The following is a 44,748-nucleotide window of genomic DNA, read 5'->3' as shown; positions in this document are numbered from 1 at the left end:
CCCACGCTCTTACCCGATTGAGCAGCGATATGCTGGGAGTGCGGCTGGAATTTTTGCAGATGCTGGGCTGGTTTACTCTGGCCAGTTTTTTGGTGAATGAAGCCCGGAGCATCTGCGAGAATTTTGTGGCTATGGGATACCCGGTGCCGGTGTTTTTGGCGAAGGGGCTCCAGATTACCCAGGAACTGCTGGAGCAGCAGGCGGAACCCAGCCAGGCGCTGGAAAAGCGCTGAAATAACCAAGCAAGGACTGGCGTAAACAGCCATACCATGCTATAATACATAGCACAATATGGCTGCCATACCGGCAGAGAGGAGAGCAACTGCATGGAGGGCAAGAAAAACCTGCCTGCCCGGCTTTGGGGGCATTTTACCACCGTAGGTTACCACAAATGGCTGGTATTTTGTAACTGTGCTCGTATTGGGCTGGTGTGGCAGGGGATAACCCACGACCTTTCCAAATACAGCCCGGCAGAATTTATACCCGGTGTGCGGTATTTTCAGGGCAACCGCAGCCCAAACGATGCCCAGCGGCAGGCGGAAGGATGCAGTACGGCATGGCTGCATCACAAAGGGCGAAACAGGCATCATCTGGAATACTGGATTGATTACGACCCGGCTGGAAGCGGACAAATGGTAGGAAACCGCATTCCTTTGCGATTGGTAGCCGAGATGTTTTGTGATCGGATTGCAGCCAGCAAGGTGTACATGAAAGAGCGCTATACGGATGCTAGCCCCTGGGAATATTATCAGCGTGGGAAGGGGCATTACATCCTGCATCCGGAGAGCCGGGAACAGCTGGAATGGATGTTGAAACTGCTGAAAGAGCAGGGCGAACAGCGAGCCTTTGCGGCCATTCGGCAGCGACTGAGCCAGGAGCGGTGAAGAGGAGTCTGGTTTTATAGGGACAGCGGGCATAGGCGAACGATGGAGAAAGCCCAGCTGTGAAAGTGAATTAGAAAAACAAAAAGCAAAGCCTTTGCAGATGCAAAGGCTTTGCTTTTTATGTTTGGGATGAAATTGACTGCGCCACAAGCAGACAGAGAGCTGACGGCGGGATGGCTGCCGTATAGCGGGCAATCAGCGGATGTAGCTGTTCAGCTCCTCGGGGTCGCTGGAGCGCTGGAGGGCAGAGGCATAGTCGATGCGGCCAGACTGCACAAGCCGAGCCAGGTGCATATTCAGGGTTTGCATACCGTCCTTGGCGCCGGTCTGCATGACACTGGGCAGCTGGTGGGCCTTGCCCTCACGAATCAGGTTGAGGGCGGCATCGGTACCCACCAGAATTTCCTGGACGGCAATGCGGCCGGAGCCATCGGCCAGGGGAATCAGCTCCTGGGTGATACAGCCCTGAAGCACGCCAGCCAGCTGGGTGCGAACCTCCTGCTGAATCTCGCCGGGACAGGCGTTTACAATACGGTCTACTGTGTTGGCTGCACCAATGGTGTGCAGGGTACTGAACACCAGGTGGCCGGTTTCGGCGGCGGTGAGGGCAGCGGAAATGGTTTCGTAGTCACGCATCTCGCCCACCAGAATGACATCCGGGTCTTCACGCAGGGAGCTGCGCAGAGCAGAGGCGAAGGATTTGGTATCTACACCCACTTCACGCTGGTGGATGACACAGGTGCCTGGCTCGTAGACATATTCCACAGGGTCCTCAATGGTGACGATGTGTGCCCGTCGGGTGGTGTTGATGTGCTGAATCATAGCGGCCAGGGTGGTGGATTTACCGCTGCCGGTGGGGCCGGTGACCAGAACCAGGCCACGGGGCTTGGAGGCAAGGGCCCGGACGGTACCGGGCAGGCCCAGCTCGTCGATGGTGGGGATGCCGGCTCGGAGCAGACGGATGGAGGCGCACAGGTGGCCCTGTTGGCGGAACACATTGACACGCTGACGCTGGCCATCGGGAGTGCGCAGACAGAAGTCGGCATCGTCGCCATTTTCCAGCATGGTACGCATGGGGGCAGGGAGTGCATCCCAAATCATTTGTTCGGCTTCGCCGGGGCCCAGGGGAGCACCGGGAAACAGCTGGCCCAGCTTACGGAAGGAAGGGGGCTGGTCGTGGCTGACATGCAGGTCGCTGGTGCCCTGGGCACGGGCCTGCATAATTAAATCTTGCAGGGTCATGAAACATTCCTCTCAATGAATGGATTTAGTCGGCGCCGTAGGTGAGACGAACTACTTCGCTGGGGTCGGTAACGCCGTTGCGGACCAGACGAATGAGGCCGCCCCGAAGGGTGGTGGCGTGCTGGTTATCCCGCACATACTGGTAGATGTCGTCGATGTCCTGTTCGGCGCTGATCATACGGCGCATATTTTTGTCGATTGTAATAACCTCATGTACCGCTACACGCCCCTTATAGCCGGTGGAGTTGCACATATGGCAGCCTTTGGAGCGGTATACCTGGGTAACATCCGGCCCCAGCATATCCTGTTCTTCGGGGGTGGGGGTATCGGCATAGCGGCAGCTGGGGCAAAGCTTTTTGGCAAGACGCTGTGCCACTACACCCACCAGACTGTTGGCCACCATGAAAGGTTCTACTCCCATATCTTCCATACGGACAATGGCGCTGACTGCATCGTTGGTGTGCAGGGTGCTCAGCACCAGGTGGCCGGTAATGGCGCTTCGCACACTGATTTGGGCAGTTTGACTGTCACGGGTCTCGCCCACCATGATAACATCCGGGTCCTGACGGAGCAGAGCGCGCAGGCCAATTTCAAAGGTTAGGCCAGCCTGGGGGTTTACCTGCATCTGGTTGATGCGGGGCAGGTTTTTTTCCACAGGGTCTTCAATGGTTGCCACATTGATGGGCTGTTTGGTGAGGCGTTCCAGCATCAGATACAGGGTAGTGGTTTTGCCGCTTCCGGTGGGTCCGGTAATGTAGATAACACCATGGGGATTTTGGAGAATTTCCAGACATTTTTGGTAGTTTTCTTCGTCCATGCCAAAGGTGTCTGCCCGTTCGATGGTTGCGGTGGTATTAAGGAAACGAAGTACCGCCTTTTCGCCGTAAATGGTGGGAATCACATTGGCACGCACATTCATTTCAAAGCCTTCGATGGTGTTTTTAAAGTGACCGTCCTGGGGAAGGCGTTTTTCCGCAATGTCCATACCGCAGAGGATTTTGGTACGGGCAATCAGAGGCAGGTGCAGCTGAGGCTGGAGGGTTACATAGTCGATGAGCTGGCCATCAATACGCATACGCACCAGCAGCTCGGTTTCGTATGGTTCGATGTGGATATCCGACACGCCGGTGGTGTAGCCGCGCACCAGAAGGCTGTTGAGCAACTTTACCACAGGGGTTTGGTCGTCCTCGTTCAGGTCAATCTGGTCTGCCATGGACTGGAAGCTGTCGGCATCAATGTTGCTGGCAGCCGCGGCACTGCGGGCATCCACCTCGGCGTATTGGTATTCGATGGCGCGCTGGATGGCCTCTTTCGAGGCCAGCACCACCTGTACCAGCATGCCGGTAACCAGCTTGATGTCTTCCAGTGCGTAAAAGTTCAGAGGGTCGTTCATGGCAACCACCAGGTGGTTGCCACGAGTGCCTACTGCAATGAGGTTGTAGCGTTGGGCCAGTGCTTTGGGGATTTTTGCCACGCAATCTGCCTGGATGGGATAGGTATCCAGGGGAATGAATCGCATGGAAAGCTTTTGGGCCAGGGCACTGAGCATTTGGGCTTCGGTGATGTAGCCCATCTCGATGAGCGCCTCGCCCAGACGCTTATCCTTGTGTTGTTTTTGGTAGGCAAGAGCCTGCTCAACCTGGGCTTCGGTGATGTAGCCGTATTCGACCAGCACCTCGCCCAGACGGATCATGGTTTTTGGCATGAGAGCACCTCATTATTTTGTGGTGATGTTAATGGAATCGAAGAAAATCCAGGAATCTCCGTCCTCGGAGTACTCCAGAGTGAGCTTAACGGTACGCTTGTAAGAAGCAGAACCGCTGTAACCTCCAACTACGACCTTGGCACCACTGTTTGTTACTTCGAAATACATCATGGGTTTATTCTTACCATCCTTGAGGGGATACGTATCAGATGTGGCTCCAGTGGAGCTATCGAAAATTACAGTATCGTTTACTAACCAGCGCAGATACTTATCTTCCAAAACAGAAAGATCTGGATTTTTATTAGGGTCGATGGTGGAGATAACGGTTTGTTTGCCATTGTCGATGGTGAAACCACCGTCTGAGGTGGTGGGACCGGTGACAGTTTCATTGAGAATGCTGGGGGCAACCCGTATCCACAAATCCAGCGGAGCAACAGTTGACTTGGAGGAGGTAAAGCGTACCTTGACAAGTGCTTCCCCTTCGGTGATTGTGTTGAATTTCAGACTAAGATTATAGCCGGCAACCGTTTGGTCTACCGAGTGGCTGCGAAGTATGCCATCTGTGTCAGATACGATGGTCCAGCTGCCTGCTGTATCCTTGGTATAGGTAGTTTTATCCTTTGTGTAGGCGTACAGATTGAGGGTTTCTTTGCAGTTGACCAGTACCGTGGCATTGTTGTAGTAGTGCTTGCGGTCCTGGATGGCAGAAACTTCCTCGGTGAAGGCAACCAGAATGGGAATGGTAACCACCCTTACCTTAAAGGTGCTGGGAGAGGCCATGGAATAGGGGTATACGGTGGTGGTATAAGTAACCGTATAGGTGCCGGGAGTGTTTAGCATGGAAAGATCCAGTGCGTCTCGACCCTGCACCGGAGAACCTGCCACGCTGGCACCGGTGGCATCGTTGGTGATAACCCAGTTGCCCTTAAGGGTGTTATGAAGCTAGTTGAGTGCATACACAATCAGATTCTGGCCGGCGTTGATGGTAAGGACGGTATCGGCAGTTACCAGGGAATCCGGAGTGGGGATACGGCCGGTGGACAGGATGGGAGAGGGGAACTCAATCTGGATCGTGGCAGACTGAGGAGCCACCAGCGGGGTAACAGTGCCGCCTGCATAGGTGGAGTCCTGATAAGTGAAGGGGGTGCCGGTGACAGTCTGGCTTGTGGTTTGGGGCGCTTGGTTGCTCCAGCCCACCTGAAAGTCGGCCTGCCAGATGGCAACGCCAGCGTTGATTGCAGCGGAATTTAATCCATCCGAAGGTTCTTGCAGGGTGGTAAAGCTGGGGGCCTGGGAAAAATCCAGACTGCTGGAAATTTTACCGCCCAGATGAGTTTGGGCATCACGCATCCAAAGCAGGGCATTATGGATGTATTGGCCTAGCACTTTGTTTTGGCTGGGGCAATACGCCTGTACCCGCAGGGTAGTGGCGGTGTTCTGAGACAATATTCCGGTGTAGGGTACGGCGCCCTGGGGAGCAAAGCTTCCATCCCCTTGCGATACCAGGGTTCTCAGTTGAATCAACTGAGAATTCTTGGTGTTTTCGCTGCCATTGTAGAGGATAAGCGTAAGGCTTGCCTTAGCGCCTTTCAGACTGGAATATTGGCCGGAGTTACATACATACTCCAGCTGGATGATGCCTTCGGAGTACGGTACCACCGAGAGGGGCAGCTCGTAGGCGGGGTTGTACTGATCTTGGCTGTTGTTGATTGCATCGATGGTTTGCTGGCCCAGCAGAGAGGGCAAAACATCGTTGCCTGCATTGCCCTGGGCGTTGATGGAGCCAGTGATATACCAGCCGCCGGAAACGCTGTTGGTTTGGGCAGTACTGGGGAAGTAGGCTTTCAGCGCTTGCAGGTTGGAGGCATTGGAGGTATCAATCCAGAGGTAGCCATCGTTCAGCAGACCGCTGTTATCGCCCACCAGACTTCCGTTGCTGAGCTGTACAGTGCCGGAGAAAATCTGGGGCTTTTCGGTAATGATAACGGTAAAGGTGAATCCGTTGTACCAGTTGTAGCTGGTGTATGCAGGCTGGGTGGGGTCGTTGGGTTTAAAGGTGACCGTGTAGGTGCCGGGGCTGATGGTGCCGCCATTGAAAGCCTGTGCAACATTGAGAACAGAAGTTCCAGTGGGTTGGTAGTTTACCTGAGGCCAGTGGCGGATAAAGGACCAGTCGCCAATCAGGGCACCGGTTGCGGTATTGTTAAGCGCATTGAACAAGGCGTTTTGTGCGGTGCCAGACTGTAAATCCTCCAGATAAATCAGCTGGGTGCTGCCTGGCTCGATGTTGGTTCCATCCCCAGTTTGGATGATGGGGGTGGGCTGGGTGACCTTGACGGTGGCAGAGCGCTTAGTGTTGGGAGCACTGGGGTGCATCCAAACATCATAAGTGCTGTCGTACTTCTCCCAGACCCAGGAGCAAATTTGGTATTCCTGGAAGTGCGGCAGGCCGCCGGGGTTCACTTCATCGAAATACAGGGGAATTACTGCTTTGTAACTGTCGCTGCTGGAATCGTAAAGCAGTTTTTGGGCAGAAGGTTTTACGATGGAGTTAGGTGTATAGTTGGAACTGTTGTTCCAGCGGAAGATACTGTTTTCGCTCCAGTCCCAGGAATAGTCTCCCTTATAGGTGCTGATATTGACCATGGGCTGGGCGTTAAACAGGTTTTCCAAAGCAGTTTTGGCTTCGCCTTGGCCTGTAATTTTGATGGTGTAAATTGCCGATACAAAGGATTGGCTGATGTTGGGAACGGAATGGTATTCGGTGGTGTAGAACTTATTGTTGGCGCCAGCATCGCTTTTGCTCAGGTTGATGTCCCATTCCATGAGAGCAGAATTGGCTCCGGAATAAAAAACGATGGTAAAAGTGGAGGACTGCCCATCGGGGATAGAATCCGGATTTTTGTTATAATCATCCACCCGTGCGGTAGTAGCTTTCACCGTTACAATGCATTCCTGATTGGCAGAGATGGAAATACTTTTGGTTATTTGCGGGAAAGAATTTCCAAAAACAGCTTCGGTTGAGAGAGGAGTTCCGTCGGGTGCTACGATTTTTTCGATGGTCCATTCGGCGTATAGAGGTCCACTAACGCTGGATTCAAAAAGTCCGAATTTTTTGTAATTCCAATCGGTTAGTTCAATTAAGATGGTTCGGCCGGAAACAGAGGGCATATTCTCCAGCTTACTCCAACCATTTGTGCGGTAAATGCCCAAATCACCAGTTTGCACAGGAGGAGTGGAGGGGGCTGGGGTTGGAGTTAAAGAAGGAGAGGGGCTTGACTCCGGCAAAGTGACCGTAACCGTGGTAAAATCATGAGCGGTTAGCAAATCTTCCGCAGTGCCGCCGATTTTTTGGCAGCTGGCATCGGCATGAAGCTCCACGGCGTAGGGGGTGGATTTAAGAGCGGTAAAGGTGAGGGTGTAGACCCATTTACCGGCTTGCTCATCCTTCACCGGCTCGCTGATGGAAACCGTGAAGTACTCGTTGTTGGTACCGGAGCCCTGCTGGCCGTTCTGAGCCTTCCAGGACCAATTCAGCTGAAGGGTGTTTGGGTCTGCGTCGGCCGGAAAGGTAAGGGTAGTGGTGATGGATTTGGTGGAATGTTCCTCATCCAAATCCACCCGACCGGAAGACATGAGCAGAATCAGCATAGTAGAGCTTGGCTGGTTGCTCACAACAGGAGAGAAGCCTTCGTCCGGAACAGGGGTTTCGTCCGGCAGGATTGGAAGGTCTTCGGGTGATGTGCCGGTAAAGTAGATGGTTAGGTTTTCGGATGTGGCAGCCTGGGCCTCTGCCTGGCCTTGCTGGTTTGCAAAGGTAGTACGGGTAGAAAGAAGCTGCCCGGTGATGCCTTCCAGTGCGCCGGTTACCTGCGCATTCAGGGTAGAAGGCTGGAAGGCGGCGGTGCGCTGGTAAAGGGTGGCTTGTTCGCCTTTGATCTGTTGCAGTGTAATGGTAAGGGAAAGGCTGTTGCGGCCCTGGGCCTGCGCTTGCAGAATGAGATTGCAGTCGTTTTGGTAATCCTGCCCGTAGACGGTGGCACCGTTCAGGGTAAGCAGGCCGTTTTCGTTAACGGAAAGCTGGTTCCAATCTTCGGGGTTTTCGGGGTGATCGCTGTCGTCGCCCAGATAGATGCGGTCGGCGTCGTTGAGCAGGTCTACCACATAGCTGTAAATGGATTCGCCTGCCTGGCTGGCAGCGGCGGTGTTTTGTGCCTGGTAGTTCTGCTTTTGGGCAATGGGTAAGATGGGCACTAGAACGGCAGATAGCATGCCGCCCAGTACCATGGCGACTACCAGTTCGATAAGGGTAAAACCAGAACGGCGTTTCATGGTGAACAATCCTTTCTGTATGATGTAAAAATATGGGGTTAAAAGAATCCGGCTAGCTGAATGCGTGCGTATGCAATATTCAGCAACTGGCTAAGCCGCTGTTTTTGGCTGAGTGTGGGAGCGGAGCCTGCAAAACGGCCAGCATCCAACCGGAGCGAGGTGGCGTTGGAAGCAAAATCACCCAGGGATTGGTGAATACTTGCCTGATACCAGCCAGCAGGCAGGGGAATGCCGTCAATGGTGGAATCACCCTGGACATAAACCAAAGTAGCCTGGGAAGCAGAGCCGGCCAGAATGACGGAGTTACTGTTGAGCTCGTAAGTTCCGCCTTCCAATACAATGACAGGGGAGATGAGGTTGATTTCCAGTATAGCGGTACTTTGCAGCCTTCCGGCGGCCAGATAAACACTGTCCGGAGCTAAATTCTGGAAAGGTGTGAGGGTGAGGCCTGCCAGATTAGGTGCGGGCAGGGAGAGAGAGTCGTGGTACAGTACATCGGAGGAAGGAGGTACGGCATCGCTGCTTTGCTGCCAGAGGCTGGCGCCCAGAAACTGGGGACTGGAGGCAAACAGCAATCGGCTGTTGTTAAAAACAGCCTGCACCAGAGGTGTGTAAGATGGCCCAAGAACATTACTGATTGTATTTTTTGCGGTAAATTGTACAGATGCAGGGGTGCGTTCCTGGTCGGTTCCGCTGGGCAGATAGAGAGACTGCCGCAGCTGATTGTCGTTGTCTCGTTCTGCATCAGCTTCCAGCTGGAGGGCCCAGGTGGCCCGTGCGAAGGAGGCAAGAACCAGTGCAGCAAAGGACAGCACCACCATGCCTACCGTGATTTCTACCAGGGTAAAGCCTTTTTTTGTGGATGGTTTGGGCAAGGTTCAATCCTCCTTTTTATTCAGAGTGGGAATTGGTGCGAGAGATGGAGATTACTTGCAGATAGGGATAGTCGTGCCCCTGGCTGGAAGGAGCCAGCAAGGTGCTTTCATCGCCTTGAACAGCAACGGGAGGTACATAGTTCAGGGTCAGGGAGGGGATTTGTCCTTCGGTATTTTGAATGTGGACGGTTACATTTTGCAGGCATCCGTAGATGGTTGCCCCGCTGGGGACGGTAACCGTGCAGTTTTGGCCGCTGCCATATACATATAAATAGTAGGGACCGCTGCCATTCAGGTTAAGGGTGGAGCCCTGCTCCATATAAATTATATTACCCACCTTGTTTTCTGGACTGGGCTGGGAGTTGGACAGGGTAGCGACGCTGTCCTGTGTCACTTTATAAATGTTGGCGTTATCGGTGGTGGGAGGGGCCAGTTGGGTCGTGCTGTCCAGGTCCTGGGCTTGGGCGGCCAGCTTGGGCTGAAATTGGTACAAGTTGGAAGAACGATCGGCCAGGCTGCCAATGCCGGTAATGCTGAAATTGGAATTGCCAGCCCGCTGCAAGGCAGGGTTATTGGCAATGTAGACGGGAATGCCATCGGCACCATAAACCACGGGAACCTTTTGTTTGGCATCGTCGTTGTTTTGGCCAGCCATAGACCGCACCATAACACTGCCGTCTACTACGGTATTGCCGCCGTAATCCAAAAAGGAATCGGCATAGATTGAACCGTTTTTGATGTAATTGCCAGGATACATGGTGAGCAGATTGGGGCTGCTGGCATTGGAGCTGCTGGCCATGTAAATGCCGGTAAGCCGGGTGGATTTGCCTTGCCCATCGGTGCTGTTAAAAATACTGCTTTCCAGCGTGAGGCTTTGGTTTGTTACCAGCATACCGGTAACGGAGGAGCCTACCAGGTGAACCTGTGCCCCATCCAGTGCCACATTGCCCCCCAGCTGGCTGTCCAGCAGGGTGAGGGAGGAATTGGACTGGCCCGAAAGGATGTCTTGCGGGTGGAGATACAGGTCGGTGCCTGTGCCCAGAGTGAGCTGAAATGCCCCTGCGTCACCGGTACCGCCGCTTTCTTGAGGGCGGCTGGCTTTGAGCCAGCCGGACAACCCCGCACCATAGAGAGTGGGGGGAGTCAAATCGCCGGAAATAAGCTGCACCGTCATGCTTACGGACTCGGTTTCGGTGTTGCCTGTTACCCAGGCAGTTGCTGTAAGCTCATAAAGGCTGCTGTTGGATTCTGGCTGGGCAATGGTGATTATCACATCGCCAGTGAGGGTATAGGAGCTTTCGCCCTCTGCTGTTTGGGGTGTAACGCTGAGGGTGGTTTCCAGCCGGTCGGTTTTGCCCAGGTATTCGGTTTGGCCGCTCTGAGCAATACGCTGGCTTTCGGAGTCTACCAATAGATAGAGAGCGTTGGCAGCCAGGCTCTGGGCTTCGTTGTTAAGTACATATTCCCGGCTGCGCTGCCGGTCGTTGTAGGCAGTGGCCAGCATGGAAGCACCCAGAATCATCATAAGTGTGATAAAAACCAGGGCTTCCAGCAGGATAAAGCCTTTTTTGCGGGAGTGGAACAGATGCGCCATGGCGGCCTCCTTTTTTTGGTTACAGCAGCAGGGCCGGACCGATGGCGGCCTGAACCTTACTGAATGGCATCCAGCATATACAGCTCCAGCGTGATACTCCAGTTGCCCATTTGGGAGCTGTCAAAGGTCATGAGCCGTACCGGAACACGGTCGGCCAGATCGGTGAAAAAGTCCTGAAGGGCAGCTTCTTCTCCGGTGCAGGTCATGGAAACCAGGCAGGAAAGAACCTGTGCAGTGTCCCCCCCTGTGGTGTTGGGAGTAGTTTGAGCATCGGAGGTGTTGCCTTCGGCCTGCTGGGCGGCCTGAATCTGGTTGCCCCAGGTATAGCCGTAGGTGGTGATTTCGGAAAGTTCACCGCTGCTGAGATCCTTCACCGAAAGGCCGGAAATGCTCATGTCGGTGGCAACAAGACCATGCAGGTCGGTGAGGGCAGTCACAAGCTCGGTGGCCTGGTTGGTGTTAAGAGGCTGGTAAAACAGTTTGCCGGCCTCGATGGCCCTTTGCCGGGCCTGCTCCTGCTGCTCTTTCAGCTGAGGCAGCTGCTGGATGCTTTGCTCCATACTAAACTTTTTGTCCTGCTCGGTTAAGAGGGCGTCCTGCAATGTAAGGCGCTTGTTGAGGGCGGGGGAAATCAGGTACATATACCCCACTGCCAGCACTGCAAAAATGGCCAGACCAAAAAGGAGCATTTTTTCTCGCTGTGTAAGTTTGTACTGCATATCAGGAGACCTCCACATCATTTAAAGTGCACACGATTTGAAAATCGTAGGTGCCGGTCTGGGTGTTTTGAGAATAGCCGGTGTAAATAAGAGAGGCGTAGTCTTCCAGATTGCGGAAGCGGGCTACCACAGCGGCAATTTGCCGATAATCCGCAGCAGAGCAGCTGTAAGTAATGGTGCGGGCGGATTGTACAAAGTTATAGCTGGTGATGGTAGCGGCAAGACCTGCGGCATTGTTGGCCCGGGCAAGCATGCTTGCTGTGAGCTGGGGAGAGGTAAGCAACAGATTTTTGGCCCGCAGCGCTTCGGCCTCGGCAGAAAGGTAGTACCCGGTAATGGTACGGGCAGTTTCGGCCTGAGCCATGAGGGCCAGATTTTCGGGATTTTGGGTGTACTGGCGCAGCTGGTTAATCTGGCTTTGCAGCTGGTGGTTGCCAAAGGCGATGACACCCCAGGCAATGCCCACCGCCACAGCCAGACCAGCGGGAATAGCCCAGGGCAAAGAGGCGGTGCTTTTTTCCAGAGTGGAATCCTCTTTTTTGTTGAGTTGGGTCAGGAAGTTGGTGGTTTTGGCCTTGGTTTTAAGCATACAGCCAGCCAGAGGAAAGGCATCCGTCAAAAGGATGTCTGCATTATCCCGGTAATTAACCTGGGAAAAATCGGGCAGAGGCTCGGCGGTGATGCGGAAGGTATCGGCCACTACCCGGCAGCCAGGTTCCTCGGCAGGTTGCAGGCCACAGAAGTAAACCGTGTGGGCAGGTTCGGCGGCTTTATTACTCTGACTAAACTGAATCATGCTGCTGATGTAGCCCAAAAGCTCGCCCACCACCGCAGGTGTGCCGCGGGGAGTAATGAGGTGGCTGCGGGTGTTCATCAGATAACGGCCATTGCCAAACAGATAGGTGGTAACAGAGGAACCGTCCAGCACACATAGAATAAAGCTGAGCTGAGCCAGCTGGGGCAGGAACTGAACCATGCGTACACAGCCGGACAGGGCGGTGGTAATGCCAGTGAGTTTGATGTTAGCCTGCTGGGCCAGCTGGGTCAGCTGCTCCAACATGGAGCGCTCGGCACAAAAGCAGAGAAGGTCCTGCTGTTCGCCGGGGCGCATGGCGGTGTAGTCGTATACCAGGTCACGATTGGTGGAGTCCAGCTCGGAGAGCTCCTTTAACACAACGCCATGGGTTTCCTTATCATTGAGCGCAAGGGGAACCGACAGGGTTTTTGCCATGACCTGGCTGGAATCAATCACCAACTGCACCTTCAGCGCAGAATTACCGGCCTGCTTGCGCAGTTCCAGCATGGCATTGCCCATGGCCTCGGCATCGTGCAGCACGCCAGCCAGCATACAGCCAGCGGGCAGAGGCTGCCGCCAGGATTTTAAAAAGTTTAATGTTTTGCCGTTGGAGCTGCTGCGCACCAGCAGCAGCTGATGGTCCGAAAGATATAATGTATATTGGACTTGCATTCCTTACACTTGCCTCCTTGTATCAGGACACATTGCCGTACATACCCCAGATGGGTACCAGTACGCCAACCATGATTAGGCACACAATACCGGCCATGAACACAATCATGAGCGGTTCAATCATGCCTGTAAGCTTGTTAAGAGCCAAATCGGCCTCGTATTCGTAATTTTCTGCGATGTTTTCCAGCATCTGATCCAGCCGGCCGGTTTCCTCGCCTACATAGATGGTGGGGGAAAGCTTGGAGTCGAAGCCATCCACACTTTGAATGGCCTGGCTGAGCATCTCGCCGCTTCGCACCTGGCGGATTACCTGGGAGAACTGGCTGGTAATGTAGGAGTTACCCAGGGTGTAGGAGGCGATTTCCAGACTGCGAAGCATGGAAAGGCCGCTGGAATAAAGGCTGGACTGGGTGCGGGCAAACCGCGCGGTGTAGATGATGCGCATATGATTTTTGACGATGGGAGCTTGCAGTTTAAGCTTATCCCAATAAAAGCGCACCATAGGGTAGGAGAACGCAACCTGTACCGCTGCCATGCAGCACAGCGCTGCAATGCCCAGGATGTACCATTTTTCGGCCAGAAAGTGGGAGAAAGCCATCATCATGCGGGTGGCAATGGGGATGGACATACCCTGAAAGATGGGTTCCAGCTCTGGCATAACCACCAAAAAGATGATGAGCACAGCACCCACACACACAAGAGCCAGAATTTTGGGGTACATGGTGGCACTTTTGATGCGGTTATCCATGCGGTGCTCCTTTTGGTAATGGGTGGCCAGTTTGGAGGCTACCTGTTCCAGCTGACCGCTGGCTTCGCCTGCACGAAACATATTAATCATCATTTCCGGAAAGATGCCCTGCTGGGCCAGAGCATCGCTGAGGGGCCGGCCTTGCTGAACCAGCTTTTGTACCTCACGGTAGGCGTCGGTAGCAGCGGATTTTGGTTTGCCCATCAGAATGATGTTCAGCGCACGGCTGAGGGTGATACCGGCCGCAGTCAGACTGGAAAGCTGACGGCAGAACTCGCTGAGTTCCATAGCTTTGAGCATTTTTTTGCGTCCGGTTGTGTCTTCTTTTAATTCGCAGCGGGTAAGATAGACGCCATCTTTTTTAAGAGCGTCGTAGAGGGCTTTTTCATCGGCAACATTCAGAGTGCCTTTGACCTGTTTGCCCTCGGCGGTTTTACCACAGTAGATATATTCAGGCATGAAAACTATCTCCTTTTAAGCAGGAAAAAATGAGAGGTACCACTGCACAATGGGAGTGCCAAACAGCAGCGCCAGATAGGAGCCGGCACACAGAGCAGGGCCAAAGGGCATATGCTGCCGTTGGCCAGGCTGTGCACGGCCGGTTGCAAACAGTACAATGGCCTGGCCGCAGGCCAGCAGAAGGGCAATCATAAACGCCACCAGCGTGTTTTGCCAGCCCAGCATAAAGCCGCATACTGCCATGAGCTGAATGTCGCCCCCGCCGAAGGCGCCGGGGATTATCAGGGTGATGATGAGCAGCGGCAGGCTGATGACAAACAAGCCAATGATGCGGCTGGTGAGAGAAATCTCCGGAAATATCCATACGCTGAGAACCGCTGGCAGGCAGAGCAGCAGAGTGTACAGGTCTGGAATTTCCATGGTGAGGCCATCGTACAAGCCGATGAGCAGCAGAAAAGCACCTGCCAGAAGGCAAAGAGCCAGCTTGCCGGGACTAAGGGGATAAGCTGCAAAGGCCCAGGCGGCTGCCAGGCCGCCAATCAGTTCGCTGATGGGGTACAGGGGAGAAAGGGGCTGGCCGCAGTGACGGCAGCGGCCCTTGTGCACAATCCAGCTGAACACCGGAACCAAATCACGGGCGGTAAGTACGGCACCGCAGGCATCGCAATGGCTGCGGCCCTTAAAAAAGGGGAGACTGCCGGGGGTTATGGTGCGATGAACCACCACCAGCAAAAAGCTGGCGCAGCAGGCACCAACTAAAAAAAGATACAAGCAGATAAAAATGGTAAAACCCCAGGACAGAGCGGTCATTGTAAAATCACCTCAAAAGACAGGATGGCTGTGTGGCTGACAGCTGAATCGGGAAAAAGGCCGCCAGCATTGTTGCAATAACAAAATGTACCAGAGGCCTTGGATTGTGTGATTGAAGATGCCAGCCCCAAGCAGGACCCAAAAGGCTTGGGGGCAAGGCTTTTATTCTATAAGGTATTATAACATTCACTAAGGAAAAAATCAGCAGCAGAATATGAAAAAAACAGTGTTCTTATGCTACAAGCGGAGGGTGGTTAATCCTCAGAGGTGTACAGATGTACCGGCATAAAACTGCCCTTGCTGAAGGAGAGATCGGAATAAGGATTGCCCACGGCTTGCCAGAGACAATCCGGCCGGGTTGGGTTCTTGGCGTAAGAGTCGCTGTCAATCCACAGTTCCAGGGTAAAGATGCCATCGTGCTGGCTTATGGCGTACACATAGGTGGGGTCAAAAGAACCGGCGGAAAAGCTGGTTTTGTTTAACAGACCTTGCAGGGTGAAGTTGGAGAGGGTTTGGCCGTTATCCTGGGGGAGATGGGATGCAATGGCCCGGCGCAGAATGCTGCCATTGGCATCGTCCTGCTGGGCATCCGGTGCAATGTAGTACTGGATGGAACCGTCTTTAGCAGGTTCCAGCTGGCCGGAGCAGGTCATAAAACCAGTTTGAACAGCGGTGCGGATAAAGCGAACATTGCTTTGCAGGGTCATTTGGTGGGCGTAGCGCACCACCGGCTGGGCAAACATCAGAAAAGCTGCCACGGCACCGCCTAAGATCAGGATAAACACCAAAATCTGTACAACACGGGAGTCTTTGGCTTGGTTCAGCTCCCGGTCGAAGTTCATCTCAATGCGCTGCTGGGCGGTGGGCTGGTGTTTGCGAAAAATCATGGAAACACCTCCAAAAACAGTGAGATTGGGCTGGAGCGAGGATGCAAAAAAAGCGGTGCGGCACAAAGCCGCACCGCTGGGGGTTGGGGTTATAGAGGGAATTAAGTAGAGCTGGAGCCAGCGCCAGAGCCAGAGCTGGAGGCAGCAGCGGTATCCATTACATTGGTGCCTTCACCAGGCTCATATTCTACATACTTGCCAGTCTGGTAGGTGGCATAAATCTTGGAGATTTTTTTGTTGGCAACAACAATAACATACTTGTCTTTTGCCATATCGGCACCGGGGGCAGCAGCGCCGTTAGTGTCGTTGTCAGTAACAGTGATGTTTGCTGCGGGGAAGCCAGTCAAAGCGGCAACGCGAGCAGTGAAGGTGGTGTCGCCAATGGTGATATCGCCAGCGTTGGTCGAGCCAGCAGCGTTAATGGTAATATCGTTGCCAGCAGCCAGGCCCTCAGCAATAGCAGACTGGCCAGCCTGGTAAACAGTGCGTACATTGGCCAGGTAAGCGGCCTTACGGCTGTTTTCGATGTAGCCCATAACAGTGGGGATAGCGGCAGCTGCCAGGATGGCCATGATGACCAGAACCACGATCAGCTCGATGAGGGTGAAGCCCTTCTTTTTGCGAAGGTTCATCAGTTTGTTCAGCATGATTGAAACTCTCCTATGTATAAAATATTTTTTTACAAATCACGGCTCTGCACTACAGAAGCCGCAACGGCAACAGGGTAGACAATGTTTTCAAAAAAGGATGGTCAAAAAATCAAAATCTGGTAAGATGATGATAAAAGGCATCCCTCTTGAAATTATCTATATGTTATTATATATTGTTTTTAGAAAAATGCAAACCAAAAATCATGGCTGTTGCTATTTTTGGTGATTTTTATTGTAGTAATTCTCAATAAGAGGAGTTGATTTGTCACAATGCGAAAAAAATGGGCTCTATTTTTTACAACCTTGTTACCTGTCAAGCAGCAGCCTCGGATGGCTGAAAATAGCTTTGCACTGCGGAAAAAGGCAGGATTTACCCTAATTGAACTGATTGTTTCCATGGTCATAATGGGTGTTCTGGCGGCAGCTGGCACGGTGGTATACAATCAGATGGTGGTGCACTTTAGCCAGGCCAGCTGCAAAGACAGCCGTCAGCAGGCGGTGCAGGCGTTTGTTTCGGACTATTTGCAGGGGGAAATTTCCCGCAATTTGAGCAGCTTTACCGGAACAGACGGCAGCGAACGATGCAAGCAATGGCTCAGGGACTACCGCAGCCGCAGCCAGACCAACGGAGATGAATGGACCCTGACGGTGGAAAAGGTGCAGGGCACCGAAACCAGTTACCGGGTGCGCATTGCCTGTGCCCGCCATACCGATGAAGCCCCAGACCAACAGCCCAGTGCAGTGGTGAATGAGGTGGATTTGAAAACAAGCGGAACAACGGGTGGCACTTAAACCGATGACGCAGAAGTTGCTTTAACAGCAGGCATACTAACGAAAGGCAGAGGCTGGAATAGTTGTTGAAAATAAAGGCGAGCTGCTGCACAAGCAGGAACTTTATGCACAAACCTGGGCCTATCTATTGATTCATGGTATTGATTTTGCTACAATAGGAAAGAAACTTTATTCGGGCATTATATATAGAAAGAGTCATAAAGGCAGGCGGCCTGAAACTATGCTTTGCTGCTGGTATTGCGCTGCCCCACTCTGGAATAAATCATTGAAAAATGGGTTTGCCATGGGTGTTGTTTTTCAATTGAAGGGAATGACAGGGAGATATGGAGAAAATTCTGTTTCGGCGGATTTCCGCTGTGTTTTACAGCCTCACCATCGTGGTGTTTTTGGTGGTAAGCGTATTTATACTGCGTATGCAAATACAGAGTGCCTACAAAGATTTGGACCAGATGATGCAGGATGTACAAACAATGTACTATTCCAATGCCGAAGTTCAAGCAGAGCTGCAAGCTCAATTTGAAGACGACTACCTTAACCGAGTGCGTGCCATTGACAAGATGTTTGGCCTTTACACCGATGATTCCTGGAAAACTACCCGGGAGCTTGACGAGATTGCCCGGATGATGGAAGTAGAGGCTATTTTTTTGGTGGACTGGGAGGGCGTGATTACAGCCTCCAGCGACACCTTGTCTCTGGGATTAAATCTGTATGAACGGGAGGAGGCCAAAAATTTTTGGCCGCTTATTGAAGGGGACTCTCACACCGATCATGTGGTAGAGCTGGAAAGCGTGAGCATTTCCACTTGCGAAAAGCGTATCTATGTGGGGGTGCGCAGCAGCCGCCCGGAGTATTCCATGGTGCAAATTAGTGTGCCGGCAGAGGCGCTGTATAATTTGCAGTATGCCAACAGTCTGGTAGGCATTTTGCGCAACACCCCCACCCTGCGCAGCCGTACCATCTTTTTGGTGGATAAAGAAACCGGTGACCTGGCTTCCATTACTCAGAACAACGACCAGTACATTCAACTGGGGGACGGCGTCACAGGGGAAGAATATGTAATGCAGATGCAGAGTATGAAGGACGGCAAGTTCTGCAAGGTAAACGGCACCATGTATTACATCAAAACCACTGAGATAGGCGATTATATTCTGGGTGCCATGATTGAAGGCAGCGTTGTGCACAGGGTGTACATGGTGCAGATAGGCTTTATCATGGTTGGCTTCTTGGTGATAATGCTGGTGATGTTCTTCTCCATCCGCAAATATCTGCGCCGTTATGTGCTGGACGATTTGGGCCGCATTGAAAAAAATGTGGGTGAGCTGCTGGAAGGTCATTATAATGTAGAGTTTAGCACCAAGTACAATACGGAGTTCCGTGCCATTTGCCAGGTGATGAACGACTGGCGTGACAGCTATAAATCCAAAAGCCAACGCATGACCCGCATTATTGGTGCCATTGACCAGCATGTGGGCGTATATGAGTGTCTGCACAGTATTCAGAGCAACTTCTTTTCGGAAAACATGAAGGATATCCTGGGGTTGAATGCCAGTATGTGGACAGCGGTTTCCAAAAGTCCTCAGGAATTCAGCCATTATATGAAAGCCTTGCTGGAGGGCAAAGACCCGCAAACAGGCCTGGTACAGGTGGGTGACCGTTACCTGGAAATTGCTCTGTTTGAGAGCGAGGATGCTGTATACGGCATGGTGATGGATCGCACTGCGGAGATATGCCGCCAGCGTGCCATGGAGCAGGAGGCCGAAACCGATGGCCTGACGGGCCTTACCAACCGTGCCGGTGTGGAGCGCCGCATTGCCGAGCTGCTGGAAGCAGAGCCGGGCCGGGGCATTATGCTGCTGTTTGACTTGGACCATTTTAAAGCGGTGAATGACAACGAAGGCCACCCGGAAGGCGACAAGGTGTTGCGCAAGTTTGCAGCCATTTTGAGAAGCTACTTCCGAAAAGATGATGTGGTAGGACGACTGGGCGGCGATGAATTTGTAGCGTTTATTATCAACAGCGTGTCCAACGATACCCTTGCCAACAAGATGAATTGGCTGATTGAAACGATGCTGATTGAACTGCGCCGCTACCACGAAACCTATGGTTTGGCTGTTAGCGTTGGCATTGCCTATGCAGATAAGGACAATTCTACTTATGAGGCACTGTATGCAGCGGCGGATAGTGCGTTGTATGTGGTAAAAAAGAATGGCAAGAATGGATTCTATATCAATGAGAACAGCCTGAGCCATACCCCAGAAAATTGCGCCCGTTGCCGTAATGTGCGCTGTAAGCGCCCCATAGTACTGCGTCAGCGGGGCTTGTTGCCGGCACAGGTAATTACCGGCGATTGCTGCAAAGACGCCCAGCCCTCCAATGAACCGCAGAAGGAACCAAACAGCGGTACCCCTGTGGAGCAGGATGGCAAAGAATAAGGGGCGGGGCAGCATGGCCAATGGATGCCAGTGCTTGGGTGCCAAGCATAGCCTGGGTAGCTGCCCCAGCATTTTAAAGCAAAGGTCATAAACAGAAAAAAGGAACCTCTCCGCAAACTGCGGAGAGGTTCCTTTTTTGTTGTTGTGTTGCTTTGGCAGCTTTTGGAGCAGAAACTGGATTATTTCTGTTCCAGAGTTTTGCTGAAGCTGTCTTTGAGTGTTACGATGCGGCCAAATACGCCGGGATTTTTGGAGTCCGGGGTAAAGTAGCCCATGCGGACAAACTGGAATTTCTGGCCAGGGGCAGCTTCTGCCAGGCTGGCTTCCAGCTTGGCGTGAGACAGTACCTTGACAGAGTCCGGATTCAGGAAGTCCTGGTAAGAGGCATCTTCCGGCAATTCATTCATGTTTTCCTGGGTGAACAGGGTGTCGTACAGGCGGATTTCGGCGTCCACAGCGTGGGCGGCGCTTACCCAATGAATGGTGCCCTTAACCTTGCGGCCATCCACGGGATTGCCGTTGCCGGTTTCCAGGTCGGCGGTGCAGCGCAGCTCCACTACTTCGCCGTTTTCGTCGGTAATGACCTCGTTGCACTTGACGATATAAGCACCCATCAGGCGAACCTCACCCTCCGGCTTCAGGCGCTGAAACTTGGGCGGGGGAACCAGAGCAAAGTCGCTTTTTTCGATGTACAGACTGCCAGAGAAGGCCACCTTGCGGGTGGAGCTGTCGTTTGCGGCTTTGTTGGGGTTGTTGGGAATATCAAAGTATTCCACCTTGCCTTCGGGGTAGTTGGTGATGGTGAGCTTAATGGGCTCGGTTACTGCCATACGGCGCAGAGCAGTGGTTTCCAGCTCGGTGCGGATGCAGTACTCCAGCAGGCGGTAGTCCACCAGGCTGTATACCTTGGAAACACCAGCTTTTTTTACAAACTCAAAGATGCTGTCCGGGGTATAACCACGGCGGCGCAGACCGCATAAGGTAGGCATACGGGGATCGTCCCAGCCGTCCACAATGCCCTGTTCCACCAGTTCCCGCAGGTAGCGCTTGCTCATAACCGTGTTGGAAACATTCAACCGGGCGAACTCACGCTGGATGGGGAAGGGCCCCAGGTGCAGGTTATCAATCACCCACTCATACAGGGGACGATGGTTTTCAAATTCCAGGCTGCACATGCTGTGGGTAATGCCCTCGATGGCGTCCTGAATGGGATGGGCAAAGTCGTACAGAGGATAGATGCACCAGGCATCGCCCTGGCGGTGATGGTGTGCCCGCACAATGCGGTAGATGGCAGGGTCACGCAGGTTCATGTTGGGGCTGGCCATGTCGATTTTTGCACGGAGGGTACGGCTGCCGTCGGCAAATTCGCCGGCACGCATCCGGCGGAACAGGTCCAGGTTTTCTTCAGGGGTGCGGTCCCGCCAGGGGCTGGGCTTGCCGGGCTGGGTGAGGGTGCCCCGGTACTCCTGCATTTCCTCACGGGTCAGGTCGCACACATAGGCCTTGCCGTCCACAATCAGCTGCTCGGCATACTGGTAGCACTGTTCAAAATAATCGCTGCCATAGTAGATGCCGCCGTTGGGGATGGCACCCAGCCAGCGCAGGTCTTCTTCGATGCTTTGTACATATTCGTCGTCTTCCCGCACAGGGTTGGTGTCGTCAAAGCGCAGGTTGAACTTGCCGCCGTAAGCGTTGGCGATGCTCCAGTTAATCCAGATTGCTTTGGCGCTGCCAATGTGCAGGTAGCCGTTGGGTTCCGGCGGGAAACGGGTGTGAATCTCGTTTACACGGCCTTCTGCCAGGTCTTTGTCAATGATCTCGGTGAGAAAATTGCTGGGCTTTTCTTGCAACATGCTTGTTTCGCTCCTTTTATTCACACAGGGCCGGAGGGCCCAATGGTTGCCTTTATCGTATTATTGTACAGGATTTTTCGGCGCTTTGCAATAAAAAACACAAACTGCTGCCTGCTTGCAGAGTGTGTCCGTGAGCATTGACAGAAAAGCCTGGGTGTGGTACCTTTAAGAAGATTTGTCTATTATATGATTAAATAGGTAAGAAGATGCGGCTTTTTGACAGGTTCAAAAAGCAAACGACTGTTTTTGCAAAATACCTTTTTGCTTGCCCGGCAGCTACAAATGCCTGGCATTTTGTGAGTGCAGCCGTGCAGCAAGGAGGAAATTTAAGCATGAACCAGCCTTCCAAGGACGCCAAACGGCGCAAGCTAATCCCTTTTTTGCCCGAAACAAAGCTTTCCGGCATGGAATTTGTGCGCTATGCATGCTTGTTGAATTTAGGATTGGTGCTTACCGCAGCGGGCATTCACTTGTTTAAAACCCCCAACCATTTTGCCATGGGCGGCACCAGCGGTATGTCTATTATTATGGCTACCCTATGGCCAGGCATGAATGTAGGCGGAGCGCTGTTTATCATCAATGGCATTCTGGTGGTGCTGGGGCTGTTCTTTTTGGGCGTTAAAACCATGGGCGTTACGATTTACTCCTCGTTTGCGCTTTCCGCCTATGTAAGCCTGTTTGAGGCGATTATCCCCATGAATGCCCCCTTTACCCAGGATACAATGCTGGAGCTGGTGTTTGCGGTTGCACTGCCCGCCGCAGGCAGTGCGATTGTGTTCAATGTGGGGGCCTCCACAGGCGGCACAGACATTGTGGCGATGATTTTATCCAAGTACACCAGCATGGAAATTGGCAGGGCGCTGCTGCTGTCGGATTTGGTCATTGCCATGTGGGCGGGTGGCTTGTACGGCATTGCAACTGGTTTGTATTGTACGCTGGGCACCTTTGCCAAGGCTTTTATGGTGGACAGCGTGATTGAAAGCCTGAACCAGCGCAAGGTGGTTACCATCATCACCAGCTGCCCCCAGGATGTAAAGGAATTTATTTTGACTATCCTCAACCGCAGTGCCACGGTGTACGAGGCTGAGGGTGCCTACACAGGCCGCAAGGAGCAGGTGTTTACCACTGTGCTCACCCGCCGCCAGGCTGTGCTGCTGCGCAACCACCTGCGCCGGGTTGACCCTCACGCATTTTTGACCATTGTAAATTCTTCAGAAATTGTAGGCAAGGGATTCCGGGCCTTGTAAGGCCTCCTTTCCCTGCACAGCCAGCCCCGTCATCCGGACTGGGGAAAGCGCTGTTTTGCTTGGCATACAAAAAGGAGTGTAATTTCCATGCGAGTAGGATTGGATATTGGTTCCACTACCATTAAGTGTGTTGTATTGAACGAACAGGATCAGGTAGTGTTTGACACCTACGAGCGGCACGGCAGCCACATTGCAGAAAAAGCACAGGAGCTGTTGCAGCGTCTTCATGAGGAACAGTTGAAGGGCCAACCGGCCTACCTGGCTATCTCTGGCTCGGCGGGCATGGGTTTGGCAGACAGCTGCGGTGTGCCCTTTGTGCAGGAGGTATTTGCCACTCGTGTGGCCGCCAATCGGCTGGCGCCCGGTGCCGATGTGGTGATTGAGCTGGGCGGCGAGGATGCGAAAATCCTGTTTTTGACCGGCGGCACCGAGGTGCGCATGAACGGCAGCTGCGCCGGAGGCACCGGTGCGTTCATTGACCAGATGGCCACCCTGCTGAAGATGAGCCCGGAAGAACTGAACCAGGCGGCAGCACAGGCCACCAAGACTTACACCATTGCCAGCCGCTGCGGCGTGTTTGCAAAGAGCGACATTCAGCCCCTGATTAACCAAGGCGCATCAGCAGGGGATATTGCCGCCAGCATTTACCAGGCAGTGGTCAACCAGACCATTGCAGGCCTTGCCCAGGGCCGTGTGATTGGCGGCAAGGTGCTGTACCTGGGCGGGCCCCTTACTTTTAACAGCGTGCTGCGGCAAAGCTTTGATAAAACCCTTGGTCTGCAAGGGCTGTGCCCGGAGCACAGCCTGCATTTTGTGGCCATGGGTGCAGCCTTTTATGCAGACAAACAGCTGGATTGCGGCCAGGTGGCCCAGGCGATAGGCGGGGTGGATTTAAGCGGCAGCTATGCCAGCCAGCCCCCTTTGTTTACAAACCAGCAGGAATACGAGGAATTTCACGCCAGGCATTTAAAAGCAAGCGTGCCCCACAAGCCTTTTGGCGCCCAGTGCGGCCCGGTGCACATTGGTGTGGATTCCGGTTCCACCACCGTGAAGGTGGCTGTGATTGATGAGGACTGCAACCTGCTGTACACCGATTATCAGCCCAACCTGGGAAATCCGCTGCCCCTCATCCGCAAGGTGCTGCTGGAGCTGTACCAAAAGCATCCCCAGCTGGAGGTAAAAAGCCTGACCAGTACCGGCTACGGTGAGGAGCTGGTGAAGGAAGCCTTCCGGGGAGACCTGGGCGTGGTGGAAACGGTGGCGCATTTTACCGCTGCCCGGCATTTTTTGCCCCAGGTAGATTTTATCATTGACATTGGCGGCCAGGACATGAAGTGCTTCAAAATCGAGGACCAGGCCATCAGCGACATCTTTTTGAACGAAGCCTGTTCCAGCGGCTGTGGCAGCTTTTTGCAGACCTTTGCCCAGGCGCTGGGCTACGATGTGAAGGAGTTTGCCGCTCTGGGTCTGTTTGCAGACAAACCGGTGGATTTGGGCAGCCGATGCACCGTGTTTATGAACTCCAGCGTAAAGCAGGCCCAAAAGGACGGTGCTTCCATTGCCAATATCTCGGCAGGTCTTTCCATCAGTGTGGTTAAAAACGCCATCTACAAGGTAATTCGTGCCGCCAGTCCCCAGGAGCTGGGCCGCCACATTGTGGTGCAGGGGGGTACCTTCTACAACGAAGCTGTACTCCGTGCCTTTGAGCAGGAGATGGGGGTGGAGGTTATCCGGCCGGATATTGCCGGTTTGATGGGAGCCTTCGGTGCAGCCCTCTACGGCAAGAGCCAGGCAAAACCCGGCCAAAAGAGCACCATGCTGAACCAGCAGGAGCTGGAGGAATTTACCCAAAAGGCCCGGAATGTCCAGTGCAATCTTTGTACCAACCACTGCCAGCTTACCGTTAACCAGTTCAGCGGAGGCCGCAAGCTCATTAGCGGTAACCGGTGTGAACGGCCGGTGAATGGCCGGGCTGCGGCAGAGGGGTTGAACCTTTACGAATACAAGCAGCAGCTTTTGGCCGGCTACAAGCCAGGCCCGGCGGTACGGGGCGTGATTGGCCTGCCCATGTGCCTGAATCTGTATGAACTGCTGCCCTTCTGGCATACCTTTTTTACCAGCCTGGGCTTTTCGGTGGTTACCAGCCCTCGTTCCAGCCGGGAACTTTACATCAAGGGGCAGGCAAGCATTCCCAGCGATACGGTGTGCTTTCCTGCAAAGATGGCCCACGGCCACATTCGAGCCTTGGCCGATATGGGGGTAAAAACCATCTTTTACCCCTGCATGAGCTATAACATGGATGAACACCTGGGCGATAATCATTATAACTGCCCGGTGGTGGCCTACTACCCGGAGGTTCTGGCGGTAAACTGCCCGGAGCTGGAAGGGGTAGACTTCATCAACGATTATGTGGGACTGCATCGCCCCAAGGACTTTAAAAAGAAGATTTACTCCATTTTGCACAGCCGCTGGCCGGATTTGAACCGCAGCCAGGTGGACCGTGCAGCGGATATGGCTTATCTGGAATACAATGCCCACATGGAGCGCGTGCGGCAAAAGGGCGAGGAAATCATTGCCGCCGCCCGCAAAAACGGCCAGCGTATCATTGTGCTGGCAGGCCGCCCCTACCATGTTGACCCGGAAGTAAACCACGGCATTGATGCCCTGCTGGTGCGGCATGGTGCGGCGGTAGTGACCGAGGACAGTGTGGCATGGCATACCCCTAAATTTGCCACCACCGTCCTGAACCAGTGGACCTACCACTCCCGGCTGTATGCAGCAGCCCGCTACTGTACCACCCAGCCGGATATGGATCTTGTGCATCTGGTGAGCTTTGGCTGCGGTCTGGATGCCATTACCAGCGACGAAACCAAGGAGATTTTGCAGCAGGGCGGCAAACTGTACACCCAGCTGAAAATTGACGAAATTACAAACCTGGGTGCGGTGAATATCCGGCTTCGCAGCCTGTTTGCCGCCCTGGACGAAAAACAGAACCAAAAGGGGGAGTAACACCATGGAACAAACCTATCCCCGTTTTACCCCAGAGATGAAATCCACCCACACGATTTTGATTCCCAATATGCTGCCGCTGCATTTTGCTATGATTGCCGCAGCGCTGGAACGGGATGGCTACAAGGTGGAGGTGCTGGGCAACTGCGGCAGCCAGGTGGCACAGCTGGGCCTGCGGTATGTGCACAACGATACCTGCTATCCGGCCCTGCTGGTAATTGGCCAGTTTTTGGATGCCCTGCAAAGCGGCCAGTACGATTTGGACCGCACCGCTCTGCTGATTACCCAAACAGGCGGCGGATGCCGGGCCTCCAACTACATCCATCTGCTGCGCAAAGCCTTGCAGCGGGCGGGGTATGGCCACATTCCGGTGGCCAGTCTGAACTTTTCCGGGCTGGAAAAGGACTCCGGCTTTCGGCTGAGTGTGCCGGTGATGCGCAAGGCGATAGCGGCCGTCTTTTATGGTGACCTGATTATGGCACTGCGCAACCAGGTTTCGCCCTATCAGGTGGAGCCTGGCAAGGCACAGGATCTGGCCCAGAAATGGGTGGATACCATCTGCCAGTGGTTTTTGCAGGATAAGGGCTTTACCGGCCGGGAGATGAAAAAGACCTTTGAGCAGATTGCCCAGGACTTTGCCGCCATCGAGGTGGTTCGCACACCCAAGGTAAAGGTGGGTATTGTGGGTGAGATTTATGTAAAATACTCCCCCTTGGGCAACAACGACCTGGAAGCCTTTTTGGCCAGCCAGGACTGCGAGGTAAACCTGCCCGGCCTGCTGGGATTTGTGTGCTACTGCATCAGCAATATGGGCGATACGGTGCGCTTTTATGGCGGCAATGCAGCCAGCATTTTGGGCAGCGAAGCCATTTTGCATTATCTGGACGGCTTTGAACAGGCCATGTGCCAGGCAATGCGCGAGGCTGGTTTTCATGCACCGGCACGGTTTTTGGAACTGCGCACCATGGCAGACGGCATCATCAGCCGGGGCAACAAGATGGGCGAAGGCTGGCTGCTGACAGCCGAGATGGTGGAGCTGGTTACCAGCGGATACGAAAACATCGTGTGTGCCCAGCCCTTTGGATGCCTGCCCAATCACATCTGCGGCAAAGGCATGATTAGCCGCATTCGGGCAATTTACCCCAATGCAAATATTACCCCCATCGATTACGACCCCAGCGCAACCCCTGTTAACCAGGAAAACCGCATTAAGCTGATGATCAGCGTGGGCAGAGAACGGCTGGAACAGGCCGACAAACCCCTGGCGGATGCCCCGGTGCAGGAGCCTGTGAGTCAGCTTCGGTCCTGGCAGGAGGAAAGTCTGCCAGGTGTACGCTGAACCAAAGAAAGGAATACTGTCGGTATGGCAGAATTGATTGTATTTGATATGGAGTGGAATATGGGCTACCAGCCCAAGCACTTCGATTATAAGGGCACCCAGCAGCTGCTGCGGGGCGAAATCATCCAGATTGGTGCGGTGCGCATGGTGGATGGCCAGCTGAAAGAGCGGTTTTCCATCAATCTCAAGCCCCGTATTTTTCCCAAACTGCACCACCATGTGGCCAAGGTTACCGGTCTGACACAGGCCGACCTGGAAAACGGCGTGCCCATCCGGGAGGGATTGCAGCAGTTTATGGACTGGTGCGGACCGGATGCTGCCCTGGGGGAATGGGGGCAGGACGATGTACCGGTGCTGAAACAAAATCTGGTGCTTTGCGGCCTGCAGGAAGCCTGGCCCCGCCGCTGGTACGATGTACAGCGTATTTTTACCGCCCAGCGTCCCCGGCAGGAAGGGGAGAGCATGACCCTGGAAGCGGTGGTGGAACGGTTGGGTCTGCCCAAGGAGGGTGCTTTTCACGATGCCCTCAGCGATGCGGTGTATACCGCCCAGGTGTGCACCTTTGTGGACCTGGAACAGGGTCTGGAAAGCTACCCCACCGAGGAACAGCAGCTGGCCCAGCTGCTCTGCCCGGCGGATAAAAACCGGCAGGGCCTTACCTACTGGCGTGGCCTGGTGGACGGGGAAGCCTGGCTCACCCCGGATTTACAGGGCGCATTTTGCTCCCAGTGCGGCCAGCCTTTGCAGCTGGACGACCAGGAGGTTTGGCTGCGCAAGGGCAACAATAGCCTGTACAGCATGGGCTGCTGTGCTGAGCATGGCCCGGCCATGATTTGGCTGCGGCGAATGAGGAGTGACGGGCTGAATTATCTGTTTGGCCGCTGTGTGGAACCGGCAGATCAGGGAATGGAGGCCAAGTGGAACAAGGAAAAACGGGCGGCGCTGGAACGAGCTCGCCGTAAAAAGGAACGAGAGGCCGCAGAGGCACTGGAACGAGTGCGGAACGCCGGTCGATGACACCCCCCTGAATTGTGCTAATAAGGAGGACGCCATCCATGCGTAAAAATCGTTTGATTACATTTCGTCAGACCGTAGCCAAGGCAGCCAGCTTTCTGGAAACCATTATAGCAGTGTTAGTGCTGATTTCCACCGTTGCAGCAGGTTTGCGGGTTGGCGTGGAACTGATTGCTATAGCAGTATCGCCTGATTTAAACGATGCTTTTGATATGTTCCTGCGCAATGCATTCAATGTGATTATTGGCATTGAGTTTGTAAAGATGCTGGCTAAGCACAGCCCGGGCAGTGCCATTGAGGTGCTGTTGTTTGCCATTGCCCGCCAGATGGTGGTGGAGCACACCACCCCAGCGGAAAATCTCATTAGCATTGTGGCCATCTTGCTGATCTTTGTTATTCGCAAGTACCTGTTTGTGCCTGCCTTTGGCGCCCATATGCCCGGTGAGGATACCTTTGGTGATGCAGGCCTGAGCTTTGATATGAAGGAAAAAGTTGCCCTGTTCAAGCGTCAGCGGCAAGCCCAGGCCGAGCAGGAAAACAACAGCCAGCAAAGCCAGGAAACTTTCCAAACGGGTGTATAACCGTTTTAAAAAAATTCTATCGCTGCAAGTTAAAAAAAGCCCTGTTTCCGCAAGAAACAGGGCTTTTTTTATTTGTGTCATTCTTGCTGGGCGCAAACCAGATAGTCCACTTGGCGCTCCAGATGGTAGGCGTTTGCATAGGCCTGCTCCAGGGGAATCCACCGGTGGCGGAACTGCTGCCAGCCATCCGGACCATTGCGGGCTAAGATTCGTTTTTGCTGCAAGCTAGGGGAGATGGTGAACAGCACCGAGAGATCCGGCAGCGCACCACAGGCAGGCAAAAGCCCATAGGCGCCTTCCACCAGAATGATGGAACTGGCGGGAATTTCCACCGTTTCGGTGAGGGCCATCTGGCGGCAGTCGAACCGCTGGTAGCAAAAGGCGGTGGGCGTATGAAGCCAGGGAGCCACCTGCTGCCGAAACCGCTCGTAATGCACATTACCGCCGGGCTGGCTCAGCCGCTGGGCGGTGCGCAGCTCCGGCGGCAGAAAAAAGTCATCCATATGTACCACAGGGGCCTTCAGCTGGCGGCTGAGTGCGGCGGCTACGGTGGTTTTGCCAGCGGCGGCAAAGCCGTCCAGCACGACGCACAGTCGCTGCCCGGTGCTTTGCTGCTCTTTGGCCTGGGCAATCAGGGCCGGCAGCTGCTCCAAAGCAATGGATTTGACCGGATGCATCATACACGGGCCCCCAGCCCCACCCGCCTGAGGGCCAGGGTGAGATGGGGAACCAGAAGCAGCTGCATCACAATAGCGGGCACAGCGTTGATGAATGCGCCGGACAGGAAGGCGGCCCAGGTAAAGCCATTGTGACCAATGCCCAGCAAAATCACCTGGGAAATGCCCCACACGGCACGGCCTGCCAGCATGGCCAGAACCAGGGCACCGTACAGGGCGGGAATATCCCCCAGCACCCGGCACAGCAGCTTCCAGAACAGGCCGCAGAAAAAGCCGTAGGCAGCCAGCTCAAAGGCCATGGAAAGGGCGGTGGGATAAAGTACAGGCATACCAAACAGCACGCTGCGCAGCAGGGGAGCAATAAAGCCCAGGGCCAGGCCCATGGGGCCGCCGCATACAAAGCCGCACAGCATAATGGGCAGGTGCATGGGACTGAGCATCTTGCCAATTTGAGGAATCTGACCTGTAACAAAAGGCAGAAATAGGGCCAAAGCCAGGAATAGGCCCCCAAAGGTGATGGATCGGGTGCGTTGCTTCATAGGAACAGCTCCTTTCGCTTAAAATTAAATATACAAACTGTAAAAAAATAAATAAAAGATTACTCGAAAACCACCAGTTCGGGCGGGTTCAGCAACCGGAAGGGGACACCGCTCATGCCAATGCCACGGCTTACAAACAGCTGTGCTTTGCGGCCGGTCTGTGGCTGGTACAGCCCATAAGGGTACATCTTGCCTCCGGGAGGCAGAATCATGGAGGTGAGCACCGGAAGTGTAATCTGCCCGCCATGGCTGTGGCCGGAAAGCATCAGGTCTACCTGCCGAAGGTTCAGGTAGCGTGCCTTATCCGGCATATGGCACAGGCAGACCCGCCAGCCTTCGGTGGGCATCTGGCGCAAGATCTTTCCGTCGGAATAGGGCGCAAGGCCACAGATGGCAATGCCGGGAGCGGGCTGAACAATTTTGTCCCACAGGGGGGTAAAGCCGCCGTGCTCCATCAGCATCCGGTAAAAGGGGGCGGCGCCCTGGCGTACATCATGGTTGCCCCACACAGCATATTTGCCCAAAGAAGCCTGGATGCGGCTTAGCTGCTGGGCAAGCCAGGGGAAGGGGAGCATATGGGCGTCCCGCAGGAACTTAGCAAAAAAATCGCCGCCAAACAGCACCAGCTGGGGCTGCTGGGCATTGATGGCGTCCACCAGATGTTCCAGGTGAGAAGGGTGGTACATGGGGCCCAGATGTGCATCCGAAAAAAACAGGGTGCGTACAGGGGGGCGCTTAGCCAGAGCAGGCCTTTGGATGGTAAGCCCTTCTGGTTCCACAAAATGGGCGTAATAGCCCAGTGCAGCGCCTGCGGCTGCACCGAACGCAGCGGTGCCCAGCAAAGCGGCGGTGTGGTGATTCATGGCAAAAATCCTTTCTTGCGGGCAAAAGGCCCGGCGCAGCTGGAATCGATTCAGGTTTGCACCTGGGAGTAAACAGAATATCTTTGGTATTATAGCATACCCCACGCAAAAAGAAAACCAACCTCCAAGCGGCAGAGCCAGCTTGAAGGTTGGTTTTGTTCCAGGGAATTAATAGCCTACAATCAGGCCGCCCTCCTGGGCGTAAAAGCTGGTCAGGCCGCTGCAGGGCAGAATCAGCACCTGTGCGCCGGGCCATTTCTTTTCGATGCCGCCTTTCAGCAGATTGGCTGCGTTGGCATTCATGCAATGGCTGATGACTGCGGTGCTGCCATGATAGCCCCGCCGGTCCATCTCCTCCAGAATAAAGGCCAGGGTACGGGTTTCGCCACGGGTTTTGTGCAGCATTTCCAGCTTGCCGTCATCGCTGCCGCGGCCCACAAGCCGCATCCCCATTTTGCCGGCCACAAAGCCCACAACACGGTTGAGGCGGCCGTTCTTTACCAGATTGTCAAAGCAGGAAAGGGCGAACAGAACCTGCCGGGGTGCATAGTACACCTCCAGCTCCTGCACCACCTGTTGGAACGGCAGGCCTGCATCAATCAGGCGGGCAGCCTTCAGGATGGCCAGGGTCATCTCGCCGCCGGTGGAAAGGCTATCCATTACATAAATGTTTTTTTCGGGATGATTTTCCAAAACCATGTTTTTGGCAATCAAAGCACTGTTGTAGCTGCCCGAAAGATTGCTGCTCATGGCAATGGCGATGACATTATCCGCCTGCAGGAACTTTTCGGCCCACTCCTCCGGACTGGGGCAGGAGGTGGTGGAGGCACCGTTGTAGTTACGCATGGTTTCCATCATAGTGGAGACATCCAAAGCCTCGTTGTCCACGAACTCCCGGTCACCCACTCGGATTTTAAGGGGGACAGTGGCAAACGGAACATCACCGGCTGCATGAGGCAGATGGCGCAGTTCACAAGAAGAATCGCTAACAATAATCCAAGACATAGTGAGAACACTCCCTTAAGCAGTACACCCAAAAGGGTGATTGATGTAGTATTAAAAACCATATTCCTTTTAAAAATATTATACCCAACCCAAAAAGTTCAGTCAATATCTATTTATATAAGCGGAAAAGCCCGCAGGTGAACCTGCAAACGGGATTTTTGCCAGATGCAAAGCAAAAGTGCCTGCTGAATTTGCGCAAGCTGGCACCATGGCCAAAATTTCCAATGGGGAAAACAAGGGACGATGCAGATGCATCATCCCTTGTAAAAGCGCCAGGCCAGCCCTTAACCCCACAGGGGCGAAGGATACAAGCCGGCATTGGTTTTTTCTGCAATGGCCTGCACCACCAGAGGTTTATCCTCCTGGTAGGTTACGCCGTGCCAGCGGTCGGTGCTGCACAGCACCTTCACACGGGCCTTTTCCTCGGCAATCAGTTCACTCACCACGCTGGGCAGATAGAATTCTGCCTTCATGGGGTTTTCTGCCAGGGCTTTTTCTAAAAAGGCGGGGAACCGGCTGCCAATTTCCCGCACAAAGCTGTGGGTAAAGCCCCACAGGTTCATGGAAACAGGCTGGTCGGCGGGCAGTGTATGCCAGGTGTTTGCCCCGTCCTCGGTGTAGCGGATTCCCTCCGGAGTTTCCTCAATGTGGGTGCGTTCGGTGACAGAGGCAAGGTAGCCTTCTGCATCGGTTACACAAACACCCCGGGAAACCGAGCCGTTTGCCGTAACGGTGTTTTTGAGCAGGTAGCTTACCATGCTGTATTCGTACACCTGGTCATCGGGGTGGCTGCACAGATAGTCGTAAACCACCTGAAAGGCCTGGGGTCCATAGTAATCATCCGCATTGATTACTGCAAAGGGTCCATCAATCACATCCCGTGCGCTCCAGATGGCGTGGCTGGTACCCCAGGGCTTGGTGCGCCCTTCCGGCACCTGAAAGCCTTCGGGCAGGTCCTCCAGCTGCTGGTAAGCATACCGCACATCCATGTGGGGAGCAAGGCGAGCGCCGATGGTGCTTTTGAATGCCTCCTCAATTTCCTTCTTGATGATGAATACAACGGTTTCAAAGCCGGCTTTGCGGGCATCAAACACCGAATAATCCAAAATGGCTTCGCCACAGTGTCCCACCGGGTCAATTTGCTTCAGGCCACCATAGCGGCTGCCCATACCTGCAGCCATTACCACAAGAACAGGTTTTTTTTGCATCTGGCAATACTCCTTACATTCGTTCCGTTAAAATCAATCTTTGTAGCCGTTGGGGTTGCTGCTCTGCCAGTTCCAGCTGTCGGCGCACATCTCCTCGATGCCGTACTCGGCCACCCAGCCCAGCTCCTCTCTGGCCTTGGTGGGGTCTGCATAGCAGGTGGCAATGTCGCCGGGGCGGCGGGGGTCAATTACATAGGGAAGGGTTTTGCCGCAAGCCTTCTCGTAAGCGTGAATCACATCCAGAACGCTGTAACCATGGCCGGTGCCCAGGTTGCAGATGAACAGGCCGGGCTTTTGTTCCAGCTTTTTGATGGCGGCCACATGGCCCCGGGCCAGGTCCACCACATGGATGTAATCCCGCACGCCGGTGCCGTCGGGAGTGGGGTAGTCGTTGCCGAACACATGAACCTTTTCCAGCTTGCCAACGGCTACCTTTGCAATGTAGGGAACCAGGTTGTTGGGAATGCCGTTGGGGTCCTCGCCAATCAGGCCGCTTTTGTGTGCGCCAATGGGGTTGAAGTAACGCAGCAGAGCCACATTCAGCTGGGGGTCGGCAATGCAGCAATCCGAGAGGATGCGTTCGTTGAAAGCCTTGCTGGTGCCATAGGGGTTGGTGGTGGCACCTACAGGAGAGGACTCGGTAATGGGCACAACAGCGGGGTCGCCGTAAACAGTGGCAGAGGAGGAGAATACGATGTTATGCACACCGTGACGGCGCATAGCGTCCAGAACCACCAGAGTGGTTTGTAGGTTGTTGGTGTAGTATTCAATGGGCTTGGCTACGCTTTCGCCAACAGCCTTGTAGGCAGCAAACTGAATGACTGCGTCAATGTCCGGATGATTGGCGAATAATTCCTCCACCTGCTGGGCATTGGTCAGGTCTACTTCGCAAAAACGAAATTCCTTGCCGGTAATCTGGCGGATGCGCTCCACCGCTTTGGGGCAGGAGTTGTAAAAGTTATCGGCCACCACAATGTCATAGCCGGCGTTCAGCAGTTCTACACAGGTGTGGCTGCCGATGTAGCCAGCACCGCCACATACCAAAATTGCCATAGTCCAACACTCCAATCTTAATCTCGTTCCGATAAGGATATTCATAGAATAAACCCGCCGGAACGCAATCTTGCCCTCAGGGAAAAGATTGCACACAGCGGGTTTTCCTACTGTTAGTAACAGTTTACGATAAAATGATAAGTTCGTCAAACAAAACGCAACAAAAGTACAGCAACTGGCATCTATGTATTACAGCGGACGGCTGCGCTGGGTCTGCCGGCGGTACTCGGCAGGGGAAAATCCGGTATAACGGCGGAAACTTTGGCTGAAATAGCTGGAACTGGAAAAACCCATCTGCTGGCTGATTTGGCGGATGGAGATGTTGCTGTTTTCCAAAAGCCGGTTGCTTTCGCCAATTCGCCGGTCCAGCAGGTAGCTGATGGGGCTGCACCCCCATTTCCCGGTTGAACACATGGACCAGGTAATATTTGTTCAGGTTGGCATACTCCGCCAGGTGGTCCAGCGTAATAGGCTCGGTAAAATGCTTATCGATGTACAGCCGCACACGGGCACATTCCCGGGAGCTTTTGTGGGTGCTGGTGGCGGCATGGCTGTGCTGACACAGGCGGGAAATGCGCAGCACAATCAGCTCTGCAAGGTGCTGGCATACCTGGTCAAAATCCACAGGCTGCTGATTGATTTCCAGCAGCAAATCCTAGAGATAGCGGCGCAAGCACAGGGATTCGGGGATGGAAGCCGCGGCCAGATGCACATAGCGGCGTTCCGTGGCAGTAAAAAAGTAAGGGCAGCGCAAATCCAGGGTGATGGCCGAAAGAACCCCCTCGCGGGCTCTTAATCCGTGGTGGCTCATCTGAGGGTTGATGAGCAGCAGGTCACCGTCAGCAAGATTTATGCTGTCTTCTTCAATTTGACAGATACCCTCGCCATTGAAAACATATACAAGCTGGGTCTAGGTGTGGGAATGAGCTTCCCGCTGTAAGCACGAACCGTATTCTACGGCTTGAACCTGCAGCAACTGCACACCAGATAAATTGGATTGATGGTCGTTTTTGCCCTCAAATTGGTGAGAAATCAATAAGGTCACTCCTCTCTGCCGCAGTTAGGATGGATGAAAAAAGCGCAGCATGGAGAAAACGGAGCACAGCACTCGTTGCCTTGAGTGGGCGGTAAGAAGCTTAGCAAAAAAGTAAGCGTTGGTTCCCTCCACAATCTGGCATACAGCAGGTGCCTTGGAATGCACAGATCGGTGCAGTGATGCTAAAATTCAGAAAAAATTTGCTTCTGATACTAATCCGGGCTTTTTTCAAAAGTTATGCAAAAAGTCATAAAGTGAGTAAATTAATACGAACACCCATTGTGAGTATGACTGTTTTTTTTACCAGCCGTCAAGCGTAAATTCCCGAAGTGGAGAAAAATTGCTTGAATTATTGTGAAAGTTGCTTTTTAAAGGAAGAATTAGGAAACTTTCGTATAGCTATGCCAGTGAATTTTGCGGTATTTTTGCCTGCAACAACTAATAGGGTCTAGGCAAAAAAGGGTAACAAATGGGAGCGATTGGTCTGAAAATGTGTTTGCAGTAATCCGTAAAAGCAGGGGGTATAACCGCTGCACACGGCACGGCCTCTTTAAAAACAAGGATGCTTTGGCTGCAATGCAAGAAGTGAAAACGGATAAAACTTTTAAGGCTCTACCATTTTTTCAACGATTCATGGTATAATAGCGGTACCATTCCACAGGCTCTGGCACAGTGTGCCCCACGGAGGGCAGACTGGCAAATTTTGCTGCTTGGGCAGCCAAGCAGCGCACCTGGATGGCCTGTGCTTCGGCGTGCAGAAAAAAAGATCCGCAACGATTTTGGCTCCAGCAAACAGTAAGGAGAAGACTATGCCGACCTATCGTGAATTTAAAGAACAAATCAAGCGCCGCAGGCGTAAACAAATCACTCGCTGCATTGTTTTGGCTGTCACAGGGGTGCTTACTGTGGCGGTCATTACCACCGGCATCTGGCACTTGCGCCAGGTGCAGCCGGTGGATGCAGTGGTATCGGACAGTTCCAGCCAGGCCCATACAGCTGCAACGGCAACCGCTGCCCCCCAACAGTCCCAGCAGGAAAATGCAGTCACATGGGATACGGCGCAGGCACTGGCACGCACCCTGGACGCTACCCGTTACAGCCCGGATTTCCGGATGCTGGCCGTGCCGGAAAATGGCCAGGTGGATATGCGTTATTTTGACCGCACCGCCATTTTGGGCGATAGTGTAAGCCAGGGCTGGACGGTGTTTAACACTTCGGACATGAAAGAGCACGCCTTTATTTGTGCCTACAAGAGTATTGGGCCAAGCCAGGTGGTCAACAATGAAGTGGCAGACCCCGGCGCCGCCACCGGACGGCAGCCAGAACCGATTTTTGATACCATCATCAACAGCAATCCCAAGCGGCTGTACATTCTGCTGGGCACCAACGCCCTGGTGCGCAACGACGAAAACTCCAAGCAGTCCTACCTGGCCTATTACGGTCAGATGCTGGATAAATTCCGCCAGGCTTTGGGCGATGAGGTGGCCATTTATGTGCAGTCGGTCACACCGGTACGGCCGGGGGTAAGTCAGGCAGGTCTGTACAAAGAACGCATCGACCAGGTGAACACCGCCCTGGCCCAGCTGGCGGTGGAAAAGGGCTGTTACTTTATTAATCTGCACGAGGTTCTTGCAGATGAAAACGGTGATTTGAGGGAAGACCTGGCCGCAGCGGATGGAGTACATCTCAACGAAACGGCCTACCCCCTGGTGCGGGATTATCTGGTAAGCCACACCGTTTACAATCCAGAAAACCCCTATCTGGAGGGCAGTCCTTACTATAAGGCCCCCCAGCAATAACCCGGTTTGCCCATTGGGGCAGGGGATGTTAACAAGTATCATTAAGGCCAAAACAGGGAGCAAATACAACCATGGAAAGCAACAATCGACCCGTTGGGCAGACAGCCCGGTTCACCCGGCGGCGGCGCCGCAATCACCTGCGCCGCTGGCTGGCATTTGGCATGAGTGCCCTGGCAGTCATGCTGGTTTCGGCGGTTATTACCTGGGCAATTCAGGCCGTACAGGGCCCTCAGGAGCAGAACGAAACACCCGAGCCGGTAAAACCCGGCATTGCAGGCAGCGTTCTTGCACCGCTGCCGATGGAACACCCGGTGGTGGATACCAATACCACCAGCTTTGCAAGCATCGGCCCGGTGCAGCAGACAGGCGGCTACACCATCAAAACCTTGAGCTACCAGGATATTGCCCAGCAGGAATGCGGGCTGGTGGACAGCACCGTTTACCTGCCGGAGGTTTTGTTTTTAGGCGATAGCGTTACCGAGGGATTGGACCTGTACGAAAGCCCCGCCCTGGGTGTGGCTACGGTGTGTGGTTACCGGGGTGCAGTGCCCGGTGATATTGTGAACCGAAAAAGCATGAATCGCTACCGGAGCGATGACATTGTTGCCACGGAGGTGGCGCTGGATGTGATTGCGCAAAAGCAGCCGAAGGCTGTGTACCTGATGTTTGGTGCAAATGCACTGGCCACAAGTTCCGAAGAAGCGGCAGAAAAAAGCTACCTTGCCTACTATGAGCAGCTGCTTGCGGCGGTTCGGCAGGCAGCAGGGCAGGATGTAAAAATCTATGTCCAATCCATGACGCCGGTGGTGGCAGGGTACAGCAACACCAACCTGAACAACCAGCGCATTCAAGCAATCAACCAGAAATTGGCCCAGATGGCCCTGGCCAACGGCTGCCACTATCTGGATGTGTACAGTGCTCTGGCGGATGAAAGCGGCAACCTGCGGCAGGAATATACCACCGAGGGCCTGCACCTGAACTCGGAAGGCTATAAAGCATGGATTGACTACCTGCTGCGCCATGTGGCATACAGCAGCGATTTAACCTATGTCATGGGCAGCGAGTATTACCGGGCCGGATAAGACTGTTTAAAACTAAAAAAGAAAGCCCCCTGGCTGTGCAGCGCAGTGCTCACAGCCAGGGGGCTTTGTGTATGGGCTGGGTTGGCCAACCCGTAAGGGCAGAAGGTTTTTTTAGAACAAGCCGGTAATGCAGCCGTTTTCGTCCACATCAATGGACTCGGCAGCGGGTTTTTTGGGCAGGCCCGGCATGGTCATGATGCTGCCCATAATAATTACCACAAAACCGGCACCGGCGCACAAACGCACATCCCGTACCGTCATGGTGAAATCTTCCGGCGCAGCCAGCAGCTTTGCATCGTCGCTGAAGGAGTACTGGGTTTTGGCAATGCACACCGGCAGGTGACCGTACCCCATCTGCTGAATCTCTGCCAAAGCCTTGCGGGCAGGTGCACTCCAGGCCACATTCTGCGCCCGGTAGATTTTGCGGGCCACTGCCAGCACCTTTTGTTCCAGTGTGGCCTCGTCCGGGTAGGTGAACTGGAGATGGGGCGCATCCTCCATAATTTCCAGCACGGTGCGGGCCAGCTCGGCACCGCCCTGGCCGCCCTGGGTGTAGACGGGAGCCACTGCACAGGGCACACCCCGCTGGGCGCAGTAGGTTTTCAGGCAGTTCAGCTCGGCGGCGGTATCGGTGGGGAAGGGATTGATGGCAACGCACACCGGCAGGCCAAATTGCTGGATGTTTTCAATGTGGCGGCCCAGGTTGGCACAGCCGCTGATGAGCTGTTCCAGGTTTTCGGTGCCCAGTTCCTCCTTGGGGCAGCCGCCGTGGTGCTTTAAGGCCCGCACCGTGGCAACCAGGACCACGGCATTGGGCACAAGGCCGGTTTTGCGGCACTTGATGTCCAAAAATTTTTCTGCACCCAGGTCGGCACCAAATCCTGCTTCGGTTACCACATAGTCCGCCAGCTTCAGGCTCAGGCGGGTGGCAACGGCGCTGTTGCAGCCGTGGGCAATGTTGGCAAAGGGGCCGCCATGGATGATGGCCGGGTTGTGCTCCAGCGTCTGCACCAGGTTGGGGTTGAAGGCATCCTTCAAAAGGGCGGTCATGGCACCGGCAGCGCCAATTTGGCCCGCAGTCACCGGCTCGCCCCCATAGGTGTAGGCCACAATAATGCGGCTCAGCCGTTCCTTCAGGTCGGCCAGGTCGGTGGCCAGGCAGAAGATGGCCATTACCTCACTGGCCACGGTAATATCAAAACCGTCCTCACGGGGCACACCATTCACCTTGCCCCCAAGGCCATCGGTTACAAAACGCAGCTGGCGGTCATTCATATCCACACAGCGCTTCCAGGTAATGCGCCGGGGGTCAATGTTATGAGGGTTGCCCTGGTATACGCTGTTATCCACCATGGCGGCCAGCAGGTTGTTGGCGGCGCCAATGGCGTGCAGATCGCCGGTGAAGTGCAGATTAATGTCCTCCATGGGCACTACCTGGGCATAGCCGCCGCCGGCAGCGCCGCCCTTCATGCCAAACACAGGGCCCAGGCTGGGCTCCCGCAGGCAGAGCATGGTCTTTTTGCCCAGGGCATTCAGGCCGTCGGCCAGGCCGGTGCTGATGGTGGTTTTGCCCTCGCCGGCAGGGGTGGGGCTGATAGCGGTTACCAAAATCAGTTTGCCGCTGGGGCCTTCCTTGCGGGCCATCCGATGGTCCAGCTTGGCTTTGTATTTGCCATAGGGCTCCAGCTGGTCCGGGTCCAGACCCAGCTTTTGGGCAATCTGCCCAATGGGAAGCAGCTGGGCTTGCTGTGCGATTTGGATATCCGTTTTCATAGTAATGTCCTTCCTTTCTTGCCAGGGTCAAACACTCCTGAAACCTTCAGGGAAAAGGCAGTAAATCGTCCTTTTTTATCCTAACAGAACCGGGCGGCAGTTACAAGCACCAGACCAAAAGTAGCACTTTGCGCCGGCATAAACTGGGGCGTTTATGGTAAAAACAGCCGATTTTTTTGAGGGCGCTTTGGCTATGTTTGGCTGTACGAAGCGGGGGGATTCTGTTATACTATACCATGTATAAGTATCGATGGATTTACTTTATAAAGAAAGCGAACGACTCATGCGAAACAACGAATTGGTTCATTATCTGGACAACGCAGCCACCACCATGGTGGACCCCCAGGTGGCGCAGGCTGTTTACGAGGCACTTACCACCCACTGGGCAAACCCCTCCAGCCTGTACGAACCGGGCCACCAGAGCCGCATCATGCTGGACAAAGCTCGTGCCGCAGTGGCAAAAACCCTGGGAGCCCAGCCGGGGGAAGTGTTTTTTACCGGTTGTGGGTCTGAGAGCAACAACATTGCCATTCTGGGTGCAGCCCTGGCCCGGCGCAGCTGGGCCAATAAGGTGGTCATCAGCGGATTTGAGCACCCCAGTGCCGCCCTGCCTGCCGCCCAGCTGGCCCAGTACGGCTTTACGGTGCAGGTTATCAATCCGGACGAAACCGGCCATCTGGATTTGCAGGCTTTTGCAGATGCTGTGGATAAATCCACCGCGCTGGTTTGCTGTATGCAGGTGAACAACGAGGTGGGCACCCTCACCGATGTAAACCGGCTGGCCCGGCTGGTGAAGGAGAAGAACCCCCGCACCGCCGTCCATGTGGACGGCGTGCAGGCCTGGCTGCGGGTGCCGGTAAGCCTGGAAGGCATCGACAGTTACGCCGTAAGCGGCCACAAGATTCATGCACCCAAGGGCGTGGGGGCCTTGTATCTGCGCCGGGGCTATAACATCCAGCCCCCCTATCTGGGCGGCGGGCAGGAACGGGGCAAGGGCGGCGGCCAGGAGCTGGGCGTGCGGCCGGGCACCGAAAACATCGCCTATGCGGTGGGGCTTGCCAAGGCGGCAGCCATCCTGTACCGCAGCCGGGAGGAGCGCTGGCAGACCCTGCAAGATTTGAACCGGCAGCTGCGGGAGGGTTTGGCCCAGATACCGGAGCTTACCTTCAACAGCCCTCAGGATGCCGTTCCGGAGGTGATGAATGTGAGCACCGGATGCATTAAAAGCGAAACCATGCTGCACTTTTTGGAGCAGCGGCAGGTGTATATCTCCAGCGGTTCCGCCTGTTCCCAGGGGGCGGCCAGCCATACCTTGCAGGCCATGGGACTTTCTGCCCGCAGAGCGGATACCGCCCTGCGCATCAGCCTGTGTGCCGATAATACCCCCCAGGACATCCAGGCACTGCTGGAAGGGCTGCGCAAGGGTCTGGCAACCCTGGCCCGCATTCAGTAAGCGAGTTATTTTACTTTCATTCGACAAGGAGCAAAGGTTATCATGAAAGAGATCATTATGTGTTACCAGGGCGAAATGGCCCTGAAAGGTTTGAATCGTGCCAGCTTTGAGGCGGTGCTCAGCAAGGCCATGCGCTGGCGTGTGAAGGAGCTGGGCGAGTTTCAGGTATACAAGGCCCAGAGCACCATGTATGTGGAGCCCCGGGATGACCGTGCCCAGGCCAACATGGACCTGGCCTATGACCGGGTGAGCAAGGTGTTTGGCCTGGCTGCCCTCAGCCGTGCAGCAGTGTGCGAAAAAACCATGGAGGCCATTAAGGAAACAGCGGTGGAATACCTGGGCGAGCAGCTGCGCCAGGCCCGCACCTTTAAGGTGGAGGCCAAGCGGGCGGACAAGTCCTTCCCCCTCAAAAGCCCGGAATTGAGCCGGGAACTGGGCGGCTATCTGCTGAGCCGGTTCCATCACCTAAAGGTGGATGTGCACAACCCCGACCTGGTGGTAATGGTGGAGGTGCGTGATTACGGCGCCTATGTCCATGGCCCCAAGGTGCCCGGCCCCGGCGGTTTGCCGGTGGGTACCAGTGGCCGTGCCATGACCATGCTCAGCGGCGGCATTGACAGCCCGGTGGCAGCCTGGTATATGGCGCGCCGTGGCCTTGCGCTGCATCACATCCACTTTGCAAGCCCCCCGTATACCAGCCAGGCTGCCCAGGATAAGGTAAAAACCCTGGCAGAGATTATCAGCCCCTACACCGGCAGCTGCGTGCTGTATGTGGTGCCCTACACCCAGCCCCAGGAGTACATCCGGGACCATGCGCCGGATGTGCTGTTCACCGTGCTCATGCGCCGCAGCATGATGCGCATTGCCAACCGCATTGCCAAGGAAATTGATGCCAAGGCACTGGTAACCGGCGAAAGCCTGGCCCAGGTGGCCAGCCAGACCCTGCACGCCCTGGCCTGCACCGACGCTGCCCAGGACCTGCCCATTCTGCGGCCTCTGATTGGCATGGACAAGACCGAAATCACCGCGGTGGCCCGGCGCATTGGCACCTTTGAAACCAGCATTCTGCCCTTTGAGGACTGCTGCACCATCTTTACGCCTTCCCATCCCAAGACCAAGCCCACGCTGGAGGAGATTGAGACGGCGGAAGCCAATATGCCCCAGCTGGCCCAGCTGGAAGAACAGGCTGCCCAGCAGGTGCAGCGCATCCGCATTGACATGAACAAAAAGGACGAGCTGGACCCTCTGGACGAGTTTTAAACCATTTTGCGGTTCTTTGGTGGAAAATTCCCTTCCACCCATTAAACCAACCATCAAAAAGCCCCGCCCCGGCGGGAGTTGCTGCGTAAAAGGAGTGTGCTTGCAATGAAGGCGGAAATCATCTGTGTGGGAACCGAGCTGCTGCTGGGGGGTATCCTTAACACCAATGCCTGTTTTTTGGCCCGTCAGCTGGCGGATTTGGGCATTTCTGTGTACCATCAGCAGGTAGTGGGGGATAATCCTCAGCGTCTGGCCCAGGTGGTGGAGCAGGCCATGGAACGCAGTGACCTGCTGGTGTTTTCTGGCGGGCTTGGCCCCACAGCGGATGATTTGACCAAGCACACGGTGGCCCAGTGCTTTGAGGATACACTGGAATTAAACCAGGAGATTCTGGCCCAGATTGCAGCCTACTATGCCCGCACCGGCCGCACCATGCCCCCCAGCAACGAAAAACAGGCACTGGTGCCCAGCCGGGGCGGCTGGTTCTGCAACCACAATGGCACCGCTCCCGGTATCTGGCTGGAGCGGCAGGGGGTACGGGCCATTCTGCTGCCCGGCCCGCCCAAAGAGCTGGAGCCCCTGTGGCACAGTCAGGTTCGCCCCTGGCTGGAGCAGTACTGCCCCCAGCGGCTGTACAGTCTGGTGCTTCGTGTGGTGGGCATAGGGGAAAGCCATCTGGAACAGCAGGTGAGCCATCTGCTGGAGGGAAGCAACCCCACAGCCGCCCTCTATGCAAAAACCAGCGAGGTGCATATCCGCATCACCGCCATGAAGCCGGATGCTGACCAGGCACGCCTTGCCTGCCAGGAGCTGGCCCAGGCGTTTTATGCTATCCTGGGCGACGCCATTTATGCCCAGGGAGAAGTGCCCCTGGAGCAGGCGCTGGTGGAGGCATTGCTGCACCAGCAAAAGACCCTGGCCACAGCGGAAAGCTGCACCGGCGGCCTGGTAAGCCAGAGCATTACCAATGTGCCCGGTTCCAGTCAGGTGTTTGGGTTTGGGTTTTGCACCTATGCAAACCAGGCCAAGGAGCAGCTGCTGGGCGTGGAAAAGGAGCTTTTGCAAACCGTGGGGGCGGTGAGCAGTGAGGTAGCTGCCCAGATGGCCCAGGGGGCAGCAAAGGCGGCCCAGGCGGATTTTGGCCTGGGCATCACCGGCATTGCTGGGCCCGGCGGCGGAACCGAAGAAAAGCCCGTGGGCCTTGTGTATGTATCGGTATGCAGCGGCAGCCGGGTGGCGGTTAAAAAGCTGAACCTGGGCCAGCGCAGCCGCCAGACCATTCGGGAAAGTGCAGCCACCCACGCTATGGACATGGCCCGGCGGCTGGTACTGGGATTGCCCATTCCCGGAGCCCAGTGGTTTGCCCCCGGTGACCGGGCTGTTTGGAAGGAAGTTCAGGAGAGCAACGAGGTGAAAGCATGAACCAGCAAAGCCACATCCTGGCGCTGCGGCTGTTTGGCGCAGGTCAGGCCCAGGTAGAACAGGAGCTGCGCAGGGCGGCACAGCAGGGCTGCCCCGGCTTGCAGCTGCTTGCACGGGAGGATGAACTGATTGTGTGTGTGCGGGCCAAGGCGGAAAGCCAGGCCCAGGCACAGCAGATTTGCGATGAATGGGAAGCACGCTTTCGCAAGGCGTTTGGCCCTGCCGTTTACGGCAAGGATGGGGAAGATTTAACCCAGTCTGCCCTGCAAACCATGGCAGACCGGAAAAAATTGTTTGTGGCAGCAGACCGGGTTACCGGGCGGCTGCTGCAGCCCCGGCTCCAGGAGCAGGAGCTGGCGGCGGCGGTGTATGATTTTGGCTCTCAAAGCTACGAGCACCCCACCAAAGCCGAAAAAATCAGGCCTTCGGCGGCTCTCCTCAAAAAGTATCCCCACTGCCCGGTGCAGCCACTGGCCAGCCGGGCCAGAGAGGCACTCAAGCTCTCCAAAGCGGACTATGCAGCAGCCTACAGCCCCAGCCAGCCGGGCCAGCCGGCCTTTGTGCTGGTGTGCGACGCCAAAAAGGTGTGGCTGCGCACCCTGCCGGAAACGGCCCAGCCCAACGCCCTGGCCGCTGCCTGGATTTTGGATCTGCTGCGCCGTTTGGCAGGTGGCTTGAGCATGGCAGAGGGTGTGCTCTCCTTTGCCCATGGGCAGGAGTGCCCGCCCCTGGTTTTGGCCCAGCCCCGGCCGCAGGTTCAGCCCAAGCGCACGGCGCAGCCGGCGGAAGCGCTGGACGGGTTTTTGCCCATTCAGGATGCTGCCCAGCTGTTGTTTGATGCCCAGGCCCAGCTGCCCACCGACCAGCTGGCACAAAAACCCAAAAAAAGAGGCTGGGCCCGTGTGGCGGGCAGTGTGGCGGCGGTGCTTTCGGTGGCC

General features: G+C 54.8%; 37 protein-coding genes (1 of these 37 cut by a window edge). 15 read left to right on the top strand and 22 right to left on the bottom strand.

The window, feature by feature from the left end; genetic code table 11:
* On the top strand, positions 1–233 hold a 233-nt coding region (locus tag ACH2EM_RS04590), incomplete at its 5' end, for a phage holin family protein (protein ID WP_395150941.1).
* Positions 234–326: 93 nt separating this feature from the next.
* Positions 327–884: a DUF5662 family protein gene (locus ACH2EM_RS04585; RefSeq protein ID WP_395150940.1), complete on the top strand. Its 558-nt coding sequence runs from the start codon at positions 327–329 to the stop codon at positions 882–884.
* Between the two features lie 195 nt (positions 885–1,079).
* Here the strand turns inward: ACH2EM_RS04585 and ACH2EM_RS04580 are convergent, their stop codons facing one another.
* From ACH2EM_RS04580 to ACH2EM_RS04525, 12 genes are all read right to left on the bottom strand, one after another.
* Complete coding sequence (locus ACH2EM_RS04580) at positions 1,080–2,126, bottom strand: type IV pilus twitching motility protein PilT (protein WP_395150939.1); 1,047 nt, start codon at positions 2,124–2,126, stop codon at positions 1,080–1,082.
* A gap of 25 nt (positions 2,127–2,151) precedes the next feature.
* Positions 2,152–3,831 carry a GspE/PulE family protein gene (locus ACH2EM_RS04575; RefSeq protein ID WP_395150938.1) on the bottom strand — a complete coding sequence of 560 codons (1,680 nt, stop codon included), beginning with the start codon at positions 3,829–3,831 and terminating at the stop codon, positions 2,152–2,154.
* Between the two features lie 12 nt (positions 3,832–3,843).
* Entirely contained in the window at positions 3,844–4,701 is an 858-nt protein-coding gene (locus ACH2EM_RS04570) for a hypothetical protein (RefSeq protein WP_395150937.1), read from the bottom strand.
* Between the two features lie 72 nt (positions 4,702–4,773).
* Positions 4,774–8,163, bottom strand: coding sequence for a type II secretion system protein (locus tag ACH2EM_RS04565; RefSeq protein ID WP_395150936.1), 3,390 nt, complete (start codon positions 8,161–8,163; stop codon positions 4,774–4,776).
* 38 nt (positions 8,164–8,201) lie between these two features.
* Positions 8,202–9,038 carry a Tfp pilus assembly protein FimT/FimU gene (locus tag ACH2EM_RS04560; protein WP_395150935.1) on the bottom strand — a complete coding sequence of 279 codons (837 nt, stop codon included), beginning with the start codon at positions 9,036–9,038 and terminating at the stop codon, positions 8,202–8,204.
* Positions 9,039–9,054: 16 nt separating this feature from the next.
* On the bottom strand, positions 9,055–10,632 hold the full coding sequence (locus ACH2EM_RS04555) for a type II secretion system protein (RefSeq protein ID WP_395150934.1): 1,578 nt from the start codon (positions 10,630–10,632) through the stop codon (positions 9,055–9,057).
* Between the two features lie 56 nt (positions 10,633–10,688).
* Positions 10,689–11,351: a type II secretion system protein GspM gene (gene gspM, locus ACH2EM_RS04550; protein ID WP_395150932.1), complete on the bottom strand. Its 663-nt coding sequence runs from the start codon at positions 11,349–11,351 to the stop codon at positions 10,689–10,691.
* Between the two features lies 1 nt (position 11,352).
* Positions 11,353–12,819 carry a hypothetical protein gene (locus ACH2EM_RS04545; RefSeq protein ID WP_395150931.1) on the bottom strand — a complete coding sequence of 489 codons (1,467 nt, stop codon included), beginning with the start codon at positions 12,817–12,819 and terminating at the stop codon, positions 11,353–11,355.
* A gap of 22 nt (positions 12,820–12,841) precedes the next feature.
* Complete coding sequence (locus ACH2EM_RS04540) at positions 12,842–14,026, bottom strand: type II secretion system F family protein (RefSeq protein ID WP_395150930.1); 1,185 nt, start codon at positions 14,024–14,026, stop codon at positions 12,842–12,844.
* A 15-nt stretch (positions 14,027–14,041) separates the two neighbouring features.
* Entirely contained in the window at positions 14,042–14,836 is a 795-nt protein-coding gene (locus ACH2EM_RS04535; RefSeq protein ID WP_395150929.1) for a prepilin peptidase, read from the bottom strand.
* Between the two features lie 254 nt (positions 14,837–15,090).
* Complete coding sequence (locus ACH2EM_RS04530) at positions 15,091–15,723, bottom strand: hypothetical protein (protein WP_395150928.1); 633 nt, start codon at positions 15,721–15,723, stop codon at positions 15,091–15,093.
* A 101-nt stretch (positions 15,724–15,824) separates the two neighbouring features.
* The gene (locus ACH2EM_RS04525) at positions 15,825–16,370 is read right to left on the bottom strand and encodes a type II secretion system protein (protein WP_395150927.1); all 546 of its coding nucleotides are present in this window, start codon (positions 16,368–16,370) and stop codon (positions 15,825–15,827) included.
* Between the two features lie 333 nt (positions 16,371–16,703).
* On the opposite strand from ACH2EM_RS04525, the gene ACH2EM_RS04520 reads away from it, so the two are divergent.
* Positions 16,704–17,165, top strand: coding sequence for a type II secretion system protein (locus tag ACH2EM_RS04520; RefSeq protein WP_395150925.1), 462 nt, complete (start codon positions 16,704–16,706; stop codon positions 17,163–17,165).
* 323 nt (positions 17,166–17,488) lie between these two features.
* On the top strand, positions 17,489–19,597 hold the full coding sequence (locus tag ACH2EM_RS04515) for a GGDEF domain-containing protein (RefSeq protein WP_395150924.1): 2,109 nt from the start codon (positions 17,489–17,491) through the stop codon (positions 19,595–19,597).
* A 179-nt stretch (positions 19,598–19,776) separates the two neighbouring features.
* Here ACH2EM_RS04515 and ACH2EM_RS04510 read toward each other — a convergent pair whose 3' ends face one another.
* Positions 19,777–21,450 (bottom strand): glutamine--tRNA ligase/YqeY domain fusion protein, encoded by a 1,674-nt coding sequence (locus ACH2EM_RS04510; RefSeq protein ID WP_395150923.1) that lies wholly within the window; start codon positions 21,448–21,450, stop codon positions 19,777–19,779.
* 332 nt (positions 21,451–21,782) lie between these two features.
* Here ACH2EM_RS04510 and ACH2EM_RS04505 point away from each other — a divergent pair, with 332 nt between their 5' ends.
* The 5 genes from ACH2EM_RS04505 to ACH2EM_RS04485 all read left to right on the top strand — a co-directional run bounded on the left by ACH2EM_RS04505 (position 21,783) and on the right by ACH2EM_RS04485 (position 28,640).
* Complete coding sequence (locus tag ACH2EM_RS04505; RefSeq protein ID WP_395150922.1) at positions 21,783–22,697, top strand: YitT family protein; 915 nt, start codon at positions 21,783–21,785, stop codon at positions 22,695–22,697.
* An 87-nt stretch (positions 22,698–22,784) separates the two neighbouring features.
* Positions 22,785–25,706 carry an acyl-CoA dehydratase activase gene (locus tag ACH2EM_RS04500; RefSeq protein WP_395150921.1) on the top strand — a complete coding sequence of 974 codons (2,922 nt, stop codon included), beginning with the start codon at positions 22,785–22,787 and terminating at the stop codon, positions 25,704–25,706.
* Between the two features lie 4 nt (positions 25,707–25,710).
* Positions 25,711–27,045 carry a 2-hydroxyglutaryl-CoA dehydratase gene (locus tag ACH2EM_RS04495; protein WP_395150919.1) on the top strand — a complete coding sequence of 445 codons (1,335 nt, stop codon included), beginning with the start codon at positions 25,711–25,713 and terminating at the stop codon, positions 27,043–27,045.
* A 24-nt stretch (positions 27,046–27,069) separates the two neighbouring features.
* The gene (locus ACH2EM_RS04490; RefSeq protein ID WP_395150917.1) at positions 27,070–28,062 is read left to right on the top strand and encodes an exonuclease domain-containing protein; all 993 of its coding nucleotides are present in this window, start codon (positions 27,070–27,072) and stop codon (positions 28,060–28,062) included.
* A 38-nt stretch (positions 28,063–28,100) separates the two neighbouring features.
* Positions 28,101–28,640 (top strand): transporter, encoded by a 540-nt coding sequence (locus ACH2EM_RS04485; protein ID WP_395150916.1) that lies wholly within the window; start codon positions 28,101–28,103, stop codon positions 28,638–28,640.
* Between the two features lie 77 nt (positions 28,641–28,717).
* Here ACH2EM_RS04485 and ACH2EM_RS04480 read toward each other — a convergent pair whose 3' ends face one another.
* From ACH2EM_RS04480 to ACH2EM_RS04445, 8 genes are all read right to left on the bottom strand, one after another.
* Positions 28,718–29,320, bottom strand: a complete 603-nt coding sequence (locus ACH2EM_RS04480) for a uridine kinase (protein ID WP_395150915.1) — start codon at positions 29,318–29,320, stop codon at positions 28,718–28,720.
* Positions 29,317–29,856 carry an ECF transporter S component gene (locus tag ACH2EM_RS04475; RefSeq protein WP_395150914.1) on the bottom strand — a complete coding sequence of 180 codons (540 nt, stop codon included), beginning with the start codon at positions 29,854–29,856 and terminating at the stop codon, positions 29,317–29,319. Before ACH2EM_RS04475 ends, ACH2EM_RS04480 begins: the two co-directional genes overlap by 4 nt.
* 59 nt (positions 29,857–29,915) lie before the next feature.
* Entirely contained in the window at positions 29,916–30,719 is an 804-nt protein-coding gene (locus ACH2EM_RS04470) for a metallophosphoesterase (RefSeq protein WP_395150913.1), read from the bottom strand.
* Positions 30,720–30,887: 168 nt separating this feature from the next.
* The gene (locus ACH2EM_RS04465) at positions 30,888–31,724 is read right to left on the bottom strand and encodes a DegV family protein (protein ID WP_395150912.1); all 837 of its coding nucleotides are present in this window, start codon (positions 31,722–31,724) and stop codon (positions 30,888–30,890) included.
* 284 nt (positions 31,725–32,008) lie between these two features.
* Positions 32,009–32,932: an NDP-sugar synthase gene (locus ACH2EM_RS04460; protein ID WP_395150911.1), complete on the bottom strand. Its 924-nt coding sequence runs from the start codon at positions 32,930–32,932 to the stop codon at positions 32,009–32,011.
* 33 nt (positions 32,933–32,965) lie between these two features.
* Entirely contained in the window at positions 32,966–33,985 is a 1,020-nt protein-coding gene (gene galE / locus ACH2EM_RS04455; RefSeq protein WP_395150910.1) for a UDP-glucose 4-epimerase GalE, read from the bottom strand.
* A gap of 189 nt (positions 33,986–34,174) precedes the next feature.
* On the bottom strand, positions 34,175–34,399 hold the full coding sequence (locus ACH2EM_RS04450; RefSeq protein WP_395150908.1) for a helix-turn-helix domain-containing protein: 225 nt from the start codon (positions 34,397–34,399) through the stop codon (positions 34,175–34,177).
* 241 nt (positions 34,400–34,640) lie between these two features.
* Entirely contained in the window at positions 34,641–34,838 is a 198-nt protein-coding gene (locus ACH2EM_RS04445; RefSeq protein WP_395150942.1) for a hypothetical protein, read from the bottom strand.
* 992 nt (positions 34,839–35,830) lie between these two features.
* On the opposite strand from ACH2EM_RS04445, the gene ACH2EM_RS04440 reads away from it, so the two are divergent.
* Positions 35,831–36,820, top strand: coding sequence for a GDSL-type esterase/lipase family protein (locus tag ACH2EM_RS04440; RefSeq protein ID WP_395150907.1), 990 nt, complete (start codon positions 35,831–35,833; stop codon positions 36,818–36,820).
* Positions 36,821–36,891: 71 nt separating this feature from the next.
* A complete protein-coding gene (locus ACH2EM_RS04435; protein WP_395150905.1) occupies positions 36,892–37,902 on the top strand; it encodes a GDSL-type esterase/lipase family protein in 1,011 nt (336 codons plus the stop codon).
* Between the two features lie 111 nt (positions 37,903–38,013).
* On the opposite strand, the gene ACH2EM_RS04430 is transcribed toward ACH2EM_RS04435, so the two are convergent.
* A complete protein-coding gene (locus ACH2EM_RS04430; protein WP_395150904.1) occupies positions 38,014–39,675 on the bottom strand; it encodes a formate--tetrahydrofolate ligase in 1,662 nt (553 codons plus the stop codon).
* A gap of 283 nt (positions 39,676–39,958) precedes the next feature.
* Here ACH2EM_RS04430 and ACH2EM_RS04425 point away from each other — a divergent pair, with 283 nt between their 5' ends.
* The 4 genes from ACH2EM_RS04425 to ACH2EM_RS04410 all read left to right on the top strand — a co-directional run.
* Positions 39,959–41,128, top strand: a complete 1,170-nt coding sequence (locus tag ACH2EM_RS04425; protein WP_395150903.1) for a cysteine desulfurase family protein — start codon at positions 39,959–39,961, stop codon at positions 41,126–41,128.
* 42 nt (positions 41,129–41,170) lie between these two features.
* Entirely contained in the window at positions 41,171–42,388 is a 1,218-nt protein-coding gene (gene thiI / locus ACH2EM_RS04420; RefSeq protein ID WP_395150902.1) for a tRNA uracil 4-sulfurtransferase ThiI, read from the top strand.
* Positions 42,389–42,493: 105 nt separating this feature from the next.
* Positions 42,494–43,810, top strand: coding sequence for a competence/damage-inducible protein A (locus tag ACH2EM_RS04415; protein WP_395150901.1), 1,317 nt, complete (start codon positions 42,494–42,496; stop codon positions 43,808–43,810).
* On the top strand, positions 43,807–44,748 hold the beginning of the coding sequence (locus tag ACH2EM_RS04410; RefSeq protein WP_395150900.1) for a SpoIID/LytB domain-containing protein. 1,944 nt of this gene lie beyond the right edge of the window; 942 of the gene's 2,886 nt are visible here — the first part of the coding sequence; the start codon lies at positions 43,807–43,809; its stop codon lies off the right edge, out of view. Before ACH2EM_RS04415 ends, ACH2EM_RS04410 begins: the two co-directional genes overlap by 4 nt.

Source organism: uncultured Allofournierella sp. (assembly GCA_944382705.1).
Lineage (GTDB): Bacteria > Bacillota > Clostridia > Oscillospirales > Ruminococcaceae > Allofournierella.
The sequence above is the reverse complement of the archived record's forward strand: the minus strand, read 5'-3'. Positions and strand labels throughout refer to the sequence as shown.

What these genes read in the sequence shown, in the direction of transcription:
- ACH2EM_RS04585 (WP_395150940.1), top strand. Translation starts at nt 327, where the DNA reads ATGGAGGGCAAGAAAAACCTGCCTGCCCGGCTTTGGGGGCATTTTACC.
- ACH2EM_RS04580 (WP_395150939.1), bottom strand. Translation starts at nt 2,126, where the DNA reads ATGACCCTGCAAGATTTAATTATGCAGGCCCGTGCCCAGGGCACCAGC.
- ACH2EM_RS04575 (WP_395150938.1), bottom strand. Translation starts at nt 3,831, where the DNA reads ATGCCAAAAACCATGATCCGTCTGGGCGAGGTGCTGGTCGAATACGGC.
- ACH2EM_RS04565 (WP_395150936.1), bottom strand. Translation starts at nt 8,163, where the DNA reads ATGAAACGCCGTTCTGGTTTTACCCTTATCGAACTGGTAGTCGCCATG.
- ACH2EM_RS04555 (WP_395150934.1), bottom strand. Translation starts at nt 10,632, where the DNA reads ATGGCGCATCTGTTCCACTCCCGCAAAAAAGGCTTTATCCTGCTGGAA.
- gspM (WP_395150932.1), bottom strand. Translation starts at nt 11,351, where the DNA reads ATGCAGTACAAACTTACACAGCGAGAAAAAATGCTCCTTTTTGGTCTG.
- ACH2EM_RS04545 (WP_395150931.1), bottom strand. Translation starts at nt 12,819, where the DNA reads ATGCAAGTCCAATATACATTATATCTTTCGGACCATCAGCTGCTGCTG.
- ACH2EM_RS04540 (WP_395150930.1), bottom strand. Translation starts at nt 14,026, where the DNA reads ATGCCTGAATATATCTACTGTGGTAAAACCGCCGAGGGCAAACAGGTC.
- ACH2EM_RS04535 (WP_395150929.1), bottom strand. Translation starts at nt 14,836, where the DNA reads ATGACCGCTCTGTCCTGGGGTTTTACCATTTTTATCTGCTTGTATCTT.
- ACH2EM_RS04530 (WP_395150928.1), bottom strand. Translation starts at nt 15,723, where the DNA reads ATGATTTTTCGCAAACACCAGCCCACCGCCCAGCAGCGCATTGAGATG.
- ACH2EM_RS04525 (WP_395150927.1), bottom strand. Translation starts at nt 16,370, where the DNA reads ATGCTGAACAAACTGATGAACCTTCGCAAAAAGAAGGGCTTCACCCTC.
- ACH2EM_RS04520 (WP_395150925.1), top strand. Translation starts at nt 16,704, where the DNA reads ATGGCTGAAAATAGCTTTGCACTGCGGAAAAAGGCAGGATTTACCCTA.
- ACH2EM_RS04515 (WP_395150924.1), top strand. Translation starts at nt 17,489, where the DNA reads ATGGAGAAAATTCTGTTTCGGCGGATTTCCGCTGTGTTTTACAGCCTC.
- ACH2EM_RS04510 (WP_395150923.1), bottom strand. Translation starts at nt 21,450, where the DNA reads ATGTTGCAAGAAAAGCCCAGCAATTTTCTCACCGAGATCATTGACAAA.
- ACH2EM_RS04505 (WP_395150922.1), top strand. Translation starts at nt 21,783, where the DNA reads ATGAACCAGCCTTCCAAGGACGCCAAACGGCGCAAGCTAATCCCTTTT.
- ACH2EM_RS04500 (WP_395150921.1), top strand. Translation starts at nt 22,785, where the DNA reads ATGCGAGTAGGATTGGATATTGGTTCCACTACCATTAAGTGTGTTGTA.
- ACH2EM_RS04495 (WP_395150919.1), top strand. Translation starts at nt 25,711, where the DNA reads ATGGAACAAACCTATCCCCGTTTTACCCCAGAGATGAAATCCACCCAC.
- ACH2EM_RS04490 (WP_395150917.1), top strand. Translation starts at nt 27,070, where the DNA reads ATGGCAGAATTGATTGTATTTGATATGGAGTGGAATATGGGCTACCAG.
- ACH2EM_RS04485 (WP_395150916.1), top strand. Translation starts at nt 28,101, where the DNA reads ATGCGTAAAAATCGTTTGATTACATTTCGTCAGACCGTAGCCAAGGCA.
- ACH2EM_RS04480 (WP_395150915.1), bottom strand. Translation starts at nt 29,320, where the DNA reads ATGATGCATCCGGTCAAATCCATTGCTTTGGAGCAGCTGCCGGCCCTG.
- ACH2EM_RS04475 (WP_395150914.1), bottom strand. Translation starts at nt 29,856, where the DNA reads ATGAAGCAACGCACCCGATCCATCACCTTTGGGGGCCTATTCCTGGCT.
- ACH2EM_RS04470 (WP_395150913.1), bottom strand. Translation starts at nt 30,719, where the DNA reads ATGAATCACCACACCGCCGCTTTGCTGGGCACCGCTGCGTTCGGTGCA.
- ACH2EM_RS04465 (WP_395150912.1), bottom strand. Translation starts at nt 31,724, where the DNA reads ATGTCTTGGATTATTGTTAGCGATTCTTCTTGTGAACTGCGCCATCTG.
- ACH2EM_RS04460 (WP_395150911.1), bottom strand. Translation starts at nt 32,932, where the DNA reads ATGCAAAAAAAACCTGTTCTTGTGGTAATGGCTGCAGGTATGGGCAGC.
- galE (WP_395150910.1), bottom strand. Translation starts at nt 33,985, where the DNA reads ATGGCAATTTTGGTATGTGGCGGTGCTGGCTACATCGGCAGCCACACC.
- ACH2EM_RS04450 (WP_395150908.1), bottom strand. Translation starts at nt 34,399, where the DNA reads ATGTGTTCAACCGGGAAATGGGGGTGCAGCCCCATCAGCTACCTGCTG.
- ACH2EM_RS04440 (WP_395150907.1), top strand. Translation starts at nt 35,831, where the DNA reads ATGCCGACCTATCGTGAATTTAAAGAACAAATCAAGCGCCGCAGGCGT.
- ACH2EM_RS04435 (WP_395150905.1), top strand. Translation starts at nt 36,892, where the DNA reads ATGGAAAGCAACAATCGACCCGTTGGGCAGACAGCCCGGTTCACCCGG.
- ACH2EM_RS04430 (WP_395150904.1), bottom strand. Translation starts at nt 39,675, where the DNA reads ATGAAAACGGATATCCAAATCGCACAGCAAGCCCAGCTGCTTCCCATT.
- ACH2EM_RS04425 (WP_395150903.1), top strand. Translation starts at nt 39,959, where the DNA reads ATGCGAAACAACGAATTGGTTCATTATCTGGACAACGCAGCCACCACC.
- thiI (WP_395150902.1), top strand. Translation starts at nt 41,171, where the DNA reads ATGAAAGAGATCATTATGTGTTACCAGGGCGAAATGGCCCTGAAAGGT.
- ACH2EM_RS04415 (WP_395150901.1), top strand. Translation starts at nt 42,494, where the DNA reads ATGAAGGCGGAAATCATCTGTGTGGGAACCGAGCTGCTGCTGGGGGGT.